Raw genomic sequence first — 57,671 nt, forward strand, 5'->3', positions numbered from 1 at the left:
CAAAAACTATTCTTACGGCAGGCCACTGTGCTGCCTCATCAGAATATAATCCAAATAACATAGAAGTATTAACTGGGGAAGCTAAAGGTCAAAGCCCTTCAAATGTCTATGTGCACCCTAATTATGATGATTCAAATTGGCATGGCACTTATCAATACGATCTAGCTGTTCTGAAGTTTGACTCGCCAGTTTCTTCAAGCTACAGAGCATTAGCACCGCAATCAGCCAGAGCAGTAGCACAACAAAGAGCTGCAATCATTGGCTTTGGGAATAATAACCAAGTAACGAAAACAGGTGCAGGCGTAAAGCGCCTTGGTATTGCTACCGTGAGCTATGTTGATGGCGCAATGATATATGCTTACGGACATGATGGTAACAGTGGCTCAAATCAAGATTGGACAAGAGGTACATCCTTAACGGGTGGTGGTGACTCTGGTGGTCCTATTTTTGCTGCTCAGGGAATTTTAGGCGTAACCAGTGGTGGCTCTGTCGGTAGTGCATTTTGGGTCGATATTCATTCTAACGCCTCAAAAGCATTCTTAAATCAATATATCCAATAACAAACAGCCCCCAAATGGGGGCTTTTTAATTATACCAATATAAAATATAGGAGGGTTAGTTTTGAAAACGTTAAAACTTATAACCTTTATCTTGCCACTATCTTGTATATTTGATGCAAGTTCCATGACCGACAGGAATTACAAGGATCGCTGGATTAATCCAAAAGGCGACCCTCTTTTAAAACACCAATGGAATTTATTAAATAAAAATTTCTCGCAATATAATAATTCACCTAGCGACTTAAACCTCTGGCAAACACATATATGGGGACATAAAGGAAAGGATATAAAAATTGCAGTCATCGACTCTGGTGTTGACGTTAAACACCCAGAATTAGTTGATAACTTAATTGTTTTTAGTGATATTAATTCGTCGGCTACTAATGACGCCCATGGTACCAAGATGGCAGGAATTATCGCTGCTGCAGAAAATGACATTGGCATTCGTGGCGTAGCGCCACAGAGTCAAATAGTTTCGTTTTCTGGTATTAATGACTTAGACGATTTTATGGTAAGTCATGGTCTGCATGAAAGCTCATACGATGTTCAAGTGTTCAATCAAAGTTATGGTTTAGCCTGGTCACATAGTGTGCCATATACCTTAAGCACGCCTGAGTTAAATTATATCGAAATGCAATCCGTGTTAAAAAAAGTCTCTCTTGAAAACCCAGCAGATAAACGGAGCGCGATATTTGTAAAGTCAGCGGGTAATGGGTATTTACAAAGCAGTGTTTTTTATCTTGATGCGAATGACAATAGAGTCAAAAAATATCCAAAAAACAGTAAACCCATTGACGATAATTATTTTTTACCTTGGCAAAATGCTAATTCAGACCATGAAAATGCCAACTATTGGAATATGGTTGTTGGAGCCGTCAATGCTTTTGGTGAAAGAACGTCTTATTCAACACCTGGCAGCAGTGTATTTATTTCGGCGCCTGGCGGAGATTCATTTAACACAGGTGTTAAAAATCTTTCAACGACTTTTACCTGCGAACACTTGGAAAAACAAGGCCTTCTAGAGCCTAGCATGTTTATCGGTGATCTAAGGAATGCGCCATTTATCTCATGTACTCATAGTAGCCTACTATTAAAGCTACTTGATGTTGAGCAAATTTATATGCAGCGAACTGGCGCAAAAAGCATTGATTTAGGGCTGATCTACACATTACCAGAGTTTAAGTCGATTGAAGCGACATTAACTGCTCAAGAACACCAAGTGATTGAACAGTTGATTTTGATGCAAATAATAAATCCGCAGTTTAGCAGTGTACAAGGTCATGGATCACTGCTGTCATACATCGCTGAACAGTCAGATTTTAGCTATGCAATAGATGGGACTTCTTCAGCTGCTGCTAATGCAACTGGTGCGGTTGCTTTGTTAATGTCGGCAGCGAATATGCAAAATCATCAGTTATCATCTCGTGATATACGCCATTTATTAGCAAATACCGCTACAAGAATAGACCCTAATCAGAGTGCTATTTCGGTTAACGGTATTGTTGGATTAGAAGGTTGGTCTAAAAATGCTGCTGGTCATTGGTATAGCCCTCATTATGGATTTGGGTTAATTGATGTTGATAAGGCTGTGGAACTAATAAGACGATACACCATCGAAAATTTACCCAGTGACTTAGTTGAATCGACTTGGGCCTCTTCGGCCTTGAACCTATCAGAGATTAAAATACCGGATTCTCAACAGACGGTGACGTCGGTCATTACTGTCAATGATGAACTGTTTATTGAAGCGGTGCAGGTTAGGTTAGATATTGCCCACAGCCGTATATCAGATTTGAAAATAGAGCTGGAATCACCCAGTGGGACCCGCAGTATTTTAATGTCGCCCTTTGGTAATTTAAACGGTCAAGCTTTGAGCTCTGTCATTAATGGCATGCCAAGTACGCAGGGCTATGACGATCACTTGATGCTGAGCTACAAGTTCTGGAATGAGAAGGCCAATGCCGAACATGGTCAGTGGAAGTTGCATGTGACGGATATGAGCGCTGCGCATCGCAGTTTTCAATTATCAGGTCGCCATGGCAATGAGGATGTCGTTATGGATAATAATGAGCAAGCAGGCAGCCTAAACAGCTGGTCAATTCGCATCATAGGCCATCAAGAAAAGATCAGTAAAAATAAAAGATTAAATTAACTATCTTAGGTTAACATTAATCAGTAAGAGCACCTTATCAGCACGTTGGCGGTTTGAGTTATTCTACCGCCAACTTTTTGTATATCTACCTGAATTGATGGCTGTAATCATGATGAACAGAGCGAATGATTTTCTATATGCACTGCGCTCTATCCACCAATAAGGCTTTGCCCTAGATTAATAAAAAGTGCACAAAACCCTATTAAACATTGATTTTTATAGATAAATTTTCTATCCATTTTCTATTTAGCTAAAAATAGGTTTTAAATAAGACCCAATTGGCACTGGCATTTAAGATGCTGTAAAACTAAAACAGGGCCTCTTATTTATGAAACTTAAAACACTAACACATGTTATTTCTCTTATGTTGATAACAGGTTGCACAACACAAATAGAACGTATAGAAAACCCTGAACTTACAAAAAATAAAAAAGGCGCTTATACCAACTTATTCCCAAGTCATTTTACCGATAATGGCCCCCACCATATCAATGATGATTTAGATCTCCTTAAGCCTGAAGAAAAAAAGGTGATTGAAAGAGCATTTTTAGATCCAGTCCCTTCGCATAAATACAGTAAGAGTTATGGCTACAACTTCAATGATTTGGTTTATTCAAGTATTGAAATTAGCCCAGATAGAAGAGGTGAATTAACCTGGTTAGGCCATGCCAGCTTTTTAATCCAACAAATGAATAATGACGCCTTAGTTACCGACCCTGTATTTCATGAATTCGATGGCTTTTTAGGTTGGTTAGGACAGCAATTGAGCACCTCATTTGTTCGATTGGGAGAAGCCCCTGTCAACGCTAAAGAGCTGGATTTTGTATCTGGCGTACTGATCTCTCATGACCATTTTGATCACTTAAGTAACACTACGCTTAATGAATTTAGTAAAAATACACAATTATATTTGCCTTTGGACAGTGCCAGCGATATTGACTACGAAAATGGGCCAATAACCGAAATGGACTGGTACACTCATACTCAGCACAATAAAACGCAAGTGCACTTTTTACCAAGTAACCATAACTCCTCTAGAGGGATGTTTGATACCGATCACAGCTTATGGGGCAGCTGGATGCTAGATGATGGGAAATACAAAGTATATTTTGCTGGTGATACCGGTTACAGCGACGTATTCAAAGATATTCGAAAAAAAATGGGCCCAATGGACGTTTGCTTGATGCCAATCGTCGCCTATCATGAAAGTAAAAGACGTGTACACATGTCTCCAGAAGATGCTATAAAAGCTGCCGATGATTTAGGCTGTAAGGTATTTATTCCATGGGGCTATGGCACATGGACTTTAGGGTGTGAACATGTCCATGAACCTCTTAGACGGCTCGCGTTGGCAGCAGAGCAAACGCCACCCAACTTCATTATAAAAACGCTAAAAATGGGGGAAAGCTTTAACTATCACACCCTACTTAACACAGCCAAAAATTAATTAAAAACCGTCATATTTTGATGACTTAGTTAACCGCTAGGTCATCAAAATACCCAACTTCACTCAGCTCAATACGGTGTTTCTCAATCCAAAACTTTGAGGCATGTATTTTGATGTAATTTTGATATTCAATTACTTTAAGTTCATTCATATACGGCTTCATTTGATAAAGTAACAGAGCACTATGTAGGGCGTTATTATGCTCATAGCTTAATCTCGCACTATCAAATGCCTGCTTCGCAGCTTGTATTGCTCCCCTGAAATCTTGCTGTGCACGTAATACCCTCGCTTTTTGATTAAGATTAAAACTACTTTCTGGCTGCGTTTTGAAAAGACCAATAGCCTCTTCCCACCTATTTTGTTCAATATACCAAGACAGTAAATCTTCAATACTGCTTTCATAAATCCACTGATATTTGGCAAGTTTGTTTAGACCAAGCAGTTTTAAAAAATAAGACTCCGCTTCAACCTTACTCGGTGAAAATAACGCCAAGTGATAATGAATAACCGCAAAGTGTGCTTGTTCAATTTCATGCGCGATCAACAGAGATTTGGCAGTATTTAAGTATTGATAACGGTTTACCAAGTCGCCTAGTTTATGAGATAAAATCGACCCCGTCGTTTGCGCTTTAACCTCTGACAATACATCACCACTTTGCCTCGCATGCTCACTCGCATTACTAATATGATGTTGTAGCTGGCTAGTATTATGCTGCGCATAAGCCAACCACGCCAAGGCTAACTCTATATTATGAGCAACCTTTGAATAGGGCGTTTCAGCTAATAATACCAATGCTTGTTTATAGTATCGTTCGGCATGCTGGTAAGCATGTTGCTGATGAAAAATGCCACCTTTAAGATATAAAGCTAATGCAGTATAAGGGGAGTTTTTTTGCAGCTTGGATTCAATAAGCAGCTTTTCAATCAATGCCCTAGCAACATCAAAGTTTTGATGAGTTATTTCTTGCTTTATCAAATGGTAAATAACTGATAAATCATCTGGTTGACGCTCTAAAAGCAACTGTAGTTTTGCAGCCAATAATGCTGAGTTGGGCTCGTTTAGGTATCCCGAACTTTGTACATTACCAATGGTTTTATCAAGCGCATTCGTCATTAACGCTTCATTCTTTGCAAGAATATAACCGTGCCACTCACGTTCTGCACCCAGCAACTTATATTCAACCACCATTTGCTCATCTAATTGCGATACATACCCGGATAGTAATATTGCTGTATTATTGAGCTGGGTCTGCTCTCTAACCTTATCTGAATAGCGAAATACAACATCTGTATCTATGCCATGGTCATCGCTTTGAAAAAGCTTATTACGAGTGAGCAAAGTGTCAATACGATCAACTTGTAACTCATCCAAAGCTTCTGAAAATGAAAAGGGGATAACGTAAACCTGCCCCTTCAATTGTTTATTAGAAAGGGAACCGTTAGAAGACAATCCAAAAAATAAAACAAAAATAATAACTAAGAGCAACGTAATAACAGAATAAAGATAATATGACGATGTATACCATTTATTCATTAACTGAACTGGGGCTTTTTCCTCATTTTTCAGTTCTTTGGGCTCAAATGACAACTGCCACACGTAACCCTTTTTAGAAAATGTTGTTATCGCACCATTTCCAAAAACACGGCGAAGATGGCTAATATTTTGAAAAACAACCTGTTCAGAAACAACCTGCTCGCCCCACACCTCATCGAGGATCCTGTCTTTACTTAGAATTTTGTCTTTATTTTTAATAAATAAAGCTAATAACTTAGCTTCATTACTTTTTAAATCTATCGGCTTATCGTTTTGGTAGAGCGTAAAAGTATCATCATCAAAATAGTACTTTTCAAAATAATAGTGCATAAGTAATCATTATTTTTATCGTATATGACTTATCACAAAGGCAGGAAGTACCCTGTGGACTCCGCATTATCAACAATCGAACAATAAATTACTAGGATAATTATTAAGTTAGTGGTGATTATTAAATGAGTGGTAGAGAAAAGAGCAAGCCTTAAAAACAAGGATCCTGATCTGCGTCAGGATGACAAATTATGAATGCATAACCTATAAAGGGGTCTGGCCCCTTTGCTCACATCTCGTATTGCTTCAAAATCGCGAGCATATCATCTGGAATGGCCGCTTTTTGCCCTGTTTTCATATTAAACATCACCACAGTGGCATATCCCGTTGTACAGACAGCTTGCTGCGATTCACTAAATGCCTCGTAGCGCATAGTGAAACGATCTTCTTTGATGTCGGTAATGTATGAGCCAATATACAGAGTGTCAGGGAAGGTAACGGGTCGTTTGTATTGCGCGTAGGTATCACGCAGAACAGGACTATGACTGGGCTCAGATAAAATAGAGAGCAACCCGGTTTGCTTTAAAAAATCAATTCGCGCGGTTTCGAAATAACGAAAATACGACACGTTATTCACATGCCCCAACGCATCCATTTCACCCCAAACCACATTAATTTTGGTGTTAACCGCAAACTTTTCGAAAAACTCCTGCATGATCTTGCCTCAAATTATGATTATTTAATTCGAGAGTAGCAACTCATCGTACCAGCTACAAGGTGAGTTCGTGCAAAATACACCTTGCGAAGCAAGGTTACTTTTGCGCAAGGTGAAATGAGCCATTTTAACCATACTCACTACTTTAAACAGTCTTATTGCCAAATATTAATGACTGCGAGCGAAGCGAGGACATTCTCTGTACGTAAGGTGAGTTCGTGCAAAATACACCTTGCGAAGCGAGGTTACTTTTGCGCAAGGTGAAATGAGCCATTTTAAACAGTGCTTAACTCCTTCCCCCTTCCCCCCTCCTCACTCTCCCTTCTCCAAATACCTATTTGCATGCCTTAAACTATGTAAATCATCAAAGCGAACGCCATGTTTTTTCATCACTGGGCGTATTTTTTGACTGATCACTTGTCGAATATAAAAGGGCTGATTTGGCACAAAATGATGAATGGTATGTGTGCGACCAAAATCAAAACAAAATAATTGAAACGGTAAAAACCAGCGGCTGGTGATCACATGGGTTTGCTCTAATACATTCGTCACACCACCATAATAATGCATGGAAGAAGTGATCAAATTCAGCGACGCTGAGCGGATCATATTGGGTAATATCAGTACCACCATTAAAAACTCAGCCACCGCCAGTAACTCAGCCCCCCATGCTGGTAAGGTGAATGGCATCACAAATTGCAGTGCATAATAGGCTATCACCCCATACAAAATCCCAAAGTAAGCCGTCGCTAGCGGCGCACCGGCATTAAAGACCCGAAAAAAATTAAAGCCACGAATTTCTTTACTAAAGCGCTTTGAATTAATAAGTAGCCCTAACAGAGCATCGAGAATAACCACCGCCCGTAAAAAAGGCGATTGAATGCCATTGCCCACCAAACGCTCTTCTAAATCCTGAGAAGTACCAGACACTTTATGATGGTGTAGGTGTATCTTCCTGCGATACCAAGGGTTCACCGTATTTGGCCGCATCAGCCACACGCATAACATCATAAAATTATGTACAAACGGGCGCTGGCTAAAATACTGTTTGTGGAGTAAATCATGCTCAAGCTCATGGGCAATGGAGGTGATCAAAGCCACTAAAATTATACACCCCCACGCCGGTATCGCCGCAACATAGTACAGCGCCGCAACGCCAATGAATGCACACAATGACAACAGCAAAATAACCATGGCAATACCGTTTTGCCATTTAAGAATTGAGTAACGCGCCCTAAGTGCTGCCTCTTCGGCTTTTATCGCCGTCACGATTGCATTGATGTTCTGCTTCGCAGTTAATTTTGACATGGATAGCTATGCTAAATGTTTGATATCAGGATGATACATGAAATGAGGGGGAGTGGGATCAAATGACTCTGACCCCTTTGATTTTCGTGTTTTAAACTAAGAGTTACAAACATCTCTTTGAGCTTGCGATTTTCATCTTCAAGCTCTTTCAAACGCTTCACATTGAGGCTTCCACCCCACCATATTTAGAACACCACTTGTAAAATGTACTTTGACCAACGCCATGGTACAGGCACACCCGATTCAGCTTCTTTAATCATGCCGACTAGCCGTGTTTCGGTGTACTAACTTTTTCACACCGTAAAATTTCATTCTTATATTGATAGAAATTGTACTTATGGACTGTTTCAGTTTATGGGGGAGTTACACAAGCAAACAAACTCACAGACAACGTCCCCTTCCCTTCTATCACGCCTGAAAATAAGTAATTGATGAGTAATGCGCTCGCATGGATGCGAGCCAAGCCATGACTTCGCCAAGGATGGCGAATACATGGCGGTTACGTTCACATCAATGGCTTATTTGAAGAAACAGTGTGATAGTTAGGGCGCCGAGGGGTTCCAAGGGGAGGCCGGCGTCAGCCGCCCCTTGGTTGTCGTCGCCAACGCGACAAAATGTTTAGTTGAAAGCTGCTGTCGATATCTTAACTGTTGTTAAACTGATAACCCTAATAAAAATGGATCCTGACCTTCATCAGGATGACGAAGGCGAGATTGCAGCTGAACCTAATACCTTTGCAAAATGGGTCCTGACGTTCGTCAGGATGACGAACGCGAGATTGCAGCTGAACCTAATACCTCTGCAAAATGGCTCCTGACCTTCGTCAGGATGACGAGGGTGAGATCACAGTTAAACCCAATGCCTCTACAAAATGGCTCCTGACCTTCGTCAGGATGGCGAAAATAAGAACCCCAAAAACCGCCCACAAAAAAACCGCCTTAATCTCTCAAGGCGGTTTTCAAATCAAAATCCATGTCAGGATTTCTCCTGACAATCAGATATCAATTACTCTGCATATGTCTCAACAGCTGGACATGAACAGATCAGGTTACGGTCACCGTATACGTCATCGATACGGGTTACTGTTGGCCAGAACTTGTCTTTTGCAACAGCTGGTACTGGGAATGCCGCGTAAAAACGGTCATATGCACGCTCCCACTCGTTTCCTAATACGTCAGCTTGTGTGTGCGGTGCAAATACAAGTGGGTTGTTCTCAACAGACCACTCGCCAGACTCAACCTTTGCAATCTCTTTACGGATTGAGATCATCGCTTCGATAAAGCGGTCGATTTCAACCTTAGACTCAGATTCAGTCGGCTCAATCATTAACGTGCCAGCAACTGGGAATGACATCGTTGGTGCGTGGAAACCGTAGTCCATAAGACGCTTCGCCACGTCCATTTCAGTGATGCCAGATGCATCTTTAAGTGGACGTAAGTCAACGATACACTCGTGCGCAACACGGTCGTTACGGCCGCGATATAGCACTGGGTAGTGGTCCGCAAGTTTTGCCGTTAGGTAGTTCGCATTAACAATCGCAATTTCAGTCGCTTGTTTAAGGCCTTCACTGCCCATCATTGCGATGTATGCCCATGAGATAGGTAAAATCGCCGCTGAGCCGTAAGGTGCAGCAGATACCGCGCCGTTACCTTCTGTTGTGCCAGCAACATTGATAACGCTGTGGTTAGGCATAAATGGTGCAAGGTGCGATTTAACACCGATAGGACCAACACCAGGACCGCCACCACCGTGTGGGATACAGAATGTTTTGTGTAGGTTTAAGTGCGATACGTCAGAGCCGATGAAGCCTGGGCTTGTCACACCTACTTGCGCGTTCATGTTCGCGCCGTCCATGTATACTTGACCACCGTGCTGGTGAACGATGTCACATACTTCACGGATAGTTTCTTCGTATACACCGTGTGTAGACGGGTAAGTAACCATGATACAAGATAGGTTCTCAGACACTTCTTCCGCTTTAGTGCGTAAATCGTTAAGGTCGATGTTACCTTTATCATCACAACCAACAACCACAACTTTCATGCTTGCCATTTGCGCTGACGCTGGGTTAGTACCGTGCGCAGAGCTTGGGATCAAACAGACGTTACGGTGCGCGTCGCCACGTGATTCATGGTATTTACGAATCGCGATAAGACCCGCGTATTCGCCTTGTGCACCTGAGTTTGGCTGTAGTGATACGGCATCGTAGCCTGTGATATCTACAAGCCAGTCGTGCAGCTCAGTCATCATAGTTTGATAACCTTGTGCTTGCTCAAGTGGACAGAATGGGTGAAGCTCAGCGAATTCAGGCCAGGTTACTGGGATCATCTCCGCTGTCGCGTTTAGCTTCATAGTACAAGAGCCCAAAGAGATCATTGAGTGGTTCAATGCTAAATCTTTGTTCTCTAAACGCTTGATGTAACGCAGCATTTCAGTTTCGCTGTGATACTCATTAAAGTTTGGATGGGTTAGGATCTCGTCATCACGTACCAAGCTTGCTGGGATACCTGTGATGTCGTTTGCCGCAACCTCTGCGTCAAGCGCAGCCACATCAAGACCGTGGCCTTCGCCAAGGATGATGTCGAATAATTCTGTGATGTCAGCGCGTGTGGTTGTCTCATTCAGTGCGATTGAGTACTCGCCTGCGTGGTTAATTGCAAAGTTCACTTCGTTTGCAACAGCACGTGCAACGACCGCGTTTTTGTCTGCGTCTTCAGCCACAACCGTGATGGTATCAAACCAAGTGTCGTGCTTCAGTGCAACGCCTTTTGACTTAAGGCCAGTCGCCAAGATGCTTGCAAAGCGGTTGATGCGCTGTGCAATAGTTTTAAGACCTTGAGGACCGTGGTACACCGCGTAGAATGCAGCCATGTTAGCTAGCAATACCTGCGCTGTACAAATGTTTGAGTTCGCTTTTTCACGACGGATGTGCTGCTCACGCGTCTGCATCGCCATACGCAGTGCATCGTTACCTAAACGGTCTTTAGATACACCAATGATACGACCAGGCAGTGAACGCTTGTACTTGTCGCGAGTTGCGAAGAAGGCTGCGTGTGGACCACCGTAACCCATAGGTACACCAAAGCGCTGTGCCGAACCAAGTACCACGTCTGCACCTAGTTTACCCGGTGCTTTCAATAGCATTAAGCTCATGATGTCTGCGGCAACACAGGCAATCGCTTTTTTGTCTTGTACTTGTGCGATTAGGTCAGTGACGTCCACCACTTCACCTGATGTTGACGGGTACTGGAATAGTGCACCGAAGATCTCGTGATTTACCACGTCGCTTGCAGGTGCGACAACTACGTCAAAACCAAACTGTTCAGCACGAGTGCTTACTACGTCAATCGTTTGAGTGTGTACGTCATCTGCAATGAAGAAAGTATTTGCTTTTTTCGCTTTTGCTACACGCTTAGCTAGGGCCATTGCCTCTGCCGCTGCGGTAGACTCATCAAGCAAAGATGCACTTGCCAAGTCTAGGCCCGTGACATCCATTGTTAGAGTTTGGAAGTTAAGAAGAGACTCCAAACGCCCCTGTGCGATCTCTGGCTGGTATGGCGTATACGCGGTGTACCAACCTGGGTTTTCTAACACATTACGTAAAATAACATTAGGTACGTGTGTTGGGTGATAACCTTGGCCAATGTATGATTTAAATACTTTGTTTTGACCAGCTACTGACTTTAGGTAGCTCAGCGTTTCAACTTCTGTACGGCTTTCACCAATCTTAAGACCTGTTTCTAAACGAATAGAGTCAGGTACCGTTTGACCGATCAGCTCTTCAACACTTGATACTCCAAGCTCAGCAAGCATTTCGCTTACTTGTGCGGCATTCGGGCCGATATGGCGACGAATAAAGTCTTGCTTTTGCTCTAACTGTTCAAGAGATTTGGCGTTTGACATTAGTCCAGATTCCTATGATCCAAATAAAATGGGTGTTCCTGCATTGATGCCTAGCAATGTTGCCAGACAAAGGCCTTGGTAACGCAGTCACAAATAATGCTTTGAGAGTAAACCAAACCAAAGCGGTTTGATTTAACAACAAAAGCCCCAAAAAATGGGGCTTTTAGTCATTCAACGAATTAGTCTTCGTCGATTGAATTTGAATAACCTTCAGCGTCAAGTAGGTTTTCAAGCTCAGACTCGTCAGACGCCTTCACTTTGAATAACCAACCGTCACCGTATGGGTCGTTGTTTACAGACTCAGGAGAGTCTTCTAGCTCTTCGTTGATTTCAACGATAGTACCAGTAATTGGTGCGTAGATATCAGAAGCCGCTTTTACAGACTCAGCAACTGCACAGTCTTCGCCAGCATCTACTTCGTCATCCACATCAGGTAGGTCAACAAATACCATGTCGCCTAGAAGTTCTTGTGCATGCTCAGTGATACCTACAGTGAATACACCGTCGCCTTCAGCGCGAACCCATTCGTGTGAAGATGCGTATTTTAACTCGCTAGGAATGTTGCTCATTTTTTGTTCCTTTGGTCGTTTTAATTGGGCAACCGCCCATTATTCTACTCGTTACAATGATTTTAGATCACTGACTGACCGTTGCGTACGAAGCAAGGCTTCACTACTTTAACGTCTACCAGCTTTTTGCGCATTTCAACTTGTGCCGTTTCCCCAGTTGAACGAGGTACACGTGCCAATGCTACGCTGAAACCTAAAGTCGGAGAGAATGTACCAGAAGTGATAACACCTTCGCCACCTTCTACGATAACTTTAGAGCCACCGCGTAAAACGCCTTTGCTCTCAAGCACCAAGCCAACTAGCTTATCAGTGCTCTTGTCAGCACGTTGTTGCTCAACCACTTTACGACCGATGAAATCACGATCTTCTGGTTCCCAAGCAATGGTCCAAGCCATGTTAGCAGCCAGTGGAGATACAGTTTCATCCATATCAGAGCCGTACAAGTTCATGCCTGCTTCTAAACGTAGCGTATCACGTGCACCTAAGCCAGCCGGACGCACACCCGCGTCTAGCAGTTGCTGCCAAAGCTCAGCAGCATCGTCGTTATGCACAACAATCTCGTAGCCAGCTTCGCCAGTGTAACCTGTTGTTGCAATAAATAGTTTTCCAGCTTGTGCACCAAAGAATGGCTTCATACCTTCAACCGCAGCACGCTGCTCGTCGTTTAAGATAGTTGCTGTTTTTTCTTTTGCATTTGGACCTTGAACGGCAATCATCGCGTACTCAGGACGCTCAGTCACTGTCACGTCAAAATCAGCCGCGACTGCGCCGATGTGCGCCAGATCTTTTTCACGCGTTGCTGAGTTAACAACTAAACGATAATCTGTTTCTGTGAAGAAGTAGATGATAAGGTCGTCAATTACGCCGCCTTGCTCATTCAACATGCCTGTGTAAAGCGCTTTACCTGCAACCGTTAGCTTAGCAACATCGTTTGCCACTAGCTTGCGTAAAAACGCCTGTGCGTCAGCACCTTTTACATCAACAATGGTCATGTGAGATACGTCGAACATACCAGCATCTTGACGCACTGCGTGGTGCTCTTCGATTTGTGAGCCATAGTTGATTGGCATTTCCCAACCGTGGAAATCAACCATTTTAGCGCCAGCTTCTAGGTGCTTAGCATGTAGTACTGTTTTAGAAGTCATACTTGTCCTTCACTTTTTTGGTTTATGTAAGCAATTTAAGTTGCTCACATATAATCGAGCACATAGTCTCGATGGGGTTAATCATGAGCTGATAATCAGCTCAAATGCACGGAATTAGTTAATGCAAAAACCTGCATCGCTTAACTTCTTTTGCCACAGTGATAGTGGCTCTGGCTGCGCGATGAGTTGATGCTGCTGCACACCGTCTTGCAATAGCGTGGTGATGAACACATCGCCACTTTGCTTGCCATAGCAAGCCTGCAAGTCAGAAATACCTAAGCCCGGTGTGAGCGAAAAATGGGTTAACAATGACTCAAATGCTGCCGCACCACTGAGTTGTGCAATGGCCAAATCATCACGGCGCATCAATTCGATGTCATAGTCCTGCTCATGTTGGTCAACCAGCGCTTGCAATGTATGTGCTGCGTCTTGGTCCAAAATGAAGCGATAAGCGGTTTCACTAAAGTAATAAACTGCATAACGATGGCCATTTGCAAACGACCCTTGAATGCCTAAACCCGGTGCAATTAACTTGTTTAAGTTAATGCCAAGCTCTTGATTAAGAAAAGGAGTTGTTTCAAAGCCACTAAAATCCAATACCACCTGACCGGCCAATGCACTGTAGGCATTTTCAGCAGGTACCGTCCCTTGACGATGCTTGGCAAAAATTATTGGAGAAAACGTCATACAACCACCTTAGTGAAATGAAGATAGGCAAAAGTATAGGGGGGGTGAATGGCAACAACAAATTGTAATTATTTATCAATTGATAAATAATATTAATGTATTCGACTTTTATAAATAGCTTTTTTAAATATGAAGAACTTATCAATTGATGGCCTACGGACACTCGTCACGGTTGTAGAGGTCGGAGGTTTTGCAAAAGCAGGCGAACTACTGGGCTTATCGCAACCCGCGGTGAGTTTACAGATCCGCCGCTTAGAAGATTTACTTGGCTGTAAGCTGTTTAAAAAGCAGGGTCAACGCCAAGTGCTTAATCAATATGGCGAGCTACTGCTGCCCCAAGCCAAACAAATGCTGCAATACAATGACGCTATTTTACAGCAGTTTACATCTGAAAGTGTCACAGGACGCGTGCGTCTTGGGATCCCCAGTGAGTTTGCCGCGCGCATTCTGCCCGCCATTATTGGTGACTTTGTCTCTCTTTACCCTGATGTAGCGTTAGAGGTAAAGTCCAGGCTAAGTAAGCATTTACTTTCAGTATCAAGGCAAGATCAATTTGACTTGGTATTGGCACTCAATGAAGAACTTGAGTCTGTCAGTCATCCAATCTTTATGCGTGACCAACTGGTCTGGGTCGGCGACTTAAGCCTCGCAAAAAAAGAAGTCATCACGTTAGTGGCTGCACCGGAGGGCTGTATTTACCGTCGCCGTGCCATCGAAGCGCTACAGCAAAGCGGGCGTTCTTTTCGCATCGTCTACAGCAATGCCGATTTAACCGGTTTAACCGCTGCGCTTAAAGAAGGCTTAGGGATCACGGTACTGGCCAAAAACACCGTGCCCGCAGAGCTGACCTATCAGCAGCATACGCCAGAGCTGCCGAAACTTGGGGAGATTGGGATCAGTTTAATCAAGAATACTCAAGAGTCTGCCCATGCGGTGAACAAACTCGCTGAGTTTATCGCGCTGCGTTTGGCGTAGCGCTATTGCCCGACTGCTTGCTTTACAAACAAGCTTTTAATTGGGCCTAGATTATCTACTAAGCTCAATCCTAAGCCGCGGATCAGCTTTTTAGCCGGATGGGCACCTTCAAATAAATCTTTTAGGCCCTGCATCATCGCGATGTGTTTTTGCGCATCAAGCTTGCGCGCTCGCTCATATTCTCGCAGCACTTTATGCGCGGCGAATTCTTGGCTTTGCTCACCCAGAGCTGTGATCAGATGCGCCGCATCCTTTAGGCCTAAATTCATGCCAAGCCCTGCCAGTGGGTGAATGGTGTGCGCAGCGTCGCCCATTAACACCACGCGACCTTTGAGCCACTGCTGGGCATAACGCATGGTCAATGGAAATACCGCTCGCTCACTTTGCACTTCACACAAGCCACATTGCATATCAATGGCCGCAGATAAGGACTTATTGAACTCACTAGGACTTTGCGCCATTAACTGCTCAGCATGCTCAGGAGACGTAGACCATACGATAGAATGCATATTTTCTTCAGCCAGTGGTAAAAACGCCAATGGGCCAGTAGGTAAAAAGACCTGACGGGCGGTGTGCAGATGTGTGCAATCTGTTTTTACTGTCGCCACAATGGCATGGTGATCGTAATCCCAAAAGCTCAGCGGCATATCAAATAATTTGCGTACACCTGAATTCGCGCCATCTGCTGCCACCAGCAGTTTACTCATCACGGGCATGCCTGAGTCCAACGTGATCAACACATCCGTTTCGGTTTGATGAATGGCTTGATAACGGCTTTCAAATGCCAAAGTGACATTGTCGAAGGCCTGCAATTTATTGTAGAGCGCGTAGCGGATCCCATCGTTTTCAATGATGTGACCCAGTTGTGGTAGCTGCAAAGACTGCGCGTCAAAGGCGATTTTACCAAAGCTATCTGCATCTCTGACATCCATCGCGGTATAAGGCGTGGCGCGACTGGCAAAAATATCCTGCCATACATCTAGCGATTCAAATAGCTGCTGACTGGCCAAACTAATTGCACTGACACGCATACTGTAGTCCTCAGCCAAAGGCTTAGGCGCATTACCTGCATCCAAAACCATGACCGACACATCTTGCTGTGCTAGCCCAAGTGCCAATGTTAAACCGACACAGCCACCGCCAACAATACATACTTGCACTTGCTGCATGAGAGCTCCTTTTATTGCACTCGACCCATTAGCTGTCTGGCTAACGGTGCTTTTAAATTAGGGAAGAGACTAATCATCATCAGGCCACAGCTGCGTCCAAACGCTACACTGCGGGACTCATTAGAAAAGAGTCGTACCAGACCATCGGTGAGTGTCATCACCCGACCAATATCGCTATCTCTGGCAATCTTATACGCCTGCGTAAATGCATGTTCGCCCCATGTTGCGATGTCCGAGGCTTGCAGTTGCGATACTAAACATTGAATGTCGCGCATGCCCAAGTTAAAGCCTTGCCCAGCAATGGGGTGGATGGCGTGCGCGGCATTACCAATGACCACCACGCGGTGGTGCACAACACTGGAGATCCGCCCATGCACCAAAGGATAGCGACTGCGCTTACCTACGGCTTCAAACACGCCACCTCGGTAACCAAATTCTTGCTGTAATCGCGCTAAAAAGGCGCAGTCATCAAGCCCGAGTACCTCTTCCAAGGCATCTTTGTTCATGCACCATGCGACAGAAAATCGGTCGTCACTCATTGGCAACAGTGCGATGGGCCCTTGCGATGTAAAACGCTCAAACGCTTTCCCCTGATGACCCGGTGACACTTTCACATTGGCAATTAACGCTCCTTGCTCATAAGGGAAACTATCAAATTCTAAATTTAATAGCCCGCGCGTAGGCGAATGCGCGCCGTCCGCTATCACCAAAAGCTTTGCTTGCAAAACAGGTGATTGCTCCGCATCGAGTTCAACTTCAACATACTCGGTGTGCTGCGTTACAGTTTTTACCTTTGCAGGGCAAAATAAGGTGATATCTTGGTTTTGTAATTGCTGATGTAAAAACTGACCATATGGATTTACCTCAACCACATAGCCAAGCGCATCAACTTGATATTCCTCAGGTGTGATGGAGGCTTTTCCAAAGTGCCCTCTATCAGACACGTTGACCTGCGAGATCCGCTCAGCGAATGACCATGTTTTATTGAATAGATTCAGTTTGCTCAGGTAATCAACAGATTGCTCAGCCAAAGCGATACTGCGATCGTCAAAGCTTGGGTGGCTATTAGCTTTCGGAGCGAACGCTTCTACCACCGCAATTCGGCAATCGGGAATTTGTTTTTTAATACTGACGGCGGCAGTGGCACCCGCCATGCCGCCGCCGACGATAAGGACGTCGAATTGTTGCAAGCCTGATACTCCCAAATCTTGCAGTTAGGCTTTTTGCATCAGTGCTTCAATCTCAGCGATAGATTTTGGCACATCAACAGTTAAGTTTTCATGGCCATCTTGAGTGATCAATAAATCATCCTCAATGCGCACACCAATGCCTTTGTATTTTTCTGGTACTTCAGCATCTTCGTCAAAATATAAACCCGGCTCTATGGTCAACACCATGCCCGCTTCAAACGGTCTGTCTGCCTCGTCCAGTTTATATTCACCGACATCATGTACGTCTAAACCAAGCCAGTGGCCCACTCCGTGCATATAAAACGCCTTGCACGCTTGTGTTTCTATCAGCTCTTCTAAGGTGCCAGAGAGAATGCCAAGCTCAATTAAGCCTTCTGTTAACACACGCACAACTTGCTTATTGGCTTTAACCAGCGTACCGCCAGGCTTCACTTCTTCAAATGCAGCCAACTGAGATTTTAATACCAGATTATAAATCTCTGTCTGTGCTTCACTAAACTGTCCGCTGACAGGGAAAGTACGTGTAATATCCGCAGCATACCCTTCCAATTCACAGCCTGAGTCGATCAAGATCAAATCGCCCTGCGTTAATACGTCGCTGTTTTCGGTGTAGTGTAATATGTTGGCGTTATTGCCAGAACCAACAATGGTGCCATACGCTGGATATCTCGCCCCATTCATCGCATAGTGGTGATGAATTTCAGCTTCTAATTGATACTCAGTGGCATCTGCCTTGGCAAACTGCATGGCACGAATATGCGCTTGAGCACTGATCTGCGCCGCTTTGCGCATCACGGCGATTTCGTCTGCAGATTTAAACAGACGCATTTCATGTATAAGCGAACGAATATCTTTGATGGTTTCAGGGGCTCTATAGCCTTTTTTTGGTGCACCGCGCAGCGTACTCAGTATACGCCACACTTTATCATCAAAGTCTGGATAAGTGCCTTGACCAAAGTACAGCGTCGCGGTGCCATTCACTAAACTTAACAACTCATCGTCAAGCTCTGTCAATGCATGGGTTTCATCCATCGCAAACAAGGTTTTCGCTTGTTCAAAACCAACGCGTCTACCGTGCCAGATTTCTGCCAGTTTATCTTTATTACGGCAAAACAAAGTGCTCAGCCCCTTACCCGCTTTGTCTTTGCTCAGCACCAGCACTGCATCCGGCTCTTTAAAGCCGGTTAAGTAAAAGAAGTCACTATCTTGTCGAAATGGAAACTCGGTATCACGACTACGGGTAATTTCAGCAGCCGCAGGAATAATAGCAACCGAGTTATTATCTAGGTTGTTTAGCAGTCGTGCACGACGTGCTACAAACTCTTCATTTTTTATCATAATTAATGCACTGTTTTTGATGTCGCGCCATTTCCTTGCTCTCGGCCCATCTCCGCAAAGCACAATAGCGCAGAAACTCGAATATACTCGACCACTTCATGGAATGCTTGTTGGTCTTCCTCTGTATCATCGAAATGCGTATCAAGGCGAGTGATCTCACTGAAGTCGCTGATCACTTCTTTTACATCAGCTGACAGTTTGCCGTAGTCTTTTTGCTTTAAGCCAAACCCAAGTAAAAACCCTGACACCCAAGACACTAACGCATTGGCTTGGTCGATAAGTGCTTCATCATCATTTGGTAAGTACACTTCAAAGGTATGTTCAGGATCATTAAAGCGCTCTACCACAAGCTTGTATAACTCAGCTAAAAAGTCTTTAAGTTCAACGCCAAATGCTTGGCCATCGTTGAATACATCGCTGAGTAAACCTAGGTATTCTTTGTCATCAATACTCAATCCACAGGCTAAAATACCGCTGATGGTGCCATGCACTTCTGCAGGTGCGACAAAGATGCCGTGTTTTTCGAGTAATAACTGGGCTTGTTGGTAATCTTTTAATTCGATCATAAGGCTTAATTCTCATTCACTTGATAAGGTTAATGCTACCACTCGAAGTATAGCAACTACAATGCATTGTCTTATTCTGCTGGAAAAAACCCGTCTTTACCGGAGCTAAAATACCGTATTGATTTACTCAGTTTATAAAGTGGATATCTGCTGTGTATGGAAAAAAAGCAAAAGCTGCACAGACAATACTCAGCAGGTTAATTAGCCAGCAAATACGTAAGATTTTTTCATTTTAAGGTTTAAGCATTCGATGTTGTCTTATATACTGAAGGTGTTCCCTAGCTCGCTGGACCGTGGATTATGTCCCTGAGCCGATAAACTTTTTTTAGGAATGCAGTTTATCCACTTTTGCGCAAGCTTGGCATGTACCGAGAAGCCTACGGTGGGTTGTTGCCTTCCGCCTTGAACCTTAGGGTTCAAGGACTTATATCCGCATCCACGCAGCCGGGGACACCTTTCATACCTATAGAATCGCCCGCTTATTTCTTTGCGTTACCGCAGTTAGAAAAATAAAAAACCCACAGAACATAGTCCCATGGGCTTACCAGTCGTATTTAGCTATCGCTTATATTGTCGATTTTCGCTTCACAGGCTGCGCATACATAGACAAGACAAACTCTTTTAGTTCATTTGGCAGCGTTTCAATACTTTGATTAAAGCGTGCTGTTTCTTCACTGCTGCTGTTTGTTTTATCACCCGCTGCTAAATAATTGCTTGAATGCAGATAGTAATTATCAATAATTTGCTTATCGATGATCTGCGCCAGCTCTTCAGGGGTGTCAAAGTCATCCTCAATCGGCGTACCAAATGCAACGTGCACGTTTCCTTTGTCTGCACTAAAGCCATCAATGATGCTCTTGATGTCTTCGCCTTCTTCTTTTTGATATTCACCAAATTGCTGTTTATGGTAAAGCTCTTTGGCTTTTGCTAACGCACATGGCTCATATTGATAAGAGATAGAAACCGGTACCACTTTGAGTTTGCGCACATAATCAGCAAATGGTTCTTTCAAACGTCGCCCTTGTAACTGCAACATTTTCAATAAGGCAGGATCGGTATAATCAATGCCATCTTTGGCACGGCCTTCTTTTTGCGCAATCCAAATAGAATTACCTGACTGCAGTGAATCATAGATATAACCAGACAACTGAGATAGCGCTTTGAGCATTTCTTTTGGCGCTTTTGCTGAGCGTTTAACGATGAAGCTCTTATTTAAACGCATCAGCTCAGTGATATAGGGTACTTGCAACAAGTTATCGCCAATCGCGATACGCACTGTTGGCAAGTTATTCTGGTGAAGTCCCCAGTTTACTAATGCAGGGTCGAGTACAATATCTCGGTGATTTGAGATAAATAAATACGCAGCGTCTTTATCTAAACGGTCGAGTCCCGAATAGGTGACTTTTGACGTGGTACGCTCAACCAACATAGACAAGTACTGCGCCACTTCATTTTGTACCGCTTCAACGTTATTCACCGTCTTCCATTTAGACTTTAATTTTGCCTTTACCAAAGGTCTGCTAATCGCAGAAAAGGCTGCAAGCCACTTTGGTAAGTTATGCTCGGCAATCACATCTAAAAATTGCTCATCGGCCAATAACCTCGCTAGGGCTGCGGGCACTTCATCATCATTATATGGTCTGATATCTGCGTATTTATCCACTAAATTACTCTTACTGATCTGGGCGTATGACAAAAAAACGGCTCATTCTATCTCGCTCTTTATTCGGATGCTAAGAATATCAAGTCTGACCACACTAGGCGGCCCGGCGTTTCATAACATCCATTGCAAACAAACGTAACATAAGCATCACCAACACAAGCGCCATGAGTTGGCTCATCCAGCTTGGGAGCAGTTGATGTTCATGTCCTGCCATGGCAGACACTTCAAAGCCAAAGTGAGAGACTAAATAATCCGTTAAAAATCCAAACACAATCGCGACGCCAATGACGGCCGTAATATAGGCAACAACAGCGCGGCGCCCAAGCTCTTTTGCGACGACACCTATGGTAGCGACATTGGTTGCCGGACCTGCCAGCATAAACACCAAAACAGCGCCAGGAGACACGCCAGCTAATAACAGGCCTGCGGCGATGGGCGTCGATGCCGTAGCACAAATGTACATAGGAATACTGATCAAAATAACCACGACCATGGCTAAAATGCCATCTCCCCACTGTGCTAAAAATGCAGTTGGCACAAATGTTTGGACTAATGCAGCGAAGAATATACCAATTAAAAGCCAAACCATAGTATCAGATAACAGCTTGTTACAACTAAATTTTACTGCTTGCCAAAGCTTACTCAGCAAACTGTCTTCACTCTGAGTCTTGGAAGAACAGCAAGTGCTTACTTCTGTCTCGAATTTTTTATTCTCAGATGCACAGCAACTTGCTTGTTCACGTTCAAGCTTTGGCGCAATGACTGGCTCTTTAGCACAGCAAGAAGCCTTATTATCATCCTCATCCAAATTCTTAGACTGAGTCGCACATGAACAAGCGGATACTTGAGGCTCTTGAGCACAGCATGAAGTTTTATTTACATCCTCATCTAAACTCTTAGGTTGTGTTGCGCATGAAGAAGTGGCTGCTTGAGGCTCTTGAGCACAGCAACTAGATTGATTGGCAGAAGGGTTTTCTGATGTCTCTTTACCTGCCTCATCTTGAGCATCTCTACCGACTAGCAAGCCAGCAGTAATGGCACTGGTTACCGCAGCAATGGGCCTGATAATTGCCATAAATGGCCCAAGTAACGCATAAGACACTGAAATCGAGTCCACACCCGTTTCTGGTGTTGATACCAAAAATGCGGTAGTTGCACTTTTAGAGCCCCCCGCACGCCTTAGTCCAATGGCAGCCGGAATGACACCACAAGAACACAGCGGCATCGGCGCGCCAATAAGCGCCGCTTTAATTGTGGTCCAAAGCCCTTCTTTACCTAAATGACGCTGTAAAAAGTCTTTCGGAATAAACACATTTAACAGCCCAGCCAACAATAACCCAAGCATGAGCCAAGGTGCAGAAATCACAAATAACTGCCAAAAATTACTGATGAATGTCATCTAAATCCTCCAATGCGGTCAAAATTGAGCACGTATTTGCAGGTTCATCGCCACCACAACATTGGCTTGCCAATAATGTTAATGAGCGCTCAAACATACTCAATTGCGCAATCTTTTCTCTTACCCAATCGCGCTTTTGTAATGTAAGTGTTTTTACCTCTTCGCAGCTGTGCATTTGCTTTTCAATTTTAATACTCAGTAATTCATGAATATCCTTAAGATTGAACCCAACTTCCTTGGCGCGCACTATAAAGCGCATTCTATCGACAGCTTGCTTATCATATAGACGATAACCAGCTGCACTTCTTTCACTGGCAGTCAATAATCCTTGCTGCTCATAATATCTTAACGTGTCAGTCGACACACCTAAGAGCTTAGCTAATTGTCCTATTCGAAACATCGTCATTGCTTTCCAACTAAGTATTAAAAACAACCAACAAACCGGTTTTATCCCAGCTGTATTCATCACCATATTTAATAAATTTTAAGCGCTAAAAGTGATACACTGGTGTTTGCAATTTGCTGAACATACACAAATGAACTCTGCAAATGGTGCTGTAAAGTAGAGATATTTAATCCGCCTTATTCAAAAAGGGCCTAAAATCCAACATCACCGTTTCGTCAAATTCATCACTAATACAGAGTATAAACCTTGGAGTTTACTCCAAAGTCAATAACGAGATAAAAATATGAACATTGTTGTTTTGGATGCTGCTACTTTGGCAGGTGTCGACCTTTCTCCACTGCACGCTTTTGGTACAGTGACCACCTATGAATATACCCAACCAAGTGAAGTCGACAGCCGTATCCAGCAGGCAAACATCATTATCTCAAACAAAGTACAATTAAATGCCACCCATTTTGCCATTGCCCCTGATTTGAAATTGATTTGCGTTGCTGCGACGGGCACCAATAACATTGATTTGGTCGCCGCAAAAGACGCCGGTATTGCGGTTACCAATGTAGCTGGGTACTCGACGCCATCGGTGGTTCAGCATACCTTTACCTTGCTTGGTAATTTAATGAGTAATATTCATAGATATGCTGCGGATACCAAGCAAGGCGCTTGGCAAAACAGCAAGATGTTTTGTCGCTTAGATTACAGCATCAATGACATTGCAGGTAAAAACTTCGTGATCGTTGGCTATGGTAACCTAGGCCAAGCAACCGCTAAAGTCGCAGAGGCATTTGGCGCAAAAGTCATTATTGCAGAACGCCCAAACAGCAAGGCGACACGCAGCGGCAGAGTAACATTTGAAGAAGCCATGCAAATAGCCGATATCGTTTCGATACATTGCCCGCTTACACCCCAGACAGAAAACTTATTCAATGCACAGACGCTCGCCCTTTTGCCTCAACATGCCATTTTGATTAATACAGCCCGTGGCGGTATCGTCAATGAGCAAGCCCTCGCGGACGCGCTTGCAGCAAACCAAATTGCTGCCGCTGGCGTCGATGTTTTATCCATTGAACCAGCAACCACAGATAACCCGCTGATCACATACCAAGGCGATAACCTCATGCTCACCCCGCACACTGCTTGGGCCAGTTATGAGTCTATTACGCGCCTAATACAAGGTATTGCAGACAACATCACCAGTTTCTTAGACGGTGGCCAGCACAACCGCGTCGTGTAACCTCACACCGTTCATGCAAATAAAGCCACTTCGTATTCAAGTGGCTTTATTCACTACATATTGTTCATTATTGTTATTTATTAGTGAAAAACAACACCACTCGAAACATCAAAAACCCACAAGTTATTGTTTTTATTAAATAAAAAATTCTGGCAAAGCAATTGCAATCTCTAAGCTAAGTAAAAAATAAAGATCTTGATGATGGATCACACATCAGGTCATGAGGATAACAAAATGAAAAAACTACTTGTCGCTACTGCGCTTTTGAGCACAACCTTATTATCTGGCTGTATTGTTGCCGTCTCTGACGGTGAAGTAAGTCACCACAGCGCCTGGAATAGCACTCACAAAGAAAACAGAGCAAAGATCAGTAAACTTGAATTAGGCTCAAGTTACCAAGCAGTCACCAGTAAGTTTGGTACACCTGACTTTAATGAAGCAGTGTCTAAAGATGGTCACACTTATCAAGTGCTATATTTCGCCACCAACAGAAAGCACTCTGATGGTCAAATTACCAAAGATGAGTGCACGCCACTGGTGTTTAAGGATGATCAGCTTATCGGTTTCGGTCAGGCCGCGGTAGACAATTACTTGTAAACAGATTTGACATACTTCCCTACTTAAAGCCGCATTGTGCGGCTTTTTTCTTAGTCAGCGGCTCACTAAAACAACCCGCTCTTGCTGCTGATGTGCTTGTAATAAAGCTTCATCTGCTAACTCCAAACTGTCATTTTGATCACCAGAAAAATCCTCATGTACATGCACAATCCCCATGCTGATGGTCACATGTGCGCAAATCGGTGAGCTCGGGTGCGGAATAGACAACGCATCTACAGCCTGATGCATGGCCGAGGCCAGTGACATGGCTTGATCTGCACTGCGCTTATTCATCAAAGCAACAAAGCGCACGCCGTCGTATCTTGCAACAAATCCTTCTACTTTCTGCGTCATGCTTTGCAACACTTTAGCAATTTTAACTAGGCACTCATCGCCCGCACTAAACCCGCAGCTATCGTTATATTCTTTAAAATAATCGATATCTACGAGCAAAATAGACAGCGGGACTTGCTGGTCGCGACTTTGATACCAAAGCTGAGCTAAAGTCTCATCAAGGGCTCTGCGATTTGGGACCTCAGTCAACCCATCAATATTTGCCAAACGCTCAAGTAGATCATTTTTTTGCTTAATCGCTAAATGTATTTTTACCCGGGCTTTAACGATATTGGGGCTAAATGGTTTAACTATATAGTCGACTGCGCCGAGCAATAGTCCTCTCGCTTCATCTTGATAGCTGTTGCTTGCTGAGATAACAATCACGGGGATCTGATAACAACTTGGATCTGCTTTTAGTTGCAGTAAAAAATCGAGCCCTTCATCATCAGGCATGAGGATGTCAACAATGATCAAATCAATTTGTGTTTGTAGTAGCCGTTCAAAAGCCTTGTCGCTGTTAGCACAGCTGATCACCAAGTGCTCATCAGATAGCGTATTTTCAAGCACGACACGATTGAGAGGATCCCCATCTAACACTAATATATTGGCCGATTTTTGCATTTAACTTCCTTTTGTTTCCAATAAAATAAACTGCTGAGCTTGGCGGATAAGGCTAATCAGCTCATCTCTCAAAGAGGCGTTTTGCGGTATCACACCTTGATACTCAACTGGCGCATTTACCGCAGTGTCTAAACGAGAATTCGCTTCTACTAATTTGGCATACTCGGCCAAGCGCGTTAACCCTATGCCTGCGGATGCGCCTTTGATGCTATGTGCAATATCTGCCAACTGTTGGTTACTCTCTATTACGAGTAGCTCGTTCACATATTCATCACATAGTTTAGCAAACTTATTCAACATTGTTTTTACCAGACTTGGGTTGTTCATCAGCTGCGCCATTGCAAAGGCTTTATCAAAAACACCTGGCTGAGTGCCTACATAGGGCAACAGTGCTGAACACAGTTCTTGAGGAGAGATAGGCTTTACCAAAAAAGCATTGACACCATGCTTGAACGCTTTTTCCTTTTCATGTTCATGTGCATTAGCCGTCAAGGCAATAATGGGAAGGTCCTCTTTACTTAATTCTTGACGCAATAACTCTGTCGCTTGGTAACCATCAATGTGCGGCATATAAATATCCATAAGCACCATATCTGGCTGAAGGGCTTGACATATCTGCACTATGTCCTGTGCACTTGAAAGCGCTACGACAACCGCCCCATGCTGCTCCAACACCGTTTTAGAGATATCTAGATTCAACGCGTTATCATCCACCACCAAACAAAGCGAATTTACCAGACGCGTTTGACCTTCAACCTCTGTGACGCCTTGCTCAAACGGTGCCAAACACAGAGACTGATAGAACATATGCTGCGGTATCTTCAAAGTGTTCAGTGATGCTTGATGCGCTGACGCCAAGTTTAAATCGCTCGGAACCACCAGCCCTAAGCAGTTCTCAGGCGCGATATCACTAAAATGATGGCACAAATAGCTCATTTCATCAGCATCATCACATGCGATATAAGCAAACTTATCCAACTGTGCCAACGCTTCTCCAAAATTAGCAAAGCAAGTAATGTGATAATGACTGAGATAATCAGGAGGCTGATGTGTCGATATCAAACATATCGTGTCTTGATTGGCCATGAGAGCACGGTTTTGCGTTTGTAGCATAAGCTCAAATTCAAAATTACTACCAACGCCTTCCTCGCTGTGGATCTCAATTTTCCCACCTAACAGCGTTACTTGCTGCTTAACAATCGCCAAGCCTAGACCAATCCCTTCATACTCTCTTGAACTTGACTCGTTGCCCTGAGTAAAGGCATCAAATAGTCGCGCTTGCTCGTCTTCTTTAATACCGGGACCTGTGTCAAATACAGAAAAAGACAGCCACTGCTCTCCTTCTTTGCTCCATTTAGACTCTACCCTTAAGCCAACTTCACCACGTTGCGTAAACTTAACGGCATTCCCCATCAGATTAACCAAGATTTGCTTAATACGCGCTTCATCGCCAACAAATTCAGGCCAAACATTGGCTGCAACTTGCAGGTTGAGTGCTAATCCCTTGGCATCACTTAGTGGTTGGATCAAAGCATTTAAGCTATTCATTAAACTCATGATAGTAAAAGGTTTATTACGCACTTTGGTACGACCGCTCTCTAATCGAGCAAAACTCAATATATCACTGAGCATAGTCAACAATTGCTTTGCGGCGGTTTCGATATGGATTAATTTCTCACTGTCTTGCGGCTTTGTCAGGCTCGGTTTTAAAATCCCAACTAACCCGAGAATCGCGTTAAGCGGAGTACGGATCTCATGACTAATATTGGCAATAAAGCGACTTTTAGCCCTATTGGCACGTTCGGCCTCTATTTTAGCTTTGGTCAGGGCGGTGACATTTTGCACATGGATCACAAAATATTTAGGCTGCTTTTGCTTATCCCATACTAAGGATACACTCAATTGCAGCCACAAAGATGACTCGCTTTGTGACAAGCTAAGCACTTTTACGCCCTTTCGCTCTTCAAGTAATTGATCTAGCACACCATTGAGCGTCTCCAATTCACCTTGAGCAAAAAGCGTACTTAAAGGCTGACCGGTTTCAACTCCACCCAATAGCTTGCGCACAGCACGATTAAACTCTAAAACCATTGCATCAGTAGAAACAAGTAAAATGCCATTGGGTGCATGCTTAATCGCCGCTTTAAAGTTTTGCTCCGAAGCCCGTAGTGCATTCATAGCTTGCTGCTGCTCGCTGATATCGCGGGCAATCCCCAAACTGCCTATTCTGCTCCCCTGTTCATCAAATAAAGGTGAAACACTCACTAAATAGGCCTTGTCATCAAAATCTAAGATCTCAGTCAGTGGAATACTATGGATCTCCATAGCCTGCTCAAGATCCAACAGCGCTAGATACTTTTGACTCACCTCTTGGTGCTCTTTTGCAACCAGATCACTTTGCGCTACCCCAATAAAGCGCTCAAATGCCTGGTTACACCCGATAAATGAACCATCAATGTTTTTAAAATAAATCAGATCGGGTACTGAATTAAGCACGGTATTTAGCAGCGCAGCTTGGCGCTCCTTGGCTTCAAAGCTTCGTGATAACGCTTTTTTCTGTCGCCGTACCTGCTCATCCAATCGTGCATTATGTGTTTCCATCTGTTCGATCAGTGCTTGCCTTTGCACCACAACATCTTTGATCTCTTTAAACCAAGGCTGCCAATCCACTGGTACAGAATAATCAAGCGTTTCTGAGTCGACTAAATCTTGCTTCGTTAGATAATTAACAAAATGTTTGAGTGGGCGAATAAAAACCTGCCCGTTGAGCCATAAAAAGGAGCAAAAAGTAAATACAATAAACAGGGCTAAGAAGCTAAGCTCAACCATGACTTCTTCAAAAACAGCGGCAGTAAACGCACTTTCAGTTTGCTGGAACCTAAGTACATAAGGTGCATTTTGGATATCCCCAGTTAACTCAATGCCACCACGCCATACTCGTGCACGCTCAGGAGAATAGGGCTTTAACAAGCTCGCCGGCAAACTGCTTTGCACCAGCACTTGCTCATTGTCATCTACCAGTGCCAGAGATCCGCCATCAAAAGTCAATTTATCTAATAAAGCCGTCACTTTTTCAGCATTGTAAATCAAAATAATATGAGACTTTCCACCACTATTAATTGGCTGAGCAATACTGAAGTAGGTATTACCAAATAGCCTAGCTTGCTTGCTATCTGGGTTGGTCAGCACGCCCTTTCTAGGGCTAAAACGCCCTTCGACAATGGCAGTTAATAGATGACTTTGTGTTTCATCACGGCGTTTAACGAACGCAAAGCCATGCTCATTAAAATAGGCCACCGCCTCTAACTCACTGATCAATGCTAGCGCCGTATCAAAACTAGGACCCAGTGCCATCACATGCAACCAGTGTTCTAACACATGGGGGGAGGCTTTGTATGTCCCCAGTCCAACCAGCTCTCCGCCTTGCTCTGGCAAACGATGATAATAGTAACCTAATTGCTGGCGTACCTGTTGCTGGACATCACGACTTAGTTGGTATTTGATGGGAGTCTCTAGTCCGCGTTTAATACTGCCGATCACTGTGCTTGCGGCACTGGCAGCTTGATCAACTTGCGCCAATACCGCAGCAAATTGCACCTGGTATACGGCGTATTGACGCTCTAACTTAATATTGAATAAATGAAAACACAGTACAATGGCGAGAATTAAAGGAATTAATAACGCAACACAGATAGATTTTCGATAAGTTTTGAGCGGCTGAAACTCTGACATAATGTCCATTCACTGGCCTGTAGTAGTTCTTTCCATCTTTTTTTGAAAGGTTAGCGAGCAGTGTTCAGATAAGCAAGTGATTCACATAGTAACCCCTATATTTGCAAATAAAAAACCAGTGTATACCAGATACACTGGTTGATATTTATCGGCTAAATATTACAAGTTTTCTTCAGCAAATGAGGCCAATCGACTTCTAACAACACCATTTAGGTTGATGGTCGCACTGCCTTCGAAGTCTTTAAATCGCTCCACGATATAAGTTAGTCCAGAAGTCACTGGTGTTAAGTAATTACTGTCTATTTGCGCCAAGTTGCCTGTACAGATAAGCTTGGTCCCCTCACCGCAACGCGTAATGATGGTTTTCAGCTGTGAAGCCGTTAAATTTTGGCTCTCATCTAAAATCACCACCGCGTTTTGAATGCTGCGACCGCGCATAAAGTTAACCGACTTAAACTGGATATTGGCCTTTTCCATAATGTAATTACGGCTAGATATTGGGCTTTCGTCATGCTTATGCAGCACCTCCAGCGTATCAGTAATTGCAGCCAACCAAGGTGCCATTTTCTCTTCCTCGGTACCGGGCAAAAAGCCAATACTCTCTGCGATTTCAGGGGTATTTCGCGTCACGATCACCTTGTCATATATGCCCTTTTCTATGATCATTTCGAGGGCACTGGCCAATGCCAATAATGTTTTACCGCAACCGGCAGGACCAGTTAATACCACCAGCTCAATGTTGGGGTCTAACAGTGCATCCAATGCCATCCCTTGATATACATTTTTGGGTTTAACGCCCCATGCCTGCTGATGCAGTAACCGTTCGACACTGATGTCTTTTAACGTCACATGTGATTCATCATACCCCACTACACGGGCCGCAAAGTGCTCGCCGCCATCTAGAAGATATTCGTTATAAAATACCTCTGGCATCCGGGATTTAGGTACTTTGTGTAAACTGTACCTCCCTTGCTGCTCAGTTTGGCATTCTCCTACACTTGCCCAAAAGTCTCCCTCAAACTTGTTATATCCTGAGGTCAGTAAGTTAATATCATCAATGAGTTGATCTGTTCTGTAGTCTTCAACAAACTTCAACCCCACCCCTTTTGCTTTGAGGCGCATATTAATGTCTTTGGTTACCAAGGTTACTTTTTTTTCTGTGTATTGTTTTTGAAGTTGTAGCGCACAGTTGATAATACTGTGGTCGTTTTCATTGCCGGGCAGTCCAGAAATACTATCTGGATACAAATGGTCATTTACGATTATGAGCTTGCCACTGCTGGCAGGTTTGTTGGGATCACGCTGTACTTTTGGTAAATCAACGCCCTCTAGCATTTGCTCTGGAGTCGCATTGGTCAAAACATCATCCAAGCTTCTAATAGCAACTCTTGCATCGCGACTTACATCACGTTTTCTATCCTTGATGTGGTCAAGTTCTTCTAACACAGTCATGGGGATCACAACATCATGTTCTTGGAAGGAAAGGTAAGCGAGGGGTTCGTGAAGTAAAACGTTGGTGTCTAGTACATAAATTTTCCGGTCGAGGTCATCTTTTCCCATAGTGCATTCCTATTCGTCTGCAATTTCTATGATTGAACTGTGTATTGCTCGCCACACAACACATCGCTCTAACTTAATTTTAGTCTATTTGTCACAAAAGTCGTTTTCATGACAAAAAACCTTTTGCCAAAATGTCCCTAATTATTTCCACACTCCCCCTGTACCACTTTTTTTAATGATTCAATTCGTATATTTTATCTCCAATAACAGTGATGTTTGACTATGCTTAATAGCCACTATTGCACAATAAAAAACAATCAACGGCGAGCAAACTACGAATATGAATCAGTTATCTTGTAAAACCCACGCAATACCACGCTGTAAGGCACATTTATTGTGTTTTTACAATCTTGAACAAGGCTTTGCTTCTCGGTAACATAGCCGCCTTTTTTCTGCGAAGATGAGAAAACCATGAATTTTTCCTTAGGTCAGCGCTGGATAAGCGATACCGAATCAGATTTGGGTTTAGGGGCCATTGTCGCCTTAGAAGGTAGACAAGTAACCATTCTGTTTCCCGCCAGTGGAGAAAACCGCGTTTATTCTGTACAAGAAGCGCCGGTGACTCGAGTAGCATTTAATCCTGGGGATGTGATCCGCAGTGTTGAAGAATGGGAAATGCGTGTAGAGAGCATCGAAGAGCAAGGGGATCTGCTTTGCTATCATGGTGTTCGTCTAGACACAGAAGAAACCGTCAGCCTAAAAGAAACCTTTTTAGATCATTTCATTAAGTTTAATAAGCCACAAGACAGACTATTTGCAGGTCAAGTGGATAGGTTTGATCGCTATACATTGCGTTATCAAACATGGCAGCACCAATTTAACCGTCAACAATCTCATCTTAAAGGCCTTATCGGCCAACGTGCAAGCTTAATTCCACACCAGCTGTATATCGCTGATGAAGTGGGACAACGCTTTGCGCCACGTGTTTTGCTGTCTGATGAAGTCGGCTTGGGTAAAACCATTGAAGCCGGTATGATTTTGCATCAGCAGATCCTAACTGGTCGTGCTAGCCGTGTACTAATTGCGGTACCTGAAAGTTTACAACATCAGTGGTTAGTGGAGATGTTACGTCGTTTCAACTTACGTTTCTCTATCTTTGATGAAGAGCGTTGCGACGAAGCATTTGCAGACTCACCCAATGTGTTTGAAACCGAGCAATTGGTTTTGGTCAGTCTTGAATTTATCACTAAGAAACGCCGCTGGTTTGAGCAAGCAACGCTAGCAGATTGGGATCTGCTTGTCGTCGATGAAGCGCACCACCTTACCGTAGAAAAAGATAAGCCAAGTACTGAATATCAGCGCATTGCTGAACTCAGCCAAGATATCCCAGGCCTCATCTTATTGACTGCAACACCTGATCAATTAGGCCATCGCAGCCACTTTGCTCGCCTGCAGTTATTAGATCCAGATAGATTCTATGACTATGACGCGTTTGTTGCAGAAGAAAGTAACTATAAAGAAATTGCTGATGCCGCGAATCAACTGCTGCAAGATGCACAGTTAGATGACAAAGCGATCGCGACCATAACTGAGCTTCTAAAAGAAACAGATATCTCAGAACTTCTTAAGCGCGTTGCTGCAAAAGAGCAAGAAGCGAAGCAAGAGCTATTAGGCATGTTACTTGACCGTCATGGTACAGGCCGTATCTTGTTCCGTAACAGCCGCAGTGGCATTGATGGCTATCCCGGTCGTAAAGTCCATGCGCACCCAGTTGACATGCCAAAGCAATATAAAACGGCAATGTCTGTGCTGGGTAGTATGGGCGGTATTCAAACAGCAGAGAAAAGCGCATTACGCGCCCTATTCCCTGAAAAAATCTTTCAGGAGTTTGAAGGTGAAAGTGCCAGCTGGACCCAGTTTGATCCACGCGTTAATTGGTTGATTGAAAAGCTAAAAGAGCTGAAGCACGAAAAAGTACTCTTGATCTGTGCCGAAGCACAAACAGCAATTAGCCTCGAGCAAACTTTACGCGAGCGCGAAGGCATTCGTTCAGCAGTCTTCCACGAAGGCATGTCAATCATTGAACGTGACCGCGCGGCCGCTTACTTTGCTGATGAATATGACAGTGCACAGGTATTGTTATGTTCTGAAATAGGCTCTGAAGGTCGTAACTTCCAGTTCTCACACCACCTAGTGTTGTTCGATCTGCCACTAAATCCAGATTTGCTAGAGCAGCGTATCGGTCGACTTGACCGTATTGGTCAGCAACATGACGTGAATATTCACGTGCCTTACTTTGCCAATACCGCTCAAGAAGTGTTATTACGTTGGTACAACGAAGCGTTAGATGCATTTGAAACCACCAGCACAACTGGTCAATTGCTTTACAAAGAGTTCTCTGAAGATCTGCTGGAATTTATCGCGGCGCATAACTGTGATGAGGAAGAGCTTGATCCATTACTTGAGCAAGTCGCCAAACAAAACAAAGTGCTGCGTGCAAAAATGGAGCAAGGTCGAGACAGATTACTTGAACTGCACTCAAGCGGCCAAGGCCGTGCAGAGCAAATCGTCACTGAGATCGAGAAACTCGATGATGATGTGATCTTGCCAGCTTATATGATTAATGTGTTTGATATTTTTGGTGTAAACCAAGAAGACAAAGGCGAGAATACCATTATTCTTAAGCCCACAGAGCACATGCTTAATCCGTCATTCCCATGTCTGAAAGACGATGGTATGACAGTAACATTTGACCGTTCAACTTCACTGTCGCAAGAAGATGCGCAATTCATCAGTTGGGATCACCCAATGGTTGAAGGCGTTATGGACATGATCTGTGATGATGACTTCGGCTGTGCATCCGTGGCGCTATTGAAAAACAACAAACTGCCTGTCGGCACTTTCTTTGTTGAGCTAATCTACGTTGCCGAAACCTCTGCACCGAAGTCGCTGCAAGTGGGTCGCTTCTTACCGCCTACACCTATTCGTGTGTTGATGGACAAAGCAGGTAATAACTTGGCTGAGAATGTCGCATTTGATGCATTTAATCAGCAGCTGTCAGCAGTCGGCCGCCAAACTGCCAGCAAGCTAGCCAATGCCTTGCAATCAGGGATCCACCCACTTATTGCCAAGGCGACGGATCTTGCCAACCAGCAACTAGACACATTGCAAAGTCAGGCTCAAGCAGATATGCAGACGCGCTTAGGCGAAGAGCAAACTCGCCTAAGTGCACTCAAAGCGATTAATCCAAATATCCGTGATGAAGAAATTCAAGTGTTTGATAAGCAAAAAGCACAGCTCAATGAGCACATCTCTAAAGCACAGGTAAAACTGGATGCGATCCGTTTAATTGTCGTTGCTAACCAGTAAGTACTACTTCAAAAACAGGCAATAAATAGATATTTTATTGTCTGTTTTTATTCCACCACCTTTATCCTATTTTACAATTATTAATTTCATATTATTTTCTGATTTCTTGTCAAGTTGGCTCCCCCTTGATAGCTTGGTTAAGATTCAAACAATCAAGGAAACGATAATGAAAATAAAAAAAATAAACCTTCTTTTGATGCTGAATATCTTTTTATTAACGATAGTCTGCACAAAGCTATACGCTTCGAACACCCCTTCCCCACAAGGCAACTATTTTTTGATTGGTACTGACGTTGACCAAGTCTACAAATTGAGCTTCAAACCCAATAATCAAGTCATTGTAGCGGATGACTTTAAAGTCCCTGCCCAGTGGTTGTGGCAGGCCCAACAACAGATCATGGTAAACTTTTCTCAGCCGCAAACCCGATATCAATTCCCTATGTCAGAAAATGAAACATATGTTCACCAATTGATAGGGCTGAGCTTTAGCACTAACACGCAAGAACCAAGTGAATACACACAGCATATGCAAGTTTGGCACAAAGAAGCGCAAATGGTTGTACAGACCTATACACTCTCTGACCAAGGGCTTTTAGTAAAACAGCGACAACTGAAAAAGTGGCAAACACAGCTGGTAAATACAACTTGGGAAATCGCTAATTTTGATGAAGTCACACATGCCGAAGTAGATTGGTTTAAAGCCAGTAGCTCAGCTTCAGTGACTTTTCATGAAGACGGTAAAGGCACTGTCAATCATTGGGATAACACACAAAGTGACTTAACCTGGAAACTGACAGGTAAAAAACTTGTTCTTCACTATTACCGCAACGAACAGAACGTGAAATTAGTCATTCGCATAGTTGAGAATATTGATGATATTGGGCTGCGCTTTGTTGCAAAACAAGTAAATAAAAAATCCAAGCAAGCAAAGTGGCTCTCCGGCTTCATGATTGAAAAACAGGATGTTGCACTCACTGACGAACAAATTATTGGCCAATGGCGCAAACCCAACGGACGCTTTCATGACTACTACCCAGATCAAATTGCAGTTGCAAGCGTTGCCAACACGGCCTCAAAATGGAAGCTCAACCACCTAAATCAACTTGTTAGAGAAAAACTAGAACATCCAGAGCAAGGGGTTGTACTTAATTGTCCTGATAATCGCTGTTATGTTAGCTGCGAATTCTTTTATGAACTGCTCGCTAAAAAAGGCAATACCCTCTACATTGCTTATCATTTTAACTCAGAGTTTTACCCGCAAGGCCCGTTAAAATTGCAAGGTAAATGGATAATAAAAGTAGAGTATGACGAAGCATTTGGCATCAATGATTTTTCTAGAAATATCTTTGCATCCACTGCAATGAACTTGGAGTACCAAGATCAAATCCACCCATATTTATTTCAGCGTTTACCAGACGAGAGTGGTAATTTAGTCAATAAAGTCATCACACCGGAAGGGACTGGTACGTTCTCAGTAATAGAAGGTAAATTACACACAGTGATTAACCAACAAGAAAGCATTTTTGAGATAACGGAATTTGCGAGAGATGGGCTTTCAGTCTGTCAATATCAGTCTGGGGAGCATTGTTCATTGGGTAAACAAGCAATATTTAAATTTGATCATGAGGCAGGACCATATCCTGCAAATCAGTAACTGAATAGGGGCATGATCAGCCCCTTTTTTAACTTAGAACCACCATAGATATCATCGATTGCAATACTAAACACACTGCATTGGTGCAAATAATGGCTGGACGTTTAAACCTCAAGCCATAGAGCAGCCAAAACATAAAGACCACGACATAACCCAATAAAAAGCTCATCGATAAAGTGCTATCACCTTGGCGATTAAGTTCATTGAGTAATTGTCCAAGCAGTGCAAATGCGCCTATCCCCCCAAACAATACGCCAGCCATATCCCAGTGACGTTCACTACTCATTAAAAAGTGCGCCCAAGTCACTTTCAGCATGCTTCCCTCCCATGCAGCAGCTTTGCATTCCAATTTGTATAGTCATTTATCCTAGCTACAATGTTGGAATGTGATAGCTGGCAAAACCGCCCGACTACCACCACGTCACACCCGGCAGATAATGCTCCTTGTACGCCAGCATCTGAGTCTTCAAACACCACACATTCTCGACAGGGCAAGCCCAGCTTATTTGCAGCCGCGGTGAAAGGCTCTGGATCTGGTTTACCTTGTTGGACATCTTCCGCCCCGATTAAATGCGTGGGTATAGGTAGGTGACATGTTCTCATTCGCTCTACAGCATTATCACGATCCGCTGAAGTCGCTAACGCCCACGGTAAGTTCAACTGCTGTAAATAAGTAAGGAAGGCCTTTGCGCCAGCAATCTCTTTAACATACTTTGCAAATGTGGCCTCAGCGCCTTCTAAATGTTTAACTTCCTGGTGAAGATCCAAGTGTGGTAAGTATTGCTTTACATAATCTTCGAAACGAACACCTCGGCCATCTCTTAATACTTGTTCAATATCGAGCTGATGCCTTTGGCACCAAGGCGCAATGGCTTTGGCAATCGCGGTATCAGAATCGACAAGTGTGCCATCCATATCAAAAATAGCACCTCGGTATTTAGACAAATTACAGTAATAATCCATATTTCCCTCCATCAAAACAGGCAAAAACGCGCAAATAAAAACTTAAAAACGCAAATAAATGCATGAACATGCAAATAATACGCTTGCGATCCCCCTAAGATCAAGTAAAATTCGGCAAAAAAGCGCAGGAACATGCATAATGCTATTGGCGGAACGACATCAATTAATCTTAGAACAACTTAATCTGCATGGCAGGATCACATCTGTGGAGTTGGCTAAATCACTGGCTGTCAGTGAAGACACGATCAGGCGAGATCTCAACAAGCTAGGAGAGTTAAAACTGTTACACCGTGTTCATGGCGGTGCTTTGGTGATGCAAGAAGAGACACCTGATTATTTTGACAGATTAAATACACCCGATCCCTCAAAAAAGCGCTTTTTAGAACCCGCACTCAATATGCTTGAAGCAGGACAAACCATTGTTATTGATTCTGGCGAGACGTGTCGTTACCTCGCACAAAACTTACCAGCCAACTTACCTTTAACCGTTGTCACCGGTTGCCCGCTGATTGTGCAAGATCTCATGCAGCAACCTCAGGTGCAGGTGATCCAAATTGGCGGCAAAATGTTTAAACCCGCCATGCGCACCGTTGGTCACAGTGCCATTGAAATGCTCAAACAGATCCGCTTTGATATCGTTTTTATGGGGATCTGCGCATTTCATGCCAAGCACGGTTTTTGCGTCAGTTACCTCGAAGAGGCTGAGGTATTGCGAGCCACCATTGAGCAAGCTGATCGCACCGTTTTAATGGGACCTCACGATAAACTAGATAAAACCAAAACCTACCAGATTGTGCCTGCGCATAAGATCAATCATGTGATCACCGATGAGGGCATACGACAAGATGTACAAAGCAGTATCCAAGCGCTTGGGATTGAACTAACCATTGTGCCAAGCAACTAGGGTTTACTTGGCCTTTTGATCGTAGCCAGTTAGAATACGCCCGTTTTCGATCAAATTTGGAATTTTGCAGTGCTATTAAATTACAACCCACCAACCGATCCCTATCTAGGTCTCTTATATCAGGACGATCATATGTTGGTGATCAACAAGCCAAGTGGTTTGTTGACAGTACCCGGCAAAGATCCAAAACATGCAGACAGCGTCATTAACCGCATCAATCGGGTATTTCCAACTGCAAAAATCGTGCATCGCCTAGATATGGCGACATCAGGTATCTTATGCTTGGCCATGCACAAAGAGGCACATCGTTTTTTAAGTATTCAATTTCAAGACCGACTGACGAAGAAGCGCTATGTGGCACGTGTACATGGTCGACTGGAAAGTAAAACAGGCTCAGTTGATCTGCCACTCATTTGTGACTGGCCTAACCGCCCCAAGCAAAAAGTTTGTCATGAATCGGGTAAGCCATCACTAACCCATTACGAAGTACTTGAATATGAGCCAAACGCAACACGTGTTTCACTTACGCCCATTACAGGTCGCTCTCACCAGCTAAGGGTACATATGCAATCACTGGGTCATGTTATTCTAGGTGATAGGCTATATGCGACTGGTGATGCCCTCAAAGCCGCAGAGCGTTTGCAGCTGCATGCACAAATGTTGGAGATCTGCCACCCTGTCAGTGGCGAGATGATGCAATTTAATGCGCCAGATCCTTTTTAGGCTCTGGCACAATTCCTACTTTTGATTAAAGAGATCTAAGGCACTGGCCGTCATGGCACGTACCCCAGTTTTTAAAGCCAATGGATAATCTGGCGCAAACTTGCTTGAATGCAATGAAGGCAAACTTGTGCCATGTTTTTGCGCATCGGCATATGCTTGTGGCTCGACGCCCCCTAACCAGAAAATGGTGATCGGAATATTGTCATCCGTGCGCCCGTAAAGGCCAAAATCTTCTCCCGCCATCACAGGCTCAGCTTTCACCACATTCTCAGAACCCAATTCATTTTTAATACTGGCTGTCACCGCATTAGCAAGATCAGGTGCATTATAAGTTGATGGAATGCTCTCTGATTCATGCACATGTACAACAGGCGCTTGCTCAGGCGTCAATCCAGCACTCAAAGCGACCCCTTTAGTCAGCCGCCTTAACGCTGCTATTTGCTGATCTCTCACTTCTCTATCATAAGATCGCAATGTCAGCTGCAATTTCACTTCGTTAGAAATAATATTATGCTTAGATCCACCATGAATCGATCCCACAGTGATCACAGAAGGCTTAAGCGGTGAGATCTCACGACTGGTAATGGTCTGGATCCCAAGTACAATGCGCGACGCTAACACGATGGGATCAATCGTTGTATGCGGGTAGGCGCCATGACCACCTTGCCCTTTTACAGTAATGTCTACAGAATCAACATTGGCTAACGCATAGCCAGGAGAGATGGCAACTTTACCTGCAGGCAGCGATGCACTGACATGTAAACCAAGAACATGATCAGGCTTGGCAAATTTGCTAAATAGCCCTTCTTTGAGCATGGCTTTAGCGCCAGCGCCCACTTCTTCTGCGGGCTGCGCCACCATCATTAATGTACCCTGCCACTGATGTTTATTTTTTACCAACTGCTCTGCAGCACCAATAAAACTGGTCATATGAATATCATGGCCACAGCCGTGCATTACACCGACCATGTTATTGTTGGCATCCTTTACGCGCACTTTTGAAGCATAAGGCTTTCCTGTTTGCTCAATAATTGGCAAACCATCTGTATCAGCGCGGATCATCACTGTCGGTCCATCACCATTTTTCATCAGCCCTACTACACCATAGCCGCCCACACGTTCAGTGACATCAAAGCCCAATGCTTTTAACTCTTGCGCCAAACGTGCGCCCGTTTGCTGTTCTTGCATAGACAGCTCAGGGTTCTGATGTAGATGTAAATACAGCGCTTCTAATTTAGGAAGCGACTGGTTTACTGCGGATTCAAGATTACTAGCAGCAGCGTGATGTACACAGCACAATAGCGCCATTGATGTGAGCAATGTTTTCATAACGTTATTATTATTGAATTGAAAAAGTCGTTCCAGCTTGCAAACAATTGCTGATAAATGCAACTGTTTATGCCATTCTCGCTGGACAAAAATGTTCATAATCTGTGCACTATTGCGCTTTCATTTTGATATGCCTTTGCTAAGCTTAAATTCTACACAAGGGGTTTTTATACTGTGAAAACAATAAATATCAAAGAGTTACAACCTGGTATGTTTGTTGTTGGCGTGATCAAACAAGCCGGACACGTACGGGTAAAAAATCAAGGCTGGGTGAGAGATGAAAAAGGGATCAACAACTTGATCCATTCCGGTGTATTAGAAGTCGAGATCGATCCCGACAAAACATTAGATCAGTCCCAACCCGAACCAGAGATCATCGAAGAAGTGATCACTTCTGCTAAACCAGATCCCTGGCACAAATCCGTCCCAGTCGAAGCTGAGCTTGGCCAAGCTGTTAAAATGTACGAGCAAGCAAAGCAGCTACAAGAAAAGGCCTTCTCCGATATAAAAGAAGGTCGAAAAATTGATATCGCGGAGTTTAAAGAAACGGCTTCAGGCTTTATCGATTCAGTGTTTAGAAATCAAGATGCCCTCGCCTGCATCGCACGGATCCGTGAAAAAGATGGCTACCTGCTGGAGCACTCTTTAAACGTATCCATTTTAATGAGTATCTTTGCCAAGCACCTCGGATTTGATCGCGAGCTCATAGAAGAGTTGGCAACGGGCGCGTTATTGCATGATATAGGTAAAATTAAAATCCCTGATGAAATATTGCAAAAACCGGACAAGCTCAGTGAAAATGAGTTTGCCATCATGCGAGAGCATGCAAAATATAGTCACGATATTGTTAAAGACAGTGGATTAGGTGAAATTGCCGCTGAAATAGCAGGCTTTCATCACGAGAGGCTAGATGGCACAGGGTATCCGTACTCAAAACAAGGTGACGAATTGTCACAGTATGTACGTATGATCTCTATTGTCGATGTCTATGACGCCATGACTGCAGACAGAGTCTACAAAGTGGGTATGGCCCCCATAAAAGCATTCAAAAAGCTCAAAGCTGGGTGTCCACATCAGTTTGATGAGAACTTACTTAACCAATTTATTCACTGTATTGGCATGTATCCGGTAGGCACTTTAGTTAAGCTCAAAAGCCATCGCATAGGTATTGTTGCAGCGAGCAACCCAGTGTCGCCTTTACAACCTGTGGTGAAAGTGTTTTACAATGCAAAGAACATGTTTCATGTTGAAGTAAGAGATGTCGACTTAAGCGATAAGCGCATTGATGATGAGTTAGAAGCCGCGGTAAAACCTGAAGAGTTTGGTTTGGACTTAATCAAGTTTTTCCGCCACTCTATGCTACCTTAGCGCCTTAAGCGCTAAGGTCACTTCTGTTGGGTTATGGGATCCAGTCCTGCATGGCATTGAGGGTAAATTCAATGCCATCAAAGTCAAATAAAGCTTGCTCTGGTGTGATCTCTACTATGGTCAAGGCACCTAGGTTGTCGCCTTCATATAACTCACGGTTATTCACTTTGATCCAACGCTTATCAGGCTCTGTGGCGTAAATATGTGCTTGATAACGCAAAGATGGAATACTATTTTGTAGTTTCAAAGGAAGTAACTCAACCGGTGTGGCTTGTGCTGTTTCTCTGCTACTAGATACCACGTCACTGTCTTCCTCTGACCCCACAGAAAACGTCGGGCGGGTTTCTTCCACAGCTGCTGCAAAGGCTTTTTTCAGCTCATCTGATACACCAGCTAACTCCTCTTCTTCACGATTTTGAGTGCTATTAAACTGATTAGATTGCGGTGCTCCGGTATACGCTTGTGTCATATTCGGATTATAAACTTGCCCTGTATTAGGCATCGCGACAGGTTGCTGTGTATAAGCCATATTTGGCTGCACAATTTGCCCTGCGGCTGCAAATTGCTGCGTTTGTGGCATTTGTGCTTGTACCGGTACATTAACAATTTGGCCCTGACTATTTACAGGGACCAACTGTTGAGAATAAACAGCTCGGCCACTGGCATCGAAGCCCACTTGCACTGACATCCACTGATAGTGAATTTGGTTTTGTACCATAGGTTGCTGCATCAATACCGGTTGTTGCATTGGGTTGGTCATAACAGGTGCAGTAGCTACAACATTGGGAGTTGTAAGTGCAGTGTTTGCGACAACTTGATCAGACGCATTAGACTCAGCCTGAGTAATCTCCGAGTCCGCTTTAACCGCCTCAACCTCTGCAGTCTCTTTGGTTTCCTCAGCACGCGATACTGGCTCAACAGCCACCAGTGTTTGATCATTGTCAGGTGTTTGCACCGACTGACCAAGGAAATACCCTGCGCTTAGCGCACAAATGCTAATAAGCCCACCGCCTAGTCCGAGACTTAAACGTTTATAAAATGCGACCTGTGCAGATTGACGTGCTTGTACATAGTCTTGCTCAGATTTTGATTGTTGTTGTGATTGTTTTAATGCATTAACAAGATAAGACATGGCACACCATTAAAAAATATATGAAAGACCAAAACCGCAGACAAACATTGCGGCCACCCAACCAGACACTAACATCGGCACATTGAGTTTTTTGGTTTGTTGTTCTGGGATCAAATTAAGCGGCAAAGCCTCTTTGGCTGCTTGTTGCGCTATCTGTTTAGTGACTTCTTGCTGCTGAGCAGAATAAGCACCAAGCAAACATCTGTCTGCCAGTAAATTAATAAGCCTTGGGATCCCTGCTGTCACTTGATGAATATAGGCAACAGATTCATTGCTAAACAAGTGATTTTGGCAACCCGCTTTATTCAATCTGTGCTTGATATAAGAAAACACTTGCGACTCAGTCAACGGCAGCAAGTGGTATCTCGCAGTGATCCTTTGTGCTAACTGACGCAACTCGTTGCGTTGCAGTAACTGCTGGAGTTCAGGCTGACCAACCAACACAATCTGCAGAAGCTTTTTATGATCCGTTTCTAAATTAGTCAATAGACGAAGCTGCTCTAACACTTCTGCAGCCAAGTGCTGTGCTTCATCAATAATCAGCATAGTGTGGCCACCTTGCTCATGATTATCTAACAAACGTTTTTTGATCACATCGGTTAATGACTTCAGCGTTGCTTCTTTTGCATCATAGTCAATGTGCAGCTCATCACAAATACTGGCTAACAATTCCATTTCGGACAGTGCTGGGTTTAAAACAAACGCAACCTGCGTAGACTCGGGTAATTGCGCCAACATGCTGCGCGTCACGGTGGTTTTACCTGTGCCCACTTCCCCTGTCAATAATACAAAGCCGCCGGCGTCACCAAGTCCATAGGTTAAATGCGCCAACGCTTCTTTGTGGCGATCACTTAAAAATAGAAACTCAGGATTTGGCGCAATTGAAAACGGTTTTTCCGTTAAACCAAAATAGCGTAAATACACGTGCTGTCTCTTTATTGTTAGAATGCTGCCTATAATGGCAAAAAATCACTTTAAGTTAAAACATTGTTTGCTTAATCGACACTGAATTTTTCACAAATTTAGGAACAAACATTTTAAACTCAAGATGATAGTGCCATAGTGAAACATGAAATAATGACGTATTAGGATAACTATGAAGGTGTATTTGGTCGGTGGTGCCGTCAGAGATGAATTACTCGGCAGACCTATATTAGAAAGAGACTATGTTGTAGTAGGTGCGACAATCAGAGATATGCTCAAACTTGGTTATCAACAAGTTGGTAAAGATTTCCCTGTGTTTTTGCACCCAGAAAGTAAAGATGAGCACGCCTTAGCACGCACCGAACGCAAGCAAGGGCAAGGCTATACGGGCTTTATTTGCGACTTTGCACCGACCATTACCCTAGAAGATGATCTGATCCGCCGTGATTTGACCGTCAATGCCATTGCCAAAGATGATCAAGGTAATTTGATCGATCCCTATCATGGTGAAGCAGATCTCGACAATAAGATCTTGCGCCATGTCAGTGACGCCTTCAGCGAAGATCCACTGAGGATCTTACGTGTTGCGCGATTCGCTGCGCGCTATCACTACTTGGACTTTACCATTGCGGATGAAACCATGCAGTTAATGACTGCCATGGTTCAAGCGGGTGAGCTTAAAACGCTCACTAAAGAGCGGGTATGGATGGAGATAGAAAAATCACTCAAAGATGGTGCTATCCACATATTTGCCAATGTGCTTGCGGATCTGAATGCCCTGCCATTTGTTACACCTTGGCAAACCAAATGGGATCAAACCACTGCTAAGACATTAGCGGATCAACTTGCGCGCTTAGATCCAAGCAACGATACCTATTTAAGATCTGCGTTTAGCCTTTGGCAATATCAAGCTGATCTGAGCCAATACAATCTAGAGCAAGCTCATAAGATCCCAAAAATCTATGCTGATAGCTTACGTGATTTGCAGGCAAACTTACCATTATTACAATCAACCCCTTGGCAAGCTGACACCATCATGACCATATTAAATCAGCTCGATGCATGGCGTCGTCCAGAGCGTTTAAGCGTGTTTATCAGCACTGCACGCGTCATTGATGATCACTGTGCCGACAAAGCCATTAAACTCAACAAAGCATACAAAGCAGCGAGTAATGTCAAAGCACAGGAAGTGATCGCACTGGGTGCAAAAGGGCCAGAAATTAAAGTAGAGATGGATAAGCTGAAATTAAAGCGTATTGAAGCCATTTTGACGCTTTAAACTATTAAGAAAGGGGGCTATCGCCCCCTAGCGCATTAAGCACATTTTTTGCCTAATACATCTTCAACCGAAACAGCTAATTTATCTTTTCGGATCACAATATGCTGATTATTCGATTTAATTGACAAAGCGCCGCCACCTATCGTCATATTATCGCTAATGATATATTCCACTTCATTCTTGTCATTGATTTCATATGCAAGTGACGGTGTTGCATTTTGTAATTGGAAATGACGAAGATTCTCATCATATTTGAAGCTTAAGTCGTTAAATGAATAATTAGGCAGCTCTTTTGTTGCAGCAGCATAACAGTCTTTATTGCCACCTTTGTCATCATTTAGGTGGTCAAACATATGATATTTGCCCTGACTATCAATTACTGCAACCGCTTTATCTCCCTCATAACTTGCATCATAAACACCAACTATCGGTGCAAACTCTGATGTTGCAGGTTGTTCAGTCGTCGTTGAATTATTGACTGTTGGTTGCTGTTCTTGCGCTTTCGGCGTGCTGTTGTCATCACTGCCACCACCACATGCTGCCAGAGATAAGCCTAAGAATACAGGTAGTACTTTTTTCATCATTGTTGCCATATTGAAAATAAATTAATTGGCAATTATATTTAAAACATACCGTTTTAAAAAACATTCTAAGACATTAAGCTATTGAAAAGTAAACCAAAGTAAACATAAACAGTTTATTTCCCGTCAGTAAACAAAAAATTAAACATCGACTTTTCCTGCCAATCAATACTGTATAAAAGCACGATCAAACAGTGCAGCGACATCATCTCTACTTAGTTATTTTTCAATTAGTTGCCTATGAACTGTTTTTTAAGTAAAAATAGCCAACATCTGTCGTATTAAGGAAAAGTGATGTTAGCAGAGGCACTTAGGCGTATTGAGCAAGAAAAACAAGAAAAAACCGGTAGGCTAAATTTAAATGGTCTTGGCTTAACAGCGTTGCCTGAGGAATTATTCGAACTGGTTTGGTTAAAAGAGTTGTGTTTAGGGGTTGAGTTCGCTCATGAGTTAAAGCACAACCAGGGGACATTTATCTCACGCGCATTATTTGACGATTTAAAGCACCATGATACGTCTGGCGGAGAATCCTCATTTGATGAACTACCAGAGCAAATACAGCGCTTATCTCAGCTAGAAGTCCTGATTGCGGAGCACTGCTTTGAAGCTGTGAACCTCAGTTTAATCTCAGAGCTTACGTCACTGCGTGTTTTAGTACTGGGAGACTCAAAGTTATTAAGTCAATACGGATCGGTGCAATTGCCTAATCTGGCAGTGCTGTCACTTGTGCGCAACACCTCTTTTAATTCAGCAATGTTATGCCAGCTTACTGAGCTAAGATATTTAGATTTGTGCGGCAATGTAGACATTCAATTGGCACACCTGCAACATCGACACCATTTAGAGTGGCTTGAACTTTCAAATCTCGATGAATTAGACCTTAATGATTTAGCGGGCAGTCATAATTTACAATATCTAAAATTGTCTGATTGCCCGAAGCTTAAGTCCAATTTTCCCTATTTGTCACGATTAGATACCTTCATACTGGAAACCTGTCAATTCGAGCAAACCCAATCAAGCTGGAATTTACCTAAAATAGAAACTATCGAATTAGTTGATTGTGTGCTTGGTAGCCTTGACATGCTGCGTGAATTAACAGCCCTGATACACCTTGATATCTCACACAGTTATTTTAGCGACCTCAGCCCATTAGAGAACTTGCAAAATGTGCGCTCGTTAGAGCTTGTGAGTTGTGAAATTGAGAACATATCCCCTATTAATGAACTTAACCGCATTCAAAAATTAAAATTGTCCGATAACCTCATCTCTGATTTAACAGGCATAGAGCAACTCCAAAACCTGACATATCTTGACTTAGATAACAATGCTGTTTGTGACATCACACCGCTTGCAAAGCTTAGCGACCTAGAAAGCCTATACCTAGATGATAATCTCATAAAAGACATCACGCCAATTGGACAAATTAAAAAACTAGAACACCTCAAAGTCAGTAATAACCATTTTTTAACAGAGCATGACTTAACCCTAGAGCCATGGGACAACCACCTAGATGCCATTAAAAACTTGCTGCTGCAAACCACCGAAAGCCACAGTCAAATAAAGCTGCCTTGCAAGGTATTATTTTTAGGCAACCACAGTGCTGGTAAATCGAGCTTAGCGAATTATTTGCAAAAGCAAAGCCTCACTGAAAAGACCCAATCGACCCATATTCTCTCCATTCAGCACTATACCTGTGTAGATAATCGCGCAGCGTCACAGCAAGCGATACAAAACTCACTGCCTGATGCCATTTTTTATGACTTTGGTGGCCAAGATTATTACCATGGCGTGTATCGGGTATTTATGCAGCAAAAAGTCCTCACTTGCTTACTGTGGAAGCAAGACTGTAATGGTAATCAGCAAGCAACAGATAGCCGTGGCTACGAGACTCAGCATTTCTCACTGGCGTATTGGCTTGCTCAGTGGCGCGGTATGACAGCACCTGAACGCAAGGTAGAGACGCCTTTATTGTTAGTGCAAACCCATGCTGACCAAGACCCAAAACAGTTAGTCACCTCTGAACCACAATCGCTGACCCAGCACCAGTTTTATGTCTCCCTAAATGACGCAGGTGACACGTCTGTCAATCAGGCCAGCCTAAACTACTTACACACCACATTGGATACATTTATCGAGCAAAGCCGCCGCACGGTAAAGGGAGATAAATGGTATCAAGACTTTATCGCATATGTGTTGGACCGACAGCAAAACCGTATAAACAATGCCCACACATATACTCGCTTGGGCGACTTGGTTAAACAATACCAAGCGGGCTCTGACAATGACAGATTGCACCTGCAAACAGAGCTGAAAAAATGGCACGAGCAAGGGCTGGTTTTATACTATCCCAGTATCAATAAAAACAAGGTGTGGCTTAATCCGCAAGCCCTAACACAGTTTATCCATAGCCACATATTAAGCCTTAAAACATTTGAAAACTCTCAGGGAAGGATACGTAAAGCACAATTCGATAAACTTATAAAACAACATAAAATCGATAAAGACGTTGTCGAACTGCTCAAAAAAGAAAAAGTCATCTTTGACCATACACACACCGATGAAATCATCATCCCCAACTATCTCCCACTGGCCAAAGAAGAGGGCGACCACTATGCACTGTATACCTTCGGTATGGAGTATGCTAGTGCCTTTACTTTAAAGTTTGCGCAATTTATCCCCATGGGACTCATTAACCAACTCATTTGTTACTTTGGCCCCTTACCCGAAAGCAAATTGTTTTGGCGCAACCAGTTACTGTTTACCTTAGGTGTCAACAAAAATGACGATGGGACAAAAAACACAGATCACGCCAGCAAGGTGCTGATAAAAGTCGAGTACCATCCACATATTCAAATCAAGGTCTATATCAGTGGCCACAACAAGGTACGCTCGCAGCATATTCGCTATCTGTATTTTGTGATTATGGCCATGTATTGGGATTTGGATATTCAAACCGATCTCAAGCGCTTTGATAGTTTGTTTAAGCAACTTAAGCAAGGTAGTAGCAAAAAGCGCACACTTGAACTCGAGGAAGTGACACAACAACAATTCGACCACATTAAAACCGTTTTTGAAACGCCACCTAAAGACTTACAGCTATCTTTGGATAACCGTTACTTTGTGTCGGCAACTGAGCTCGCTGAGCACAGCAACTCTACGCAAATCTCGGCTTTTGATACGCAAAAAAATATAATAAAAAACTTAGATGTAGAACCCTATCAACCATTTACACTGAAAGGACTGAATAAAGTGCTCAAAGTATTTATATCTTATTGCCACGATGACATCGCACAGCGTCAAGAGCTTGAGTTGTACCTCACCAACTTGGTGCGAAATAAACAGATTGAGATTTGGCAAGATGGCTTAATTCAACCTGGGGACGTATGGCACACAGAGATTGTCACGGCCCTTGAGGAAGCCGATGTGGTGATTATGCTCATCAGCCAAGCCTTTATTGCATCAGGCTATGTACATGATGTCGAAGTGCCCAAAGCACTTAAAAACTTACAAGACGGTAGCACTAAAATCTTTCCAGTATTGTTGAAAGACTGTGACTTCGCCGACTGGCATGTTTGGCCAGAAGAAATTCATGCTGATTTAGAAAACGAAGAAGCGGTCGCTATGTCCCAATATCAGTTCTTTCCACAAGACGAGCAAAATCGCTTAAAGCCCATCAATCAGTGGGATTATCCTGAGAAAGCATGGACAGGGCTAACCAAGGCATTAAAACAATTAATCAAAGACTTAAATAACGCATAGTCAGCATAAATAACCGCAATGGCAGCCCAGCCTTCGTTGGGCTGATGATTTTACAGTGCACTGTGTACGTATCTTGCTTAACTTAAGCGTTAAACTAACTGGAGTAAGGATACGAGATGAAAATTGATAGTGTATATGCCCCCTACACACCAACGAGACATACTGTTAAGACAAAAGCACAACATGGCAACTCACTGCCGCAAAACACCACACAACCGCCAAGCAGTGCAAAAGCCATCGATATGAACAATACCGGCATGAATGAGCTCAATGCATTGATACAGGCAACAGGAGACGATAGACTCCTGTTCAGGCTCCCTCATGACACCTTTAGATTAGTTGATGGTGAACTCCAAGGTTCTAGCAGTAGTAACTTTTTAGCACAAATTGAAAACGAAATCGCCTTTGAACAAAGCCGAGGGAGTGATACCGGCGAGCTAGAAAGTTTTTTAGCTGTCCTCAAGGAGTATCAAGGTTACCCGCTGCAATCGCATGTCGCAGTGACTGCCTGAATGTATTAAGCGGGTTGAACAAAGGTAGCTGAGCGTGCTTATAAGTAGATTGGAGCTCACTTTTCACAACAATACACCCGTGTAACAAACAAAAACCCGACAATTGCCGGGTTTTTTCAATTTAAAAAGAAGTGTTAATTACTTCTTCTTAACTGCTTTTTTGTTTGGAAGGTCAGTGATTGAACCTTCGAAAATTTCAGCAGCTAGACCGATTGACTCGTTCAGTGTCGGGTGAGCGTGGATAGTCAGTGCCACGTCTTCTGCGTCTGCACCCATCTCTACCGCTAGGCCGATCTCACCAAGCATTTCACCTGCGTTGATACCAACCATCGCACCACCGATAACACGGCCTGACTCTTTATCAAAGATAAGCTTAGTTTGACCTTCAGTACGTGCAGAAGCGATTGCACGGCCAGATGCAGCCCACGGGAATACCGCAGTTTCAATCTTAAGGCCTTGCTCTTTTGCTTCTTTCTCAGTAACACCAACCCATGCAATTTCTGGATCTGTGTAAGCGATTGAAGGGATACACTTAGGATCGAAGTAGTGCTTCTTACCAGAGATAACTTCTGCAGCAACGTGTGCTTCGTGTACCGCTTTGTGCGCAAGCATAGGCTGACCAACGATGTCACCAATCGCGAAGATGTGGTCAACGTTTGTCTTCATTTGCTTGTCTGTGTTGATGAAGCCACGCTCATCAACTGCAACGCCAGCTTTGTCAGCGTCAAGTAGCTTACCGTTTGGTGTACGACCAACAGCAACCAATACTTTGTCGTAACGTACTTGGCCTTCAGGTGCTTGTTTACCTTCGAATGAAACGTAGATACCGTCTTCTTTCGCTTCAACAGCAACAACTTTCGTAGAAAGCATCACGTTGAACTTGTTCTTAACGTACTTCTGGTAAACCTTGATGATGTCTTTGTCAGCAGCAGGTACTAGCTGATCAGCAAATTCAACAACGTCGATGTCTGAACCTAATGCACGGTAAACAGTACCCATCTCAAGACCGATGATACCACCACCTAGTACAAGTAGTTTGCCAGGCACGTCTTTAAGCTCAAGTGCACCAGTTGAATCAATGATACGCTCATCTTGTGGGATGAACGGAAGGCTTACTGGTTGTGAACCTGCTGCAATGATTGCGTTCTCAAACGTCACTGTCTTAGTGCCGTCAGCGCCTTCAACTGCGATGGTGTTAGAGCCTGTGAATTTACCGTAACCGTTAACTACGTTAACTTTTCGCATTTTAGACATACCAGCTAGACCGCCAGTAAGTTGACCGATTACAGACTCTTTCCAAGTACGGATTTTGTCTAAATCGATTTGTGGAGCACCGAAAGTTACACCGTGAGAAGCCATTTCAGCTGCATCGTCGATAACCTTAGCGACGTGAAGAAGTGCTTTTGAAGGAATACAACCTACGTTCAAGCAAACACCACCTAGGGTATCGCGAGATTCAATCAATGTAACATCTAAACCTAGGTCTGCTGCACGGAATGCTGCAGAGTAACCACCAGGACCACCGCCTAGTACAACAACTTGAGTTTTGATTTCGTTGCTCATGTTATTACCTTAACTATTATTCGAACGGGACTCTACTCAACTGAGTATCCGCACCCAATTTGCCTGCCGGTCGCCAAATTAGGGCAAATCCAACAGAGAGAGTTTTTTGTGCGCGAAAGTGTATCATTCGCACTCACTAATGTCCCGTCCAATTATCAGACAGGACACTAAAAATACAACAAAACCGCACAACTTAGGTTGGGCGGTTTTGATTCATCTTACATTACTAGCTGACGAATATCGCTCAGGTAGTTTGCAAGTGTCACAGTAAAGCGTGCTGCAAGCGCCCCGTCAATTACACGGTGGTCGTATGAACAGCTTAGCGGCACCATTAAGCGCGGCTCAAACTCTTTACCATTCCATTTCGGCTTCATCTCAGACTTAGATACACCTAAGATTGCCACTTCTGGCGCATTCACGATTGGCGTGAATGACGTACCACCGATGCCACCTAGGCTCGAGATTGTGAAACAACCGCCTTGCATGTCAGCAGCAGTCAGCTTACCGTCACGTGCTTTCTTAGACACTTCCATCAGTTCACGAGAAAGCTCGATGATGCCTTTTTTGTTCACGTCTTTGAATACTGGAACAACCAAGCCATTTGGCGTATCAACCGCGACACCAATGTTCACGTATTTCTTCAGAATTAGGCTCTCACCGTCTTCTGATAGTGAAGAGTTAAACGTTGGGAACTCTTCAAGAGCTTTTGCAGCCGCTTTCATTACGAAGACCAATGGCGTGATTTTCACACCCATTTTCTTCTTCTCAGCCAGCACATTTTGCTCTTTACGGAACGCTTCTAGTGTCGTGATGTCTGCTTCGTCAAACTGTGTAACATGCGGGATTTGTACCCAGTTACGGTGTAAGTTTGCACCAGAGATCTTTTGAATACGAGATAGCTTCTTCTCTTCAACTTCACCAAACTTGCTGAAGTCTACTTTCGGCCAAGGAATTAGACCCAGCTCGCCACCACCGGTGTTGCCACCTTTAGATAGCTGACCTGATTCAACTTGCTTCACTAGCTCTTTCACATAGTTCTGAACGTCTTCTTTAACAACACGGTTCTTACGACCAGTTGCTTTAACGCGCGCAAGGTTTACACCAAACTCACGTGCTAGACGACGCACAACTGGTGATGCGTGTGCGTACTGATCGTTCGCAACAAATTCATCTTTTTGTGCAGATGCAGGGGCTGCTGCCGGAGCAGGTTTTGCCGCAGGAGCCGCTGCTGGTGCTGCTGTTGGAGCAGGCGCAGCTACAGGTGCTGCTGCCGCTGGTGCACCGCCAGCTGTTTCAAATACGAAGATTAAAGAGCCTGTCGATACTTTATCGCCAGCATTTACTTTGATCTCTTTCACAGTACCAGCAAATGGTGCAGGTACTTCCATAGAAGCCTTATCGCCTTCTACAGTGATGAGAGATTGCTCTTCTTCGATTGAATCACCGACAGATACCATGATTTCAGTCACTTCAACTTCATCACCACCGATATCTGGTACATGTACTTCTTTCGCTTCTGCTACCGCAGCTGGTGCCGCCGCAGGCGCAGGTGCAGCTTCAACAGGTGCCGCTGCTGGTGCACTGCCGGCAACTTCAAATACGAATACCAAAGAGCCTGTTGACACTTTACCGCCAACTTCCACTTTGATTTCTTTCACAGTGCCTGCAAATGGTGCTGGTACTTCCATAGAAGCCTTGTCGCCTTCTACGTTTAAGATTGACTGGTCAGCTTCAACTGCGTCGCCCACAGAAACCATGATCTCCGTGACTTCAACTTCGTCGCCACCGATATCTGGTACGTGTACTTCTTTAAGCTCTGCCGCAGGTGCTGGCGCTGCTGCAGGAGCCGCTGGCGCTTCTGCCGCAGCAGGTGCTTCTGCACCGGCTGCGTCAAAAATCATAATCAAAGAACCTGTTGAAACTTTATCACCTTCAACAACTTTGATTTCTTTAACAGTACCCGCAGCAGCTGCTGGTACTTCCATTGAAGCCTTATCGCCTTCAACTGTGATCAATGACTGATCCACTTCAACCGTGTCACCTACGCTTACTAGGAGCTCGGTTACTTCAACCTCATCGGCACCAATATCTGGAACATGAATTTCAATTGACATGTTTTTGCCTCTTATGCGTAAAGTGGGTTAGCTTTTGTTGTGTCGATATCAAATTTCTTGATAGCGTCAGCAACAACTGATTTTTCAACCTTGCCCTGTTGAGCAAGTTCGTTAAGTGCAGCAACAACCACATAACCTGCGTTCACTTCGAAGTGACGACGTAGGTTTTCACGGCTGTCTGAACGACCGTAACCGTCAGTACCTAGTACCTTGTAAGAGCTGCTTGGCATGAATGCGCGTACTTGATCTGCATAGTTCTTCATGTAGTCAGTCGCTGCAATCGCTGGAGACTCACCAAGTACAGTTGAGATGTAAGGTACTTTTGCATCTGCTTCTGGGTTAAGCATGTTGAAACGTTCAGCATCTTGACCGTCACGAGCAAGCTCGTTGAATGACGTCACAGAGAATACATCTGAACCAATGCCGTACTCTTCGCTTAGGATTGCACCCGCTTTACGTACTTCGTTCAAGATTGTGCCTGAACCCATAAGTTGTACGTGTGCTTTCTCACCTGCGTTTGACTCAAGCTTATAGATACCTTTACGGATACCTTCTTCAGCGCCTTCAGGCATTGCTGGCTGGTGATAGTTTTCGTTCATCAGCGTTAGGTAGTAGAACACGTTTTCTTGCTCTGGACCGTACATACGACGGATACCATCTTGCAAGATAACTGCTACTTCAAATACGAACGTTGGGTCGTAAGAAATACAGTTAGGAATCGTACCCGCTTGAATGTGCGAGTGACCATCTTCGTGCTGTAGACCTTCACCGTTTAGCGTTGTACGACCTGCTGTAGCACCTAATAGGAAACCACGTGCTTGTTGGTCACCTGCCATCCACGCCATGTCGCCAACACGTTGGAAACCGAACATAGAGTAGTAGATGTAGAATGGGATCATCGGCAGGTCATTTGTGCTGTATGACGTTGCAGCAGCAACCCATGAAGACATTGCACCTAGCTCGTTGATACCTTCTTGAAGTACCTGACCTGATGTTGCTTCTTTGTAGTAAGAAACGATGTCGCGGTCTTGAGGCGTATAGTTCTGACCATGTGGGTTATAGATACCGATTTGACGGAATAGACCTTCCATACCGAAAGTACGCGCTTCATCCGCAATGATTGGTACGATGTTTTTGCCAACACCCTTGTCTTTTAACAAGATGTTTAGTGCACGTACGTAACCCATTGTGGTTGAGATATCACGCTTTTGCTCTTCAAGTAGCGGCTTGAACTGCTCCAATTTTGGTAGCTCAAGTGCTTGTGTGAAGTTAGGTAGACGCTGTGGTGTGTAACCGTGTAGCGCTTTACGGCGTGCGTGCAGGTATTCGTACTCTGCAGAGCCTTCTTTAAGCGTTAGGTACGGTAAGTTTGCAATTTCTTCGTCAGAAACTAGATCTTCTAGACCTAGGCGTGAGCGCAAGTGCTCAACGCTAGACATGTCCATTTTCTTAACTTGGTGTGCAATGTTTTTACCTTCCGCAGCTTCACCCATGCCATAACCTTTTACAGTCTTAGCTAGGATAACTGTTGGACGACCTTTCTCATCTTGCGCCGCTTTATAAGCTGCGTATAGTTTAGATGTATCATGACCACCACGCTTAAGTGCGAAGATTTCATCATCCGTCATATCAGCAACCAGTGCTGCTGTCTCTGGGTAACGACCAAAGAAGTGCTCACGTACATACGCGCCATCTTTCGCTTTGTATGTCTGGTAGTCACCATCGATTGTTTCGTTCATTAGCTGAAGAAGCTTACCAGTTGTGTCTTTCGCTAGTAGCGTATCCCAACCTGAACCCCAAACAACTTTGATTACGTTCCAACCAGCACCTTTAAATAGGCCTTCAAGTTCTTGAATGATCTTACCGTTACCCATTACTGGGCCGTCAAGACGCTGTAGGTTACAGTTGATCAGGTAACATAGGTTATCTAGCTTCTCACGCGCTGCAAATGAGATTGCACCACGTGATTCTGGCTCATCCATCTCACCATCACCTAGGAACGCATATACGCGCTGCTCGTTAGTCTCTTTAAGACCACGACCTTCTAGGTACTTAAGGAAACGTGCTTGATAGATTGATGCGATTGGACCAAGACCCATAGATACTGTTGGGAATTGCCAGAACTCAGGCATCAATTTAGGGTGAGGGTATGAAGAGATACCTTTACCGTCTACTTCTTGACGGAAGTTATCTAACTGCTCTTCAGTTAAACGACCTTCAAGGAACGCACGTGCGTAGATACCCGGTGAAATATGACCTTGGTAATAGACTAAATCACCACCGTCCTTCTCGTTTGGCGCACGGAAGAAGTGGTTGAAACACATTTCATAAAATGCTGCTGAAGACTGGTAAGACGCCATGTGGCCGCCTAACTCTAGGTCTTTTTTAGACGCACGAAGTACGATCATGATCGCATTCCAACGTACGATAGAGCGGATACGGCGTTCAATCGTGGTATCACCAGGATATGCTGGTTCTTGGCCTGCCGGAATGGTATTTACATAGTTTGTAGTAATACCTGTAGGCATGTCCACGCCATCTAGGCGGGCTTGCTCTAGCACTTGCTCAAGTAAGAATTGCGCGCGTTCTACGCCTTCTTCTTTCACAACTGACTCAAGCGCTTGTAACCACTCTTGGGTTTCTAACGCGTCAACGTCAAACTTATTGACTTCAGACATATGGAGTGTTCCTTATGTTTTAAATGCAAATTTATTCAATGCGTCAATGACGCAATCAAGCATAATTGCTCGATTTTGCTTAAAAGACCGAATTTACCTAACTTATTGCTGCTTAGTGCGACGTAGACTCCGCTCAATGCGAGAGCGTTCTCTACCCGCTTCAAGTAATGCTTCTTCGATGAAGGCTAGGTGTGCGTTACTCGCAAGCCTCGCCTTTTCCGGATCCCCTTGGATCACGGCATCCATCAATACCGCTCGGTGCTGTGCAAGCTGTTCGCTCACATCTGACTTTTGCACCAACACGGTTAAATTCTGCAATACATTTTGCTCAAGTAACGTTTGCATTCCTCTCACTAAGTGCAGTAACACCACATTATGTGACGCTTCTGCTACAGTGAAATGAAACGCATTGATTGCTTTGGCTTTTAGGGCTAAATCATCCCCCACCTCAGCGATATTGTCATAGCTTTGCTTTACTTTATCCATGTCATTGTCTGTGCCTCGAAGCGCAGCATAATAAGCAGCGATACCTTCTAAGGCATGACGGAATTCAAGTAAGTCAAACTGAGACTCAGGGTGTTTACTGATCAAGTCAAAAAGTGGATCAGTTAACCCTTCTTCTAGCTGATTTTTAACGTACGTACCGCCACCTTGGCGACGCGTCACTAACCCTTTGGCTTCGAGTTTTTGAATCGCCTCTCTTAACGACGGGCGGGATACTTCAAACTGCTTAGCAAGTTCTCGTTCGGGAGGAAGCTTTTCACCAGGAAGCAATGATCCTTCTAAAATCATGTTTTCCAATTGCTCTAAAATCACATCCGAGAGTTTCGCAGCTTTAATCTTCAAAGACATTGATAACACGCCAGTTTGGGTTATATCCACCAGCTAAGTAAGAAGTCCCTACGTTACATCGTAAGTCTTTAAAACTTAGCAATATTTACTTAATCATTTAGTATATTGTGACCAGACAGGTAAATTGGTCATACCAAATTTGGACAATAAGTTATCAAAATCAAGCTCGGCTGTCAAAATTACACCTTTTCATCGCTTTTAATATCCTTTTTTTGACATCCATTCAGATTAAACTTTATACAATTAAAAATGATTGCAAAGAAAAATAAAAATGGTCAGACCAGAGGAAAGGCGAAATACAAATTAAAACCAATTGGCAAATTTAAATAGTATGAAGAAACATGGTGTTTTATTGAATGGATAATAAAAGAGGAGGAGAAGCTGTCCTAAAATCAACGTCAGGGGGGACAACTTCTCACAGGGTTAACTTGTGCTCATCTCTAACTTCCTCTTCTTCGCTTGTTATCATTATATGTTCGTGATTAGTGTGCATTTCAGGTACAAACTAACCCGTTCGATTATGAACCAAGAAGTTAAGGTAATGGTACTGTCAGAAAATACAGGAATTGTAATAATGAGCCTTCACTAATTGCAGCATCGGCCTGTTCTACTACTTTGGGCTTGCCATGAATGGCCACTCCTAAGTCAGCTGCGGCCATCATGACAAGGTCGTTCGCACCGTCACCAATCGCGAGTGTCTGCCCTGGACTCACTTCATAGCGCTCACGTAAGGCATTTAACACCTCAGCCTTTTTCTCAGCATCCACAATCTCTCCGATGACACGGCCAGTAAGACGTTGCCCATCGATTTCTAGCGTATTGGCATATACATGGTCTAGATCCAATCTAGATTGCAACGCCTCTGCAAACCAAGTAAATCCACCCGATGCAATTGCTAATCGCCATTGATGTGCTTTTAACACCTCACACAGCTGCTTTATACCCAACATTAAA

42 protein-coding genes and 1 other RNA gene (2 of these 43 cut by a window edge) are annotated in these 57,671 nt (G+C 43.7%); 15 read left to right on the plus strand and 28 right to left on the minus strand.

The window, feature by feature from the left end; all coding sequences use genetic code 11:
* The 3 genes from N477_RS21200 to N477_RS21210 form a co-directional block, all read left to right on the plus strand.
* Positions 1-560, plus strand: partial view of a S1 family peptidase gene (locus tag N477_RS21200; protein WP_063362530.1) — the 3' portion only. 208 nt of this gene lie to the left of the window's left edge; 560 of the gene's 768 nt are visible here — the last part of the coding sequence; the start codon falls outside the window, past its left edge; its stop codon occupies positions 558-560.
* Between the two features lie 61 nt (positions 561-621).
* On the plus strand, positions 622-2,712 hold the full coding sequence (locus N477_RS21205) for a S8 family serine peptidase (RefSeq protein WP_063362529.1): 2,091 nt from the start codon (positions 622-624) through the stop codon (positions 2,710-2,712).
* A 328-nt stretch (positions 2,713-3,040) separates the two neighbouring features.
* Positions 3,041-4,159, plus strand: coding sequence for an MBL fold metallo-hydrolase (locus tag N477_RS21210; protein WP_063379459.1), 1,119 nt, complete (start codon positions 3,041-3,043; stop codon positions 4,157-4,159).
* A gap of 25 nt (positions 4,160-4,184) precedes the next feature.
* Here N477_RS21210 and N477_RS21215 read toward each other — a convergent pair whose 3' ends face one another.
* The 7 genes from N477_RS21215 to N477_RS21250 form a co-directional block, all read right to left on the minus strand.
* A complete protein-coding gene (locus N477_RS21215; protein ID WP_063362527.1) occupies positions 4,185-6,023 on the minus strand; it encodes a winged helix-turn-helix domain-containing protein in 1,839 nt (612 codons plus the stop codon).
* Positions 6,024-6,252: 229 nt separating this feature from the next.
* Positions 6,253-6,678, minus strand: coding sequence for an acyl-CoA thioesterase (locus N477_RS21220; RefSeq protein WP_063362526.1), 426 nt, complete (start codon positions 6,676-6,678; stop codon positions 6,253-6,255).
* 312 nt (positions 6,679-6,990) lie between these two features.
* Positions 6,991-7,986: a fatty acid desaturase gene (locus N477_RS21225; protein WP_063362525.1), complete on the minus strand. Its 996-nt coding sequence runs from the start codon at positions 7,984-7,986 to the stop codon at positions 6,991-6,993.
* Positions 7,987-8,991: 1,005 nt separating this feature from the next.
* Positions 8,992-11,889 carry an aminomethyl-transferring glycine dehydrogenase gene (gcvP, locus tag N477_RS21235; RefSeq protein ID WP_063362523.1) on the minus strand — a complete coding sequence of 966 codons (2,898 nt, stop codon included), beginning with the start codon at positions 11,887-11,889 and terminating at the stop codon, positions 8,992-8,994.
* Positions 11,890-12,068: 179 nt separating this feature from the next.
* Entirely contained in the window at positions 12,069-12,458 is a 390-nt protein-coding gene (gcvH, locus tag N477_RS21240) for a glycine cleavage system protein GcvH (protein WP_046355903.1), read from the minus strand.
* A gap of 62 nt (positions 12,459-12,520) precedes the next feature.
* Entirely contained in the window at positions 12,521-13,603 is a 1,083-nt protein-coding gene (gene gcvT, locus N477_RS21245; RefSeq protein ID WP_046355902.1) for a glycine cleavage system aminomethyltransferase GcvT, read from the minus strand.
* Between the two features lie 114 nt (positions 13,604-13,717).
* The gene (locus N477_RS21250; RefSeq protein WP_063362522.1) at positions 13,718-14,290 is read right to left on the minus strand and encodes a hypothetical protein; all 573 of its coding nucleotides are present in this window, start codon (positions 14,288-14,290) and stop codon (positions 13,718-13,720) included.
* Between the two features lie 129 nt (positions 14,291-14,419).
* Here N477_RS21250 and N477_RS21255 point away from each other — a divergent pair, with 129 nt between their 5' ends.
* Positions 14,420-15,265: a LysR family transcriptional regulator gene (locus N477_RS21255; RefSeq protein ID WP_063362521.1), complete on the plus strand. Its 846-nt coding sequence runs from the start codon at positions 14,420-14,422 to the stop codon at positions 15,263-15,265.
* A gap of 2 nt (positions 15,266-15,267) precedes the next feature.
* Here the strand turns inward: N477_RS21255 and N477_RS21260 are convergent, their stop codons facing one another.
* From N477_RS21260 to N477_RS21275, 4 genes are read right to left on the minus strand one after another with little or no spacing between them, the layout of a single operon-like run.
* The gene (locus N477_RS21260) at positions 15,268-16,434 is read right to left on the minus strand and encodes an FAD-dependent monooxygenase (RefSeq protein ID WP_063362520.1); all 1,167 of its coding nucleotides are present in this window, start codon (positions 16,432-16,434) and stop codon (positions 15,268-15,270) included.
* 11 nt (positions 16,435-16,445) lie between these two features.
* The gene (gene ubiH, locus N477_RS21265) at positions 16,446-17,624 is read right to left on the minus strand and encodes a 2-octaprenyl-6-methoxyphenyl hydroxylase (protein WP_063362519.1); all 1,179 of its coding nucleotides are present in this window, start codon (positions 17,622-17,624) and stop codon (positions 16,446-16,448) included.
* Between the two features lie 24 nt (positions 17,625-17,648).
* Positions 17,649-18,962, minus strand: a complete 1,314-nt coding sequence (gene pepP, locus N477_RS21270) for a Xaa-Pro aminopeptidase (RefSeq protein ID WP_063362518.1) — start codon at positions 18,960-18,962, stop codon at positions 17,649-17,651.
* Positions 18,963-18,964: 2 nt separating this feature from the next.
* The gene (locus N477_RS21275) at positions 18,965-19,528 is read right to left on the minus strand and encodes a UPF0149 family protein (protein WP_046355896.1); all 564 of its coding nucleotides are present in this window, start codon (positions 19,526-19,528) and stop codon (positions 18,965-18,967) included.
* A 272-nt stretch (positions 19,529-19,800) separates the two neighbouring features.
* On the opposite strand from N477_RS21275, the gene ssrS reads away from it, so the two are divergent.
* A non-coding RNA gene (gene ssrS, locus N477_RS21280) (6S RNA) lies at positions 19,801-19,983 on the plus strand.
* Positions 19,984-20,093: 110 nt separating this feature from the next.
* Here the strand turns inward: ssrS and N477_RS21285 are convergent.
* From N477_RS21285 to zntR, 3 genes are all read right to left on the minus strand, one after another.
* Positions 20,094-21,191 carry a 1-acyl-sn-glycerol-3-phosphate acyltransferase gene (locus N477_RS21285; RefSeq protein WP_063362517.1) on the minus strand — a complete coding sequence of 366 codons (1,098 nt, stop codon included), beginning with the start codon at positions 21,189-21,191 and terminating at the stop codon, positions 20,094-20,096.
* Between the two features lie 94 nt (positions 21,192-21,285).
* Entirely contained in the window at positions 21,286-22,590 is a 1,305-nt protein-coding gene (locus N477_RS21290; RefSeq protein WP_063362516.1) for an SO_0444 family Cu/Zn efflux transporter, read from the minus strand.
* Positions 22,574-22,990, minus strand: a complete 417-nt coding sequence (gene zntR / locus N477_RS21295; RefSeq protein ID WP_063362582.1) for a Zn(2+)-responsive transcriptional regulator — start codon at positions 22,988-22,990, stop codon at positions 22,574-22,576. Before zntR ends, N477_RS21290 begins: the two co-directional genes overlap by 17 nt.
* Before the next feature lie 289 nt (positions 22,991-23,279).
* Here zntR and N477_RS21300 point away from each other — a divergent pair, with 289 nt between their 5' ends.
* Positions 23,280-24,227 carry a D-2-hydroxyacid dehydrogenase gene (locus N477_RS21300; protein ID WP_063362515.1) on the plus strand — a complete coding sequence of 316 codons (948 nt, stop codon included), beginning with the start codon at positions 23,280-23,282 and terminating at the stop codon, positions 24,225-24,227.
* Between the two features lie 234 nt (positions 24,228-24,461).
* Positions 24,462-24,824 (plus strand): DUF3192 domain-containing protein, encoded by a 363-nt coding sequence (locus N477_RS21305; RefSeq protein WP_063362581.1) that lies wholly within the window; start codon positions 24,462-24,464, stop codon positions 24,822-24,824.
* Between the two features lie 54 nt (positions 24,825-24,878).
* Here N477_RS21305 and N477_RS21310 read toward each other — a convergent pair whose 3' ends face one another.
* The 3 genes from N477_RS21310 to N477_RS21320 all read right to left on the minus strand — a co-directional run bounded on the left by N477_RS21310 (position 24,879) and on the right by N477_RS21320 (position 31,073).
* Complete coding sequence (locus tag N477_RS21310; protein ID WP_063362514.1) at positions 24,879-25,781, minus strand: diguanylate cyclase domain-containing protein; 903 nt, start codon at positions 25,779-25,781, stop codon at positions 24,879-24,881.
* Complete coding sequence (locus tag N477_RS21315) at positions 25,782-29,513, minus strand: hybrid sensor histidine kinase/response regulator (protein WP_196760675.1); 3,732 nt, start codon at positions 29,511-29,513, stop codon at positions 25,782-25,784.
* Positions 29,514-29,672: 159 nt separating this feature from the next.
* Entirely contained in the window at positions 29,673-31,073 is a 1,401-nt protein-coding gene (locus N477_RS21320) for a PhoH family protein (RefSeq protein WP_063362512.1), read from the minus strand.
* Positions 31,074-31,484: 411 nt separating this feature from the next.
* Between N477_RS21320 and rapA the strand changes: the two genes are divergently transcribed.
* Together rapA and N477_RS21330 are read left to right on the plus strand one after the other, a co-directional pair.
* Positions 31,485-34,382 (plus strand): RNA polymerase-associated protein RapA, encoded by a 2,898-nt coding sequence (rapA, locus tag N477_RS21325; RefSeq protein WP_063362511.1) that lies wholly within the window; start codon positions 31,485-31,487, stop codon positions 34,380-34,382.
* Positions 34,383-34,548: 166 nt separating this feature from the next.
* On the plus strand, positions 34,549-36,036 hold the full coding sequence (locus N477_RS21330) for a hypothetical protein (RefSeq protein WP_063362510.1): 1,488 nt from the start codon (positions 34,549-34,551) through the stop codon (positions 36,034-36,036).
* A gap of 28 nt (positions 36,037-36,064) precedes the next feature.
* On the opposite strand, the gene N477_RS21335 is transcribed toward N477_RS21330, so the two are convergent.
* Both N477_RS21335 and N477_RS21340 read right to left on the minus strand, forming a co-directional pair.
* Complete coding sequence (locus tag N477_RS21335) at positions 36,065-36,352, minus strand: hypothetical protein (RefSeq protein WP_231098114.1); 288 nt, start codon at positions 36,350-36,352, stop codon at positions 36,065-36,067.
* Entirely contained in the window at positions 36,346-36,999 is a 654-nt protein-coding gene (locus N477_RS21340; RefSeq protein WP_155731984.1) for an HAD-IA family hydrolase, read from the minus strand. The genes N477_RS21335 and N477_RS21340 overlap by 7 nt, the downstream gene beginning before the upstream one ends.
* Before the next feature lie 139 nt (positions 37,000-37,138).
* On the opposite strand from N477_RS21340, the gene N477_RS21345 reads away from it, so the two are divergent.
* Both N477_RS21345 and rluA read left to right on the plus strand, forming a co-directional pair.
* Positions 37,139-37,903: a DeoR/GlpR family DNA-binding transcription regulator gene (locus N477_RS21345; RefSeq protein WP_063362508.1), complete on the plus strand. Its 765-nt coding sequence runs from the start codon at positions 37,139-37,141 to the stop codon at positions 37,901-37,903.
* A gap of 69 nt (positions 37,904-37,972) precedes the next feature.
* Positions 37,973-38,626, plus strand: a complete 654-nt coding sequence (rluA, locus tag N477_RS21350; RefSeq protein WP_063362507.1) for a bifunctional tRNA pseudouridine(32) synthase/23S rRNA pseudouridine(746) synthase RluA — start codon at positions 37,973-37,975, stop codon at positions 38,624-38,626.
* Positions 38,627-38,641: 15 nt separating this feature from the next.
* On the opposite strand, the gene N477_RS21355 is transcribed toward rluA, so the two are convergent.
* Complete coding sequence (locus N477_RS21355) at positions 38,642-39,934, minus strand: amidohydrolase (RefSeq protein WP_419555251.1); 1,293 nt, start codon at positions 39,932-39,934, stop codon at positions 38,642-38,644.
* A gap of 195 nt (positions 39,935-40,129) precedes the next feature.
* Here N477_RS21355 and N477_RS21360 point away from each other — a divergent pair, with 195 nt between their 5' ends.
* Positions 40,130-41,323, plus strand: coding sequence for an HD-GYP domain-containing protein (locus N477_RS21360; protein WP_063362506.1), 1,194 nt, complete (start codon positions 40,130-40,132; stop codon positions 41,321-41,323).
* Between the two features lie 31 nt (positions 41,324-41,354).
* Here N477_RS21360 and N477_RS21365 read toward each other — a convergent pair whose 3' ends face one another.
* Positions 41,355-42,455 (minus strand): general secretion pathway protein GspB, encoded by a 1,101-nt coding sequence (locus tag N477_RS21365; protein ID WP_063362505.1) that lies wholly within the window; start codon positions 42,453-42,455, stop codon positions 41,355-41,357.
* 9 nt (positions 42,456-42,464) lie between these two features.
* Positions 42,465-43,379: an ExeA family protein gene (locus tag N477_RS21370; RefSeq protein ID WP_063362504.1), complete on the minus strand. Its 915-nt coding sequence runs from the start codon at positions 43,377-43,379 to the stop codon at positions 42,465-42,467.
* Between the two features lie 172 nt (positions 43,380-43,551).
* On the opposite strand from N477_RS21370, the gene N477_RS21375 reads away from it, so the two are divergent.
* On the plus strand, positions 43,552-44,658 hold the full coding sequence (locus tag N477_RS21375) for a tRNA nucleotidyltransferase (protein WP_063362503.1): 1,107 nt from the start codon (positions 43,552-43,554) through the stop codon (positions 44,656-44,658).
* A 35-nt stretch (positions 44,659-44,693) separates the two neighbouring features.
* Here N477_RS21375 and N477_RS21380 read toward each other — a convergent pair whose 3' ends face one another.
* Positions 44,694-45,242 (minus strand): hypothetical protein, encoded by a 549-nt coding sequence (locus N477_RS21380; RefSeq protein ID WP_155731985.1) that lies wholly within the window; start codon positions 45,240-45,242, stop codon positions 44,694-44,696.
* A 291-nt stretch (positions 45,243-45,533) separates the two neighbouring features.
* Between N477_RS21380 and N477_RS21385 the strand changes: the two genes are divergently transcribed.
* The gene (locus N477_RS21385) at positions 45,534-48,998 is read left to right on the plus strand and encodes a leucine-rich repeat domain-containing protein (RefSeq protein ID WP_063362501.1); all 3,465 of its coding nucleotides are present in this window, start codon (positions 45,534-45,536) and stop codon (positions 48,996-48,998) included.
* 116 nt (positions 48,999-49,114) lie between these two features.
* Positions 49,115-49,510 carry a hypothetical protein gene (locus tag N477_RS21390; protein ID WP_063362500.1) on the plus strand — a complete coding sequence of 132 codons (396 nt, stop codon included), beginning with the start codon at positions 49,115-49,117 and terminating at the stop codon, positions 49,508-49,510.
* 138 nt (positions 49,511-49,648) lie between these two features.
* Here N477_RS21390 and lpdA read toward each other — a convergent pair whose 3' ends face one another.
* The 5 genes from lpdA to serB all read right to left on the minus strand — a co-directional run.
* On the minus strand, positions 49,649-51,073 hold the full coding sequence (gene lpdA, locus N477_RS21395) for a dihydrolipoyl dehydrogenase (protein WP_063362499.1): 1,425 nt from the start codon (positions 51,071-51,073) through the stop codon (positions 49,649-49,651).
* A 218-nt stretch (positions 51,074-51,291) separates the two neighbouring features.
* Positions 51,292-53,187 (minus strand): pyruvate dehydrogenase complex dihydrolipoyllysine-residue acetyltransferase, encoded by a 1,896-nt coding sequence (gene aceF, locus N477_RS21400; protein ID WP_063362498.1) that lies wholly within the window; start codon positions 53,185-53,187, stop codon positions 51,292-51,294.
* 11 nt (positions 53,188-53,198) lie between these two features.
* Positions 53,199-55,865 (minus strand): pyruvate dehydrogenase (acetyl-transferring), homodimeric type, encoded by a 2,667-nt coding sequence (gene aceE, locus N477_RS21405; protein ID WP_063362497.1) that lies wholly within the window; start codon positions 55,863-55,865, stop codon positions 53,199-53,201.
* Positions 55,866-55,967: 102 nt separating this feature from the next.
* On the minus strand, positions 55,968-56,717 hold the full coding sequence (gene pdhR / locus N477_RS21410; protein ID WP_039612079.1) for a pyruvate dehydrogenase complex transcriptional repressor PdhR: 750 nt from the start codon (positions 56,715-56,717) through the stop codon (positions 55,968-55,970).
* 533 nt (positions 56,718-57,250) lie between these two features.
* Positions 57,251-57,671, minus strand: partial view of a phosphoserine phosphatase SerB gene (serB, locus tag N477_RS21415; protein WP_063362496.1) — the end only. The gene runs 599 nt beyond the window's last position; only the last 421 of its 1,020 coding nucleotides appear in the window; its start codon lies off the right edge, out of view; the stop codon is at positions 57,251-57,253.

Origin of the sequence: Pseudoalteromonas luteoviolacea H33-S, assembly GCF_001625695.1 — a bacterium.
Taxonomy (GTDB): domain Bacteria; phylum Pseudomonadota; class Gammaproteobacteria; order Enterobacterales; family Alteromonadaceae; genus Pseudoalteromonas; species Pseudoalteromonas luteoviolacea_B.

Bases quoted from the DNA above. Each gene is read 5' to 3' on its own strand.
- N477_RS21225 (WP_063362525.1), bottom strand. From the start codon at position 7,986: ATGTCAAAATTAACTGCGAAGCAGAACATCAATGCAATCGTGACGGCG.
- aceE (WP_063362497.1), bottom strand. From the start codon at position 55,865: ATGTCTGAAGTCAATAAGTTTGACGTTGACGCGTTAGAAACCCAAGAG.
- N477_RS21220 (WP_063362526.1), bottom strand. From the start codon at position 6,678: ATGCAGGAGTTTTTCGAAAAGTTTGCGGTTAACACCAAAATTAATGTG.
- zntR (WP_063362582.1), bottom strand. From the start codon at position 22,990: ATGTTTCGAATAGGACAATTAGCTAAGCTCTTAGGTGTGTCGACTGAC.
- N477_RS21290 (WP_063362516.1), bottom strand. From the start codon at position 22,590: ATGACATTCATCAGTAATTTTTGGCAGTTATTTGTGATTTCTGCACCT.
- N477_RS21260 (WP_063362520.1), bottom strand. From the start codon at position 16,434: ATGCAGCAAGTGCAAGTATGTATTGTTGGCGGTGGCTGTGTCGGTTTA.
- N477_RS21375 (WP_063362503.1), top strand. From the start codon at position 43,552: ATGAAGGTGTATTTGGTCGGTGGTGCCGTCAGAGATGAATTACTCGGC.
- N477_RS21215 (WP_063362527.1), bottom strand. From the start codon at position 6,023: ATGCACTATTATTTTGAAAAGTACTATTTTGATGATGATACTTTTACG.
- N477_RS21275 (WP_046355896.1), bottom strand. From the start codon at position 19,528: ATGATCGAATTAAAAGATTACCAACAAGCCCAGTTATTACTCGAAAAA.
- N477_RS21365 (WP_063362505.1), bottom strand. From the start codon at position 42,455: ATGTCTTATCTTGTTAATGCATTAAAACAATCACAACAACAATCAAAA.
- N477_RS21330 (WP_063362510.1), top strand. From the start codon at position 34,549: ATGAAAATAAAAAAAATAAACCTTCTTTTGATGCTGAATATCTTTTTA.
- N477_RS21385 (WP_063362501.1), top strand. From the start codon at position 45,534: ATGTTAGCAGAGGCACTTAGGCGTATTGAGCAAGAAAAACAAGAAAAA.
- rapA (WP_063362511.1), top strand. From the start codon at position 31,485: ATGAATTTTTCCTTAGGTCAGCGCTGGATAAGCGATACCGAATCAGAT.
- gcvP (WP_063362523.1), bottom strand. From the start codon at position 11,889: ATGTCAAACGCCAAATCTCTTGAACAGTTAGAGCAAAAGCAAGACTTT.
- N477_RS21255 (WP_063362521.1), top strand. From the start codon at position 14,420: ATGAAGAACTTATCAATTGATGGCCTACGGACACTCGTCACGGTTGTA.
- pepP (WP_063362518.1), bottom strand. From the start codon at position 18,962: ATGATAAAAAATGAAGAGTTTGTAGCACGTCGTGCACGACTGCTAAAC.
- N477_RS21210 (WP_063379459.1), top strand. From the start codon at position 3,041: ATGAAACTTAAAACACTAACACATGTTATTTCTCTTATGTTGATAACA.
- pdhR (WP_039612079.1), bottom strand. From the start codon at position 56,717: ATGTCTTTGAAGATTAAAGCTGCGAAACTCTCGGATGTGATTTTAGAG.
- aceF (WP_063362498.1), bottom strand. From the start codon at position 53,187: ATGTCAATTGAAATTCATGTTCCAGATATTGGTGCCGATGAGGTTGAA.
- N477_RS21355 (WP_419555251.1), bottom strand. From the start codon at position 39,934: ATGGCGCTATTGTGCTGTGTACATCACGCTGCTGCTAGTAATCTTGAA.
- N477_RS21320 (WP_063362512.1), bottom strand. From the start codon at position 31,073: ATGGGAAAAGATGACCTCGACCGGAAAATTTATGTACTAGACACCAAC.
- N477_RS21300 (WP_063362515.1), top strand. From the start codon at position 23,280: ATGAACATTGTTGTTTTGGATGCTGCTACTTTGGCAGGTGTCGACCTT.
- N477_RS21345 (WP_063362508.1), top strand. From the start codon at position 37,139: ATGCTATTGGCGGAACGACATCAATTAATCTTAGAACAACTTAATCTG.
- N477_RS21335 (WP_231098114.1), bottom strand. From the start codon at position 36,352: ATGCTGAAAGTGACTTGGGCGCACTTTTTAATGAGTAGTGAACGTCAC.
- N477_RS21340 (WP_155731984.1), bottom strand. From the start codon at position 36,999: ATGGATTATTACTGTAATTTGTCTAAATACCGAGGTGCTATTTTTGAT.
- N477_RS21315 (WP_196760675.1), bottom strand. From the start codon at position 29,513: ATGTCAGAGTTTCAGCCGCTCAAAACTTATCGAAAATCTATCTGTGTT.
- gcvT (WP_046355902.1), bottom strand. From the start codon at position 13,603: ATGACTTCTAAAACAGTACTACATGCTAAGCACCTAGAAGCTGGCGCT.
- N477_RS21305 (WP_063362581.1), top strand. From the start codon at position 24,462: ATGAAAAAACTACTTGTCGCTACTGCGCTTTTGAGCACAACCTTATTA.
- lpdA (WP_063362499.1), bottom strand. From the start codon at position 51,073: ATGAGCAACGAAATCAAAACTCAAGTTGTTGTACTAGGCGGTGGTCCT.
- N477_RS21380 (WP_155731985.1), bottom strand. From the start codon at position 45,242: ATGATGAAAAAAGTACTACCTGTATTCTTAGGCTTATCTCTGGCAGCA.
- N477_RS21250 (WP_063362522.1), bottom strand. From the start codon at position 14,290: ATGACGTTTTCTCCAATAATTTTTGCCAAGCATCGTCAAGGGACGGTA.
- N477_RS21390 (WP_063362500.1), top strand. From the start codon at position 49,115: ATGAAAATTGATAGTGTATATGCCCCCTACACACCAACGAGACATACT.
- N477_RS21310 (WP_063362514.1), bottom strand. From the start codon at position 25,781: ATGCAAAAATCGGCCAATATATTAGTGTTAGATGGGGATCCTCTCAAT.
- gcvH (WP_046355903.1), bottom strand. From the start codon at position 12,458: ATGAGCAACATTCCTAGCGAGTTAAAATACGCATCTTCACACGAATGG.